Origin of the sequence: Rossellomorea aquimaris (genome assembly GCF_008180865.1) — a bacterium.
GTDB classification, from domain to species: domain Bacteria; phylum Bacillota; class Bacilli; order Bacillales; family Bacillaceae_B; genus Rossellomorea; species Rossellomorea yichunensis.
On sequence record NZ_VTEX01000003.1, the window covers coordinates 289,624 to 347,294 of the forward strand.

45 protein-coding genes, 1 tRNA gene and 1 other RNA gene (2 of these 47 only partly in view) are annotated in these 57,671 nt (G+C 41.6%); 5 read left to right on the top strand and 42 right to left on the bottom strand.

Annotation, left to right across the window (positions count from 1 at the left end; translation table 11 throughout):
• A protein-coding gene (locus FZC88_RS14120) for an aldehyde dehydrogenase family protein (RefSeq protein ID WP_148970154.1) crosses the window boundary here: on the bottom strand, positions 1-446 show its 5' end (the start). The gene continues 1,075 nt to the left of window position 1, outside the view; the window shows 446 of its 1,521 coding nt (coding positions 1-446); it begins with the start codon at positions 444-446; its stop codon lies beyond the left edge, outside the window.
• Positions 447-896: 450 nt separating this feature from the next.
• Between FZC88_RS14120 and FZC88_RS14125 the strand changes: the two genes are divergently transcribed.
• On the top strand, positions 897-1,799 hold the full coding sequence (locus FZC88_RS14125) for a LysR family transcriptional regulator (RefSeq protein ID WP_148970155.1): 903 nt from the start codon (positions 897-899) through the stop codon (positions 1,797-1,799).
• 114 nt (positions 1,800-1,913) lie between these two features.
• Here FZC88_RS14125 and FZC88_RS14130 read toward each other — a convergent pair whose 3' ends face one another.
• The 6 genes from FZC88_RS14130 to aspA all read right to left on the bottom strand — a co-directional run bounded on the left by FZC88_RS14130 (position 1,914) and on the right by aspA (position 15,660).
• Positions 1,914-2,138, bottom strand: a complete 225-nt coding sequence (locus FZC88_RS14130; protein WP_148995341.1) for a hypothetical protein — start codon at positions 2,136-2,138, stop codon at positions 1,914-1,916.
• Between the two features lie 196 nt (positions 2,139-2,334).
• Positions 2,335-6,489: a S8 family serine peptidase gene (locus FZC88_RS14135; RefSeq protein WP_187443392.1), complete on the bottom strand. Its 4,155-nt coding sequence runs from the start codon at positions 6,487-6,489 to the stop codon at positions 2,335-2,337.
• 197 nt (positions 6,490-6,686) lie between these two features.
• Positions 6,687-7,952, bottom strand: coding sequence for a helix-turn-helix domain-containing protein (locus tag FZC88_RS14140; protein ID WP_148970158.1), 1,266 nt, complete (start codon positions 7,950-7,952; stop codon positions 6,687-6,689).
• A 262-nt stretch (positions 7,953-8,214) separates the two neighbouring features.
• Positions 8,215-12,393, bottom strand: a complete 4,179-nt coding sequence (locus FZC88_RS14145) for a S8 family serine peptidase (RefSeq protein WP_148995342.1) — start codon at positions 12,391-12,393, stop codon at positions 8,215-8,217.
• Between the two features lie 341 nt (positions 12,394-12,734).
• Positions 12,735-13,994 carry a helix-turn-helix domain-containing protein gene (locus FZC88_RS14150; RefSeq protein WP_148995343.1) on the bottom strand — a complete coding sequence of 420 codons (1,260 nt, stop codon included), beginning with the start codon at positions 13,992-13,994 and terminating at the stop codon, positions 12,735-12,737.
• Between the two features lie 235 nt (positions 13,995-14,229).
• Positions 14,230-15,660 (bottom strand): aspartate ammonia-lyase, encoded by a 1,431-nt coding sequence (aspA, locus tag FZC88_RS14155; protein WP_148995344.1) that lies wholly within the window; start codon positions 15,658-15,660, stop codon positions 14,230-14,232.
• Positions 15,661-15,992: 332 nt separating this feature from the next.
• Here aspA and FZC88_RS14160 point away from each other — a divergent pair, with 332 nt between their 5' ends.
• Positions 15,993-16,415, top strand: coding sequence for a VOC family protein (locus FZC88_RS14160; protein WP_148995345.1), 423 nt, complete (start codon positions 15,993-15,995; stop codon positions 16,413-16,415).
• A gap of 66 nt (positions 16,416-16,481) precedes the next feature.
• Here the strand turns inward: FZC88_RS14160 and FZC88_RS14165 are convergent, their stop codons facing one another.
• The 6 genes from FZC88_RS14165 to qoxA all read right to left on the bottom strand — a co-directional run bounded on the left by FZC88_RS14165 (position 16,482) and on the right by qoxA (position 22,241).
• Entirely contained in the window at positions 16,482-17,456 is a 975-nt protein-coding gene (locus tag FZC88_RS14165) for an alpha/beta hydrolase (RefSeq protein WP_148995537.1), read from the bottom strand.
• Positions 17,456-18,094 carry a GNAT family N-acetyltransferase gene (locus FZC88_RS14170; protein WP_148995346.1) on the bottom strand — a complete coding sequence of 213 codons (639 nt, stop codon included), beginning with the start codon at positions 18,092-18,094 and terminating at the stop codon, positions 17,456-17,458. The genes FZC88_RS14165 and FZC88_RS14170 overlap by 1 nt, the downstream gene beginning before the upstream one ends.
• 200 nt (positions 18,095-18,294) lie before the next feature.
• Positions 18,295-18,594: a cytochrome aa3 quinol oxidase subunit IV gene (gene qoxD, locus FZC88_RS14175; RefSeq protein WP_148995347.1), complete on the bottom strand. Its 300-nt coding sequence runs from the start codon at positions 18,592-18,594 to the stop codon at positions 18,295-18,297.
• Positions 18,594-19,205 carry a cytochrome aa3 quinol oxidase subunit III gene (gene qoxC / locus FZC88_RS14180; RefSeq protein WP_148970166.1) on the bottom strand — a complete coding sequence of 204 codons (612 nt, stop codon included), beginning with the start codon at positions 19,203-19,205 and terminating at the stop codon, positions 18,594-18,596. Before qoxC ends, qoxD begins: the two co-directional genes overlap by 1 nt.
• Positions 19,206-19,207: 2 nt before the next feature.
• The gene (qoxB, locus tag FZC88_RS14185) at positions 19,208-21,172 is read right to left on the bottom strand and encodes a cytochrome aa3 quinol oxidase subunit I (RefSeq protein ID WP_148995348.1); all 1,965 of its coding nucleotides are present in this window, start codon (positions 21,170-21,172) and stop codon (positions 19,208-19,210) included.
• 16 nt (positions 21,173-21,188) lie between these two features.
• Positions 21,189-22,241: a cytochrome aa3 quinol oxidase subunit II gene (qoxA, locus tag FZC88_RS14190; RefSeq protein WP_148995349.1), complete on the bottom strand. Its 1,053-nt coding sequence runs from the start codon at positions 22,239-22,241 to the stop codon at positions 21,189-21,191.
• A 443-nt stretch (positions 22,242-22,684) separates the two neighbouring features.
• Here qoxA and FZC88_RS14195 point away from each other — a divergent pair, with 443 nt between their 5' ends.
• Entirely contained in the window at positions 22,685-23,062 is a 378-nt protein-coding gene (locus FZC88_RS14195; protein ID WP_148995350.1) for an LAGLIDADG family homing endonuclease, read from the top strand.
• A gap of 346 nt (positions 23,063-23,408) precedes the next feature.
• Here FZC88_RS14195 and ssrA read toward each other — a convergent pair.
• The 15 genes from ssrA to FZC88_RS14270 form a co-directional block, all read right to left on the bottom strand.
• Positions 23,409-23,749, bottom strand: a transfer-messenger RNA (tmRNA) gene (ssrA, locus tag FZC88_RS14200).
• 158 nt (positions 23,750-23,907) lie between these two features.
• A complete protein-coding gene (gene smpB / locus FZC88_RS14205) occupies positions 23,908-24,378 on the bottom strand; it encodes an SsrA-binding protein SmpB (protein ID WP_044338267.1) in 471 nt (156 codons plus the stop codon).
• A 120-nt stretch (positions 24,379-24,498) separates the two neighbouring features.
• Positions 24,499-26,841 carry a ribonuclease R gene (rnr, locus tag FZC88_RS14210; protein WP_148995351.1) on the bottom strand — a complete coding sequence of 781 codons (2,343 nt, stop codon included), beginning with the start codon at positions 26,839-26,841 and terminating at the stop codon, positions 24,499-24,501.
• A gap of 27 nt (positions 26,842-26,868) precedes the next feature.
• Entirely contained in the window at positions 26,869-27,615 is a 747-nt protein-coding gene (locus FZC88_RS14215; protein ID WP_148995352.1) for an alpha/beta hydrolase, read from the bottom strand.
• Positions 27,616-28,313: 698 nt separating this feature from the next.
• On the bottom strand, positions 28,314-28,541 hold the full coding sequence (secG, locus tag FZC88_RS14220) for a preprotein translocase subunit SecG (protein WP_148995353.1): 228 nt from the start codon (positions 28,539-28,541) through the stop codon (positions 28,314-28,316).
• A gap of 301 nt (positions 28,542-28,842) precedes the next feature.
• Positions 28,843-30,135, bottom strand: a complete 1,293-nt coding sequence (gene eno / locus FZC88_RS14225) for a phosphopyruvate hydratase (RefSeq protein WP_044338271.1) — start codon at positions 30,133-30,135, stop codon at positions 28,843-28,845.
• A 13-nt stretch (positions 30,136-30,148) separates the two neighbouring features.
• On the bottom strand, positions 30,149-31,684 hold the full coding sequence (gene gpmI / locus FZC88_RS14230; RefSeq protein ID WP_148995354.1) for a 2,3-bisphosphoglycerate-independent phosphoglycerate mutase: 1,536 nt from the start codon (positions 31,682-31,684) through the stop codon (positions 30,149-30,151).
• Complete coding sequence (gene tpiA, locus FZC88_RS14235) at positions 31,677-32,441, bottom strand: triose-phosphate isomerase (protein ID WP_148995355.1); 765 nt, start codon at positions 32,439-32,441, stop codon at positions 31,677-31,679. The genes gpmI and tpiA overlap by 8 nt, the downstream gene beginning before the upstream one ends.
• 59 nt (positions 32,442-32,500) lie before the next feature.
• Positions 32,501-33,685 (bottom strand): phosphoglycerate kinase, encoded by a 1,185-nt coding sequence (locus tag FZC88_RS14240; RefSeq protein WP_148995356.1) that lies wholly within the window; start codon positions 33,683-33,685, stop codon positions 32,501-32,503.
• A 182-nt stretch (positions 33,686-33,867) separates the two neighbouring features.
• Complete coding sequence (gene gap / locus FZC88_RS14245; RefSeq protein WP_044338275.1) at positions 33,868-34,875, bottom strand: type I glyceraldehyde-3-phosphate dehydrogenase; 1,008 nt, start codon at positions 34,873-34,875, stop codon at positions 33,868-33,870.
• A 55-nt stretch (positions 34,876-34,930) separates the two neighbouring features.
• Complete coding sequence (locus FZC88_RS14250) at positions 34,931-35,950, bottom strand: sugar-binding transcriptional regulator (RefSeq protein ID WP_148995357.1); 1,020 nt, start codon at positions 35,948-35,950, stop codon at positions 34,931-34,933.
• A 149-nt stretch (positions 35,951-36,099) separates the two neighbouring features.
• Entirely contained in the window at positions 36,100-36,345 is a 246-nt protein-coding gene (locus FZC88_RS14255; RefSeq protein WP_148995358.1) for a glutaredoxin family protein, read from the bottom strand.
• 80 nt (positions 36,346-36,425) lie between these two features.
• Positions 36,426-37,766 carry an RNA polymerase factor sigma-54 gene (gene rpoN, locus FZC88_RS14260; RefSeq protein ID WP_148995359.1) on the bottom strand — a complete coding sequence of 447 codons (1,341 nt, stop codon included), beginning with the start codon at positions 37,764-37,766 and terminating at the stop codon, positions 36,426-36,428.
• A 331-nt stretch (positions 37,767-38,097) separates the two neighbouring features.
• Positions 38,098-38,697: a 3'-5' exonuclease gene (locus FZC88_RS14265; protein WP_148995360.1), complete on the bottom strand. Its 600-nt coding sequence runs from the start codon at positions 38,695-38,697 to the stop codon at positions 38,098-38,100.
• A gap of 294 nt (positions 38,698-38,991) precedes the next feature.
• Positions 38,992-39,063: transfer RNA gene (locus tag FZC88_RS14270), tRNA-Arg, on the bottom strand.
• 601 nt (positions 39,064-39,664) lie between these two features.
• Between FZC88_RS14270 and clpP the strand changes: the two genes are divergently transcribed.
• Positions 39,665-40,261 carry an ATP-dependent Clp endopeptidase proteolytic subunit ClpP gene (clpP, locus tag FZC88_RS14275; RefSeq protein ID WP_113969137.1) on the top strand — a complete coding sequence of 199 codons (597 nt, stop codon included), beginning with the start codon at positions 39,665-39,667 and terminating at the stop codon, positions 40,259-40,261.
• A 151-nt stretch (positions 40,262-40,412) separates the two neighbouring features.
• Here clpP and FZC88_RS14280 read toward each other — a convergent pair whose 3' ends face one another.
• From FZC88_RS14280 to FZC88_RS14340, 13 genes are all read right to left on the bottom strand, one after another.
• Positions 40,413-43,289, bottom strand: a complete 2,877-nt coding sequence (locus FZC88_RS14280; protein ID WP_148995361.1) for an ATP-binding protein — start codon at positions 43,287-43,289, stop codon at positions 40,413-40,415.
• Entirely contained in the window at positions 43,276-43,647 is a 372-nt protein-coding gene (locus FZC88_RS14285) for a response regulator transcription factor (protein ID WP_148995362.1), read from the bottom strand. The genes FZC88_RS14280 and FZC88_RS14285 overlap by 14 nt, the downstream gene beginning before the upstream one ends.
• Positions 43,648-43,649: 2 nt before the next feature.
• Positions 43,650-46,883 (bottom strand): hypothetical protein, encoded by a 3,234-nt coding sequence (locus FZC88_RS14290; RefSeq protein ID WP_148995363.1) that lies wholly within the window; start codon positions 46,881-46,883, stop codon positions 43,650-43,652.
• Positions 46,880-48,292, bottom strand: a complete 1,413-nt coding sequence (locus FZC88_RS14295; protein WP_187443634.1) for a glycosyltransferase family 2 protein — start codon at positions 48,290-48,292, stop codon at positions 46,880-46,882. The genes FZC88_RS14290 and FZC88_RS14295 overlap by 4 nt, the downstream gene beginning before the upstream one ends.
• On the bottom strand, positions 48,289-49,332 hold the full coding sequence (locus FZC88_RS14300; RefSeq protein ID WP_148995364.1) for a HEAT repeat domain-containing protein: 1,044 nt from the start codon (positions 49,330-49,332) through the stop codon (positions 48,289-48,291). Before FZC88_RS14300 ends, FZC88_RS14295 begins: the two co-directional genes overlap by 4 nt.
• A 4-nt stretch (positions 49,333-49,336) precedes the next feature.
• On the bottom strand, positions 49,337-50,938 hold the full coding sequence (locus FZC88_RS14305) for a diguanylate cyclase (protein ID WP_148995365.1): 1,602 nt from the start codon (positions 50,936-50,938) through the stop codon (positions 49,337-49,339).
• Between the two features lie 914 nt (positions 50,939-51,852).
• Complete coding sequence (locus FZC88_RS14310) at positions 51,853-52,110, bottom strand: HPr family phosphocarrier protein (protein ID WP_148970361.1); 258 nt, start codon at positions 52,108-52,110, stop codon at positions 51,853-51,855.
• 27 nt (positions 52,111-52,137) lie between these two features.
• Positions 52,138-53,085 carry a DNA-binding protein WhiA gene (gene whiA / locus FZC88_RS14315; RefSeq protein WP_148995366.1) on the bottom strand — a complete coding sequence of 316 codons (948 nt, stop codon included), beginning with the start codon at positions 53,083-53,085 and terminating at the stop codon, positions 52,138-52,140.
• Positions 53,086-53,142: 57 nt separating this feature from the next.
• Positions 53,143-54,105, bottom strand: a complete 963-nt coding sequence (locus FZC88_RS14320) for a gluconeogenesis factor YvcK family protein (RefSeq protein WP_148995367.1) — start codon at positions 54,103-54,105, stop codon at positions 53,143-53,145.
• Positions 54,102-54,995 (bottom strand): RNase adapter RapZ, encoded by an 894-nt coding sequence (rapZ, locus tag FZC88_RS14325; RefSeq protein WP_044338286.1) that lies wholly within the window; start codon positions 54,993-54,995, stop codon positions 54,102-54,104. The genes FZC88_RS14320 and rapZ overlap by 4 nt, the downstream gene beginning before the upstream one ends.
• 49 nt (positions 54,996-55,044) lie before the next feature.
• Complete coding sequence (locus tag FZC88_RS14330; RefSeq protein ID WP_113970858.1) at positions 55,045-55,503, bottom strand: 8-oxo-dGTP diphosphatase; 459 nt, start codon at positions 55,501-55,503, stop codon at positions 55,045-55,047.
• 420 nt (positions 55,504-55,923) lie between these two features.
• Positions 55,924-56,640 carry a GDSL-type esterase/lipase family protein gene (locus FZC88_RS14335; RefSeq protein ID WP_148995368.1) on the bottom strand — a complete coding sequence of 239 codons (717 nt, stop codon included), beginning with the start codon at positions 56,638-56,640 and terminating at the stop codon, positions 55,924-55,926.
• A 132-nt stretch (positions 56,641-56,772) separates the two neighbouring features.
• A complete protein-coding gene (locus FZC88_RS14340) occupies positions 56,773-57,087 on the bottom strand; it encodes a MerR family transcriptional regulator (protein WP_148995369.1) in 315 nt (104 codons plus the stop codon).
• Between the two features lie 182 nt (positions 57,088-57,269).
• On the opposite strand from FZC88_RS14340, the gene FZC88_RS14345 reads away from it, so the two are divergent.
• Positions 57,270-57,422: a Fur-regulated basic protein FbpA gene (locus FZC88_RS14345; RefSeq protein ID WP_148995370.1), complete on the top strand. Its 153-nt coding sequence runs from the start codon at positions 57,270-57,272 to the stop codon at positions 57,420-57,422.
• 55 nt (positions 57,423-57,477) lie between these two features.
• Here FZC88_RS14345 and trxB read toward each other — a convergent pair whose 3' ends face one another.
• A protein-coding gene (trxB, locus tag FZC88_RS14350) for a thioredoxin-disulfide reductase (RefSeq protein ID WP_148995371.1) crosses the window boundary here: on the bottom strand, positions 57,478-57,671 show its final stretch. Its footprint extends 754 nt past the window's final position; only the last 194 of its 948 coding nucleotides appear in the window; the start codon falls outside the window, past its right edge; its stop codon occupies positions 57,478-57,480.

A 57,671-nucleotide genomic window follows, 5' to 3' on the forward strand; every position in this document is an offset into this window, starting at 1 on the left:
CGCCAGATCTGGTTATTACTTGGACCAGGAAATGGTACTGTAGGAAGGGATTCGACGTAGGCATACTCTACAGTGAACTTTGCTGTTTGCTGCAGGAGATCTACAATGGATAGTATGTCTAAGTTTGAGATACGTCGAACGGTAGCTCCCGAGCTGATAGATTCTAAGTAACCTAGTTCTTCAGCATGCTCAAGAATCTTATTTCCAAATTGGACAAGTACGTCTGCACGTTCCTGAGGAGACTTTTTAGACCATACTCCCGAATCAAAAGCACGCCTGGCAGATGAAACAGCCTCCTCTACATCTTCTTTCCCGGCTTTCGCTACCTTTGCCGCCACTTCACCTGTTGCAGGGTTTACCACCTCAAACGTTTCTCCGCTTTTCGCCGGTTTCCACTCTCCGTTAATATAGAGTGGGTAATCTAGGATTTGCATCGCTGCTTCCATTTAGAAACTCCTCCTTTTTCATTCCTTTATAGACCACAAAATAAAATAATGCTCTCTATCAAACTATTCAACTTCAACTCGTTCAACTCGCAGAGCCCTTCTCAAAATTTCATCTGTACAATTATTAGATTCCTTCAAAACTTGATTGTGCCTCTGGTACATTGCAAGCTTGTTCTTACGAACGGAAGCGCTTTCAATAATATCTTTAGTTTCTTATTTATCATGCTTCCGTGTTCATAGGGACTTAATGGAGACTGTGAAAATTACCATTCTCAAATTCTCTGGTTTCTCTCTCTATTTTCAACTCTATATTTATTTCCCTCCCCTACTTTTTATTTTTCAGAATATTATCAATTGCTTGAATTTAGTATATATATAATTTACACTGAAATAAATTTACTATTAATAATGAATACATTACCTACACTTCTATATTAAAAGGGGAATCCTATGCATATCGAACAACTGGAATACATAGTAAAGGTTGCGGAAACCAAATCGATTTCATTAGCTGCACAAGACCTTCATGTTTCTCAATCCGGTATCAGCCAATCCATTACGAAATTAGAAGATGAGTTGGGCGTGAAACTATTTAAACGCTACAGACGCCTTGGTGCCATTCCAACAGAGGAAGGCAAAACATTAATTAAAAAGGCATATGAGGTGTTAATAAGACTTCAAGAATTTAAGGAAGAAGCACAATCTCTTAATACGATCGTTTCCGGAGATTTAAAACTATCATCTATCCCCGGCTTTATGCTGCTACTGTTAGAACCTTTATCTGCTTTTAAAAACGCTTATCCTAATGTGAATATAGAAATCTCTGAAAAAGGCACACAGCATATTATTGAGCTTGTCGAAAAGAATCAAATAGACATTGGCCTTATCACGATATATGAAGAATTGGAAAAAAAAAGAGAAGATTTATCATTTGACGCAATACTTGAAGGACAAGTGAAAGTATATGTTGGTAGATCGTCACCTTTGGCTTCACTTAAATCAATCACTCCTGAACAATTAATGAGTCAAAATGTTATTTTATATAACGGTGATTATGTAAAAAGGTTTGCCGATCATTTAATCAGTACATTTGGACCAATGAATATTTTATTTACTTCGGATAATACAGAAGTAATAAAAAATGCGATTATTGAAGGATTCGGAATTAGCTTCGGGCCAGACTTTGCTTTAAAAAATGACCCTTTTGTTTTAAGCGGTGAAATCGTCCCTATTGAAATAAAAGGCTATGAACAAGTAACGATCTGTTTGGGATGGGTTCGTTCAGAGAATAATCATTTTTCCATAAACACGAAGAAATTTTTAGAATATTTCAAATTCCATTCCCGGATGTAAGTAGAAAAGGCGGAAGATTAGCTTAAACACTTGATAAATTAGTATTCATCTTGGATATTATGAACCAGAAGAATAATTTAATAAAAAAAAACCCTCCAAAGAGGGACGAGTATGTTAATAAAGCGGTTGGCTGTTCTGGCAAGGTGGAAATCCATTAATATCTTGAATCATATAATAATCATACTGTTTCAGGGCGAATTGTGCTTGATACAAATATTCAATAACAAGAACCTTGGACTCCGAGACACCGCACAGAACCCCTGATGTTCCCTGCCCATTTGTTAATGAAATTCCTACAGGCTGACCTGTTAAATATCTGATTTTTTGTTGCCAAGGCATTTTCATCACTCCCTTATATTAATCATATTACATTGGAAATGATTAGTGCCTGTATAGTTTATCTGTTATCTTCTTGATGAATTTGCTTGAAAGTTGTGGTAGATACCTCACATTTGATCCGTCGTCCATTTTGCCACCAAGAAGATTTTTCTCAAAAAAAAGCAACGACCAATTGGCCGTTGCTCTTGCCTTTTCCTTACTGAATATTTAATTCCTCTAACACACTTTCTAATGTATGTCCGTTATGTGTTTTCACCGGTTCGGGAGAGTTATCCATCCAAGGATTTTGAATCAAGTAATTATTGATTACAAATTGCATATCCTTTGCATCTACTACTCCATCAAAGTTGATATCTGCTTCGCGTTTGTCTGTATTCCAGTTAGATTGAATGTAAAGTGCGTCATTCACATCAATTACATTATCTTTGTTCACATCTCCCGCATGTGCAGATTGAAAATATTGAATTCTAGTAAATGGCTTGATTTCACCATCTTCTTTCAACCCGACTGTAAAGGTTCTCTTCACAGTGAAATGTCCAGGCAGATCTACTTCTAATGTGAATGGTTTATCCGTAAGCGGCAATTCAGATCTGAAAAAATATGTTATGGCACTTTCTCCAAGGTTGTTAGCATACTCTTTTCCTGTTTCATCTGTTACTTTCACCTTTGCGCCCGCCTTTACATAATCGACATTCGATAATGGCTCATCCAACTCCGGGTAAACAGGTACCCTAAATGCTTCTCCATAAACCCATGACTTCAAAACGGAATGCGTTCGTTCCACCCGATATGGAATTGAAATACCATCTACGGATTTCACCGTATCATCTGTATTAGTATACGATGTTTTGAATTGTTCTAAATTAAGAGTACCACTGCCAGTATCCTCTTTCACTTTGTATGTGACATCTACCATCGGAGTCGTTCCGTTTACTCCTGTTTGTGGGGCATCGCCAGTTAATGTCGCGGTAATGTCTGTTTTTGTCGCCGTAGCCCCATCTATTTCTACATCCGTATCCACGGTCTGAATATCCACTTTCCCATTTAATGTCTCATGTGGTTTAATGCTTACCACCTCAGCAAATGTTGACAATGGATTTATAAATGAATACTCTGCTTGCTTCATGTTTTCCATATTGTTCATCGAAAGGGTATACGTCACAGTATCACCCGCTGTTACTTTCTTTTTATCCGGAATAGCAGTTCCGTACTGAGTACCCTCTTTCACATAATATACCTGTTTAAAACTAGAGTAGTTTTGCACTGTTGCCATATTTTCTGCATACATTTTCACTGGTAGCACTGATACACCTGGGCTCAGTGTGAGCTCTGTCGAAAAGTTTCCTTCAGCATCTAATGGAACTTCAGTGGCGAATCTACCATACTGATAAACAAATTTATTATTGGCTTGAGTCACATCCATACCAGCAGCTTTCATTTCTTCCACACCTGGATCGTAAACAGAACCGGTTAATGGGACTGTTGTTTGATCCGGACTATATTCATACACACCAGAGTCCACGTTGAGGTCGAGTGTTGGCTGCGTAACGTTAAAGTAAACCGGTGTATCTGCAGTAAAGGTTTTCCCTGTATCATTTGTACCTACCATTTTGATTTTGTATAAACCTGGTTCGACTTGTGCCGTATCATACGCAACCGGGTTTTCCGGGTCTCCCGTTAACGGATAGTAAAACCCTTCGTTCATTGCACCGCCCAGGCGATATTCAATATTCTCATTTGCACCCATACCGTCAAAAGAGCCAAGGAATCCAAATTCTTCATTCGTTTTTGGATCGACAAGGAATAGATCCAGTGAACGCATATGAGATTTTAATTGGAACATAAGAGCGACTGACCATTTTATTCCATTAAAGCCATGCTCATTCGCTACCGTAAAGGCAGGCGGACTTGCCTCAATATGATCAATGCCTTCTTCCACTGTATGAATGCCAAATGGAACGCGATACATTTCATCCGGATTGTCTTTATTTGTATACACCACATAGCCTTCATAATTTCCTAGTTCGGCCGTTTTCGGAACTAACATTGTCACCGCCGTTTTCTTTTTCTTACCTGGCTTCACTTTCAATGTATCTTTTGTCTCCAGCGTGACACCGTTGGCTACCGCATCGTTGGCTACACGAGAATAATCGCCCTCAAACCTTTCCTCAAGTGTTTGGAACTCAACTTTCACATCGAAGGTTTTCGTTTCATTGCTGTTGTTGTAGAGCGCGACAGATCGGGTCTCTCTTAAATGCTTTCCATCTGGAGCATGTGCGCCAAAGCTTAGGGCACCGGTCGTATCTTTAATCGTATGGATTCCCTCATCTGCAAGAGTCTTTGCTCCTCCATCACTTGTTTCGGTCTCGTCATTTACTTGAATGTTTGTTTGTGCATGAATCGCTTTATACGGATCTACACGTCCTGCACCCACTTCGAATACGCTATATTCACCATTTAATGGAGCTGCAGTATTCATTAGCCTCGTTTTGATCTCGGCAGGTGTCATGTCAGGATCAGTTTGTTTTAAAAGAGCCGCTACACCTGCAACATTTGGCGCAGCCATGGAGGTACCGGATAAACTTTCATAGGCATATTGATAATTGCCAATTTGATCCTCTCCATGCATATAAGATGGTACTGTCGACATGACAGATACCCCCGGTGCGGTTACTTCCGGCTTAATATCATACAATACCCGGGACGGACCGCGAGAGCTGAAGTCAGCTAATACATCCCCTCCGGTCACAACTGGATCAACAAGCTCATCAAAAGAGAACGTTGCATTGCCGGAAGTCAGTGCTTGCTTCATTGCGTTTCCTTGTTCATCGCTTAAAGAGAATACAGGGATAGAGTCAAAACCTTCTCCTAAATACACATCTTGCAGCGGAATTGCGTTGTATAAAAGTAGAGCTTTCGCCCCACCTTTCTTAGCGTTATTTATCATGGCATTAAGATCCACATATCCACGTGCCGCAAGGACAACTTTACCATCAACATCTTCAGGAAAGGAACCTGTCCCGCCATCAACAATCGACAAATTCTGCCCTTTTAATTCTTCTATATTATCGTCAAACCCTCTTGCAACCATCTTTAAATCTGCTGATACATTCGTATCTGTATGAAGAGTTCCTTTAAATGTTGGAATCGTGACAGAAGTGTCATTGGCCCCTACAGTAAGCGCCAATGGAGAGGTACCAGGTGAACCAAGCGTATACATATTGTTTCCTGAGTTTCCTGCTGACACCACTGCCGTTACGCCGGCAAGCACGGCATTGTTAACGGCAATACTCGTCACATACAACGGATCGTTGTAATTCGCACCAAGAGACATGTTAAGAACATCCATACCGTCCTCCACTGCTTGGTCGATACCGGCTAATATCGCCCCGGTGCTACCAGTACCGAATGGACCTAACACACGATACGCATAAATATCAGCATCCGGTGCGACTCCGGTCACCGCTAGGTCAGACTCGTTCGCCCCCTGCCCGGCAACGATTCCAGCCACATGAGTCCCATGCTGAGTAAAATAGTCTCGAGATCCATGTGGTTTTCCTGCTTTCACCCAATCTTCATACGTCGTTTCCATCGGGTCATTATCGTTATCCACGAAATCAAATCCGCCTTTATAGGCATCTTTTAAATCAGGATGATTATAGTCGATTCCAGTATCGAGGATCCCTACCTTCACACCTTCTCCTGTGAATCCTTCGTGATGAAGCCTTTCAATACCAGGAAACGTGGTCATCCTATTCGGTTCTGTATTTTTCTCTGATTTTTCTTGTTCTGTGACAGGAGGCTCGACGTGTACTTCCAAATCACTCCAAACAGCCTTTACCTCTTTAGAATCAAGCAACTCTTTTGCCTTGTTGGCAGGAATGGTCATCGCAACACCGTTAAAGGCATTCTTATAAGACTGCTTAATTTTGAAAGATGATTTCTTTTGTTTCAACTCATTTTTGAAAATCTTTTGAAGGTCTTTTTGAAAGGTTTCATGAGCTGCATCTACTTTTTCTTTTGCTTTTGTCCTAGACAGGTTTTTCCCTTCGAGTTCCGCTTCCAGCACCGCTGTCTTTTCCGGCTTGTCTTTAAATTGAACAATAACGGAAATGGAATCATTACTCTTTTGATCTACCTCAGGAGATAACTGCAGTCCTCCTTGGTCATTCGTTTGTAATTGTTTAATCGCTTGACGCTGTTCTGGAGTCAACTTCGACAGAACTTGATCAATGCCTGAAGAGGGCTCTGCATGAACTTGGTGTGATAGTGTGGCCGGTGCTAGACTACTGCCTACAAGACCTGCACTAAGTGCCAACATTGTGACATTTTTGGTGATTCTCTTTTTCATCCGTCTTTTCCCTTCTTTCTTATCTGGTGATATATTCATACTATTTAAATTTGATAGAATTTAACTTTTGCAAAATTTCATCAAATTCAGTTTTTATTCAAGAGAGTTTCAGTTTGTTAATTTTCTTTATCATAGATCCTTAATTACCGAGATTATTAAGAAAAAATAGATTAGCTATGGTGCTGTGTATAACTGCTTCAATATATTTCTTGGTATTCATTTATACCTAACAGTTTTATATATTTGTTTCTTTGGTCATCTGACGCATGGTTCCTGTATTTCCAGTAAATGAAAAGACATTTTTTAAATCTCTCTATATTACCTATTTGATTTGCTGTATTCGCCACATTCAATAGTTCATCCAATCCTTCCGGCAATAGTAGAGTTTCACACTGGTATAGAGCATAGGCGTACCGAAAATCTAAATTCACTTTCTGCTTCAGCCACAGTTCTCCACCAAAAGACATGTCATCAATGATATGTTGATACCAATCCAAAAGCCGTTTCGCTTCCTCAATACGGTTCAATTGAACATATGCCTCGAGCACCTTTGGCAAACCAACATACGTATCCTCTCTACCTTCTAACCAAGCAAGATACTCATCTGCATACTCCAAATGTCCAAAATCTAAATAAGCAGCAAACCGGTTGCCGGCGGCTATTTCAGCAAAATATTCGTTTTCTTGAGCATATTGAGAAGTAAGAGCCAATACTTCTTCAAGTGAACCCCCCAGGCGTACCAATGCAAAACTTTTATACATTAGAGCTCTTGCATAATACTCGCCCTCCTTGATCATGTTTTCCAATCTCTCAGCGTAATACAGGACTTCTTTCCATTGCTCACGTCGATAGTAATACGCTGTAATCCATAAATACGCTTCCATTCTAACTTCTCTTGGCAAACACATCAGATGCTCTAACACATGTGTAAGTGCCATTTGTGCGTTCTCAGTCATTCTCAGAATGTAAAATCGCCTAAAATAACTGGTTGCCAGTTGTGTTGAGAAATCATTCGATTCATTTTTAATGATCAATTCGTACAGGGGTAACGCCTTCTCCTCTTTTTTCGCTTTTAATAGCTTCTCTGCGACGGAAAAAATATAGGACAAATAGTTGGTTCGGTTCGTGTCTGACGTTTCTGCTGTCATGATAAGCAACAGATCACTCTTCTGTTTTTCATAACCAAGCGTTATACACTTATACAGGAACTGAATACTTCTACGTTTGTCCAATAATTGGTTCTCGTTAAAGCATTCCTCTACATAAAACGGATAAAGAGAACCTTCCACTAACCCTAGAGCATTTGTAATGGCATCTAGATGTTTTAGTGAAAGTGGTTGCTTGTGATTGAAAGTCCGACTAATATCACTCATATGAATCCCCGAGCGTTGTGCTAAGTCTATTTTTCTCCATCCAACCTCTTTCATAGAGTGCTGAATCTTCTGAAATAAAGTTGCATTCATTTTTCTCACCTGCTATTCGCATTCTAATTCTTTCTTTCCTCTGTGGGCACTATAAGATTTCATTTCTCACTAACCAGTTAGTTTCCATTTCATTCTATAGAGATTTGAGATGATATTATTTCTGAGGAATTTCATCAAATTTATTTAGTCTTTCATTGCTGATAAATCCATCAGTCAGAGTTATCATTCGTTCTGGTGAACTTAGCATTTTCTTTATACAAGAAAAGAGGGGCCCCATAGGACACCTCTTTTTCCATTTTTGTTATTTTTCTAATTCAAGACCAATTGAGTGAAATAATTTTTCCAGAGTCACCTTGCCATGTTTTTCTTTTGGTTTTTTATTCTTTTTGGCATCTGGACCTTTTTCTAAGAAATTCTTCTCGATCAAACGCAGATCCGTTTCATCTACTTTGCCATCTTGGTTCAGGTCACCTTTATTTACTCCAACCCCTTCTTTTCCGTAAGAGAAGACTGTGACGATGGCATCATTAATATCAATCATATGATCTCCATCGACATCACCCGCCAGATTCATCTTGGATCCTGTTGAAACGAACCTTCCATACTCTTCACCTTTCAATTCAAAACCAGGTATGAATGGCGTGTAGGTCTTTAAATGTCCTGGGACTTCCACTACGACATTGTATGTCTCACGTGAAGCAGGAACACCTTCGATTGTGTATTTCCCTCTTGAGTCGATGCTGCCTTCATATTTTTTACCAGCCGGTGATAAGGCGTATACCTTCGATCCGATATTTTGAGCAACACCAGTGGGTAAAGTAAGATTGCCACTACCACTTTTCTTCATAAATGCTTCTGGTTTAATATACCCTTCGATCCTTGTATGTTTGGACACGAAATCAAATGATGAAGTGCTGTAATAAGGAAGAGATACCGCCTCATCTTCACCGACCTTTGTGTAACTTGACTGTGTTACATCAAGTTTGTCATATCCATAAAACCAGTCATCTTTATTGACCTTGAACGTAACATCTACCATAGGCATATCACCATCCAAACCTGAGTACCCTTCTCCGTTCAATGAAGCTCCTACTTTGACGGTCTGGTAATATCCTGGACTGCCTTCAACAGGGTCTTGAAGTGATGCTTGAAGTCCGTTTTCTTCTGCATAGGCTTTAAATTCATCATTCAGCTTTGCCGATTCGAATGAGTACATTTCTCCTTTATATTGAATCGTGTACTCTCCGGAAATAAGGTCTTTTACGTTATTCAAGCTCAGAGTCATGGTCACTGTATCGTCTATCCCGACTTCTTTCTTGTTGTAGTCAGACGTTACATACTCAGTGCCCTCTTGTAAGAAGATATATCTTTGGTAATTTACATTCATTGCCATATCAGCACCAGCTAAACTTAATCTTAATGGTCCATCTGCAATATCAGAAGGTTCGATTCCAAACTGAGTATCCCCTTCTGAATCCGCTGAAGGGAAACAACAATTATAATACTCACGGGATCCCGTTGCTATCAAAAATTTGTTCGATGATTGATCATAATCCATACCTTTTAATTGTAAAACACCTACTGTTGAGTCCTGCACATTTCCATGAATCCAGAATGCATTCTTCCCAAACTCTTCTGTGTACATATCTTCACTGATTTCATACACATCAGGAGCTTTATCAAATGTCACTTGGGGTTTTGTATTGTCAACGATGACAGGAGTATCGATTGTATACGTTTTTCCTTCTTCATCATACCCTATGAACTCTAATTCATAGTCCCCTTCAGGCAAATCAACGGATTGTTCTGATATCGGATTTTGTTCGTCATTTGTAAATGGATAAACGACTCCAGCAAAAACAGAAGGAATGTAGTATCGGTAGTCAGGCTTTACATTCGCTTGTTGAAGGGAAGCAATGAATCCAATAGCTTCACCTGATTGTCCATCTTTCACCACAATGTCTATCCTCGTCAGCGGGTTTTTCATTTGAAATGCTGCTGTGATGAACGGGTTGTAGTACTGCCACTTTGGTGTATTATTTGCTAGTGTTGGCCGGTCTGTTTCAAGATAGTCGAACCCTTTTCCCGTGACTCGAATAGCAAACGGAACCTGGTACGTTTCACTCGCGTCATTTGCATTCGTCAAATGAATATACCCTTCATAACGGCCTTCTTCTGCATCTTCTGGAACTGTGATCGTTGGTGAAATCTCTTTCGAATCGCTTGCAGCAACCGATACACTCGTCGGAAAGTCTAAATGAATACCGTTTTCGGCAGAATCCTTGATGCCTGTACGTTCACCATGGTATTCGACTTCTACCTTGAATGACTTTTCTTCTCCACCATCGTTCTCGATGATCATGTTTCTGTCTGCTTTAATTCCATTGTCATCTTTGTAGTGACTTCCGAAAGAGATGGATGCCGTCTCTTCATCAATCTCTACCTCTTTGCCATTTTCATTTAGACTTTTTGTTGTATCCATCACTTTGATGGATACATCGGCATGTACCGCCTCATAGGCATCGACTCGTCCCGCTCCTTGTTCGAAAACGGATACGTCACCATTCAAGTCTTCTGCCGTGTTCATCAGGGCAGCTTTTACATCAAACGGTGTCAGTTCTGAATTTTCTTCAAGCAAGAGGGCAGCCACTCCTGCAACGTGAGGAGCTGCCATCGAAGTTCCCTGTAGACGGGCATAGGCTGAAGAGTAATCTACTCCTTCTTCTGGACTGTTGATATATTCAGGAATAGTTGAGAAGATCGCTACCCCAGGTGCCACAACATCCGGTTTTATATCATAGCTGCCACCCACAGGACCTCTTGAACTGAAGGCAGCCAAGTTGTCCCCTTCAGTTTGAACGCTTGCTAAATCCCCAAACGTGAGGGATACGTTATCTCCCAACCCTTTCAAATGCTCTCCATCAGCTTTTGTCATACGAAAGGTCGGAACGAGTTCTGAACCTTCCCCTAAATAAGAAGGAATATTTCCGTCAGCATTATTGTAGATAATAACAGCTTCTGCCCCTGCTTCTTTCGCATGTTTCACTTTATCTACAAAGGTAATTTCCCCTCGTTGAATCAGAGCGATTTTTCCTTTTAACTCTTTCCCTTCGAAATCAGCTTCATAACCAAGTCCAGCGAAAACCACTTGTTTGGACTGATTTTCTAGAGTGGTTAAATCATCGGAAAAATTCTTCCCCATTAATAAGACGTTTTCAAATGTTTCACCATTAACACTCATGAATCTGAAGGTAGGAATATCCATGGCAAAATCACTTGCCCCAACCGTAATTCCGAGCGCCGCCGCACCAGGAGCTCCAAGGGTTCCTTCATTCGGGCCACTGTTCCCGGCCGCCACAACTGTCACCACTCCCGATAGCATTGCATTGTTAACTGCTACAGAGGTTGGATATAATGGATCGTTAGTAGACGCTCCTAATGAAAGATTGATGACATCCATTCCATCAGCTATGGCTTTGTCAATTCCTGCAAGGATCCCTGCTGTCGCTCCCGATCCATATGGTCCAAGAACACGATAGCCATAAAGGTCTACGTTCGGTGCTACCCCTTTTACGGCATAATCAACCGAATTTTGTTGGTCCCCCGCGATGGTCCCTGACACATGTGTTCCATGTTCGGTATAATAAGCAGATCCCGAATTTGGATTGATTTCAGGTAGACCGGAGTTTTTCCAATCTTCATAGGTTGCTTCCATTGGATCGTTATCGTTATCAACGAAATCATATCCACCTTTATATACATCCTTTAAATCAGGGTGGTTATAATCAATTCCTGTGTCCAGTACCCCAACCTTGATGCCTTCACCTGTCACGTTTTCAGCATGAAGCTTGTCCACATTGATTTGAGGGATACTATCCATCATTTTCGATTCGGAAGCTTCCCCTTCCATATCCGGAAGATCAAGCTGAACCTCTTCATCTTTCCATACCCGTTTCACTACCCCGGAATCCAGTAAACTCTCAATCTCATTTCCCGGGATGGACATCGCTACACCATTAATGGCAGAACGATATTCTTTCTTGATTTTCGCCTCTTGTAATCCAGGGCTTGCACTCTTTTTATTTTTCATAGAATGGAAGTTTTGTTTAAATTCACTGTGAGATTTCTCTACCTTTTCAGCCGCTGCTTTAGTAGTCGTACCGGCTACCTTAGCCGCCTGCTTCATCACTTCAACTTTGGCAGGTGCCTGTTTAAATTCAACGATTACATCAACAAGCCCTTCACTTTCCGTATTGATATTCGGAGCGATTTCAAAATCCGGTTTTGCTTCAATCTGTTTCAGAGCCATTCTTTGCTCATCCGATAGACTCATCAACGTCTCTTCTACATCTTTTATCTGTGTGAACTTAGACGTACCAGGCGCATTTTCTGCCCTAACGTTAAATGGAATTCCTGATGTACCTAATAGACTTGCAGCCAGTGCAACCGTCAAGATTTTAGCTGAACGCTTCTTATTCATACTCTTCCCCCTCTGATATTCATCCGTGACGCAAATTTGTTTACAACCTAAATAGTAATCTTTTTTGATAAGTCTGTTAATTGGGAAAATTCTTTACGCATCCCGAAACTTCTCTCAAGTTCCTGTTCATTTCATGGAGTCATTAGCGTAACTTAAGAGGTCAGGGTAGGGTGAAAGTTGGGAAAGTTTCTAATGAAGAAGTAATTATACCTATATAGTTATATTCCTATCTCACAAAACAGGTATATCCTACTATTCGAGAAGGGTGTTTAACACCTATTAAATTTCATAAAAAATCAAAAACAAGCAACCATTAACAGTTGCTTGCTTAAACGTTTCATTTATATTGGTTCATTATGGTTAAAGATCAATTTTTTTAATAGTTCATTGGATAAATGAAGATATTGATTGGAAGAAATCAGGTCTCCCTTTTCTTTAAAATATACCGCTAATCGCTCCGAAAATGTTGCGGCCTTATAGAGATCATATTGTTTCATCATAGGCAGACCACGATCGATTAAAAAATCGCTAAGCCGTTTGTCATCCTTTATCGCATCTAAATACAACACCATCAATTCTACATACTTACTGGACTGCTGATCTTTAATATCTCTTAGATGTTCCTGTAATAGATTAATCGCCCGTTCATTCTCTTTCAACTCCATCAATACTTGTACCAATTCCACCAATGTGCCATAATAACTGATTGTTTGCTTCTTTTTCAATGTGAGCGACTTGGAGAAATACTCTAACGACTCTTGAAGCCTTCCTTTTTTCTTATTTAATAAACCGAAATTATGAAGAGCTGTAATCTTCGTTTCGTCATCTTTTAACATCTCTGCATCGTTTAAGGCCGTATGCAGCAGGACTTCTGCGCGTTCAAGATCGTTAATATAAATTAAATTAGCTGAAAGTCCTATTTTCACATGAAGGATCCGTAAGATATTCCCTGTGTTCTGAAAGATTCGCAAAGCCTTGTGGGAATAGTGAAGAGACAACGTAAAATGCTTCAATAGCCCATGATTGGCCGCTTTATAATAATAATAATCTGTCACTTTTTCACTATACAGATCGGCTTTACCCTCTATTTTATCAAAGATGATAATCGCCTTGGAATATTGCTGTTTCTGTCCATAATAGATCCCCTGAAAGAACTCCCAGAGATATTTTTCAAACGAAGAAAACTTGCTCATATTCTTTTTTAATCCTAGAGAAGCCTGTTCATATTCGGTCGGGTTATTTGTGAATAATAGATATCGAAGCATGTAAAGTTCATATAAGTAAACCATTTCCGTACATTGAATATAGTCTCTATGCTTTTCCAACTCATGATATAGTCTTTCGGCATGATCTCGATGAAGTCTTTCGATCGCTTCATAGAATTGCGCCAACTGCTTTTTTAAATACAGCGTTTTTGCCGTTTCCTCTTCGATCGATACACCGAGTCGTTTACAAAGTAATTCTAATGTTTCCAGGTTCCCCTCTTTAGAACTATTCTCAATCTTACTTAGGTGAGTCGTTGAACATATCCCTTTGCAAAGTTGCTCTTGTGTTTTATTTTGTTTTTTTCGATGATAGTAGATAATTCTGCCGATAGACATCGTGTCACTTCCCCCTTGTATATATCTATCATTATACAGGGGAAATAGATATCATATAAGCTATTATAGTTAAGTATCTATCCTTATAGATGTGGATTAACTATATAATTTTTATAATTATATATTTTTACCTTTTAATGTAATATGGTATATCCCAAGTAAGATTCATAAATAGAAAAAGAGAAACTCCTCTTTTAACAAAGAAGGTTTCTCTATATTTCATCGCTTATGCATATCAATGACGATCAAATAACACACGACCCGCAATCCCAGGATTCGTCATTTCATAAGGATTCAGGATCAAATCAAGCTCTTCCTCAGTCAAAACATCATATTCCAGGCAAAGTTCCCTTACAGACTTCCCTTTTAGAATAGCTTCCCTCGCAATACGTGATACAACTTCATATCCTAAGTGAGGATTGACCGCAGTAATGATTCCCACACTATTTTCCACATACTCTTTCATACGTGTCTCATTCGCTTCAATTCCCACAAGACAATTGTCCGTAAAGCTTCTGAACGCATTGTTCATGATACTGATGGATTGAAGGAGGTTGAATACGAGTACAGGCTCCATCACATTCAATTCAAGCTGGCCTGCTTCTGATGCCAAGGAGATGGTCTGATCATTTCCCATGACCTGAAAGGCTACTTGATTGATCAGTTCCGGCATGACCGGATTCACTTTACCAGGCATAATGGAAGAACCAGGCTGTCTGGATGGCAATGAAATTTCACCAAGTCCGGCGCGTGGGCCTGAAGCCATCATGCGCAGGTCATTGGCGATCTTGGACATATTGACCATACATACCTTCAATGCAGCCGAAACTTCCGTGTATGCGTCGGTATTTTGCGTAGCATCGACAAGGTGCTCAGCCCCGGTAAGTGGCAAACCACTGATATCAGCCAGATGCTTCACGACACTCTTGATATAAACAGGATCCGCGTTTAATCCAGTTCCTACTGCAGTCGCCCCCATATTTACTTCATAGAGGTGATCCCGAGTTCGTCCGATCCGTTTAATATCACGCTCCACCACCCTGCTATACGCTTCAAATTCCTGGCCAAGACGAATCGGAACAGCATCCTGCAGGTGGGTACGTCCCATTTTAATAACGTGATCAAACTCCTGAGCTTTCTTTTTAAAGGCGTTCAGCATATGTTCCATCGTGACAAGAAGCTTCTCTAATAATTTCAGCGTGGAAATATGAATCACCGTCGGGAATACGTCATTGGTTGACTGTGACATATTCACATGACTGTTCGGACTTACCTTTCCATATTCCCCTTTACGGTGGGACATGAGCTCCAGGGCACGATTGGCGATGACTTCATTAGCGTTCATGTTGATGGAAGTCCCTGCCCCTCTCTGTATGGGATCGACGATGAAGAATTCATGGAGCTTCCCTTCCAATATTTCATCAGAAGCTTGCACGATGGCTTGACCGATCCCGTCATAAAGACGTGTGGTTTCCATGTTTGCCAGTGCTGCCGCTTTCTTCACGACTGCTAAGGCATCGATCATCTCTTTATGGATTTTGTACCCCGTAACCGGAAAGTTTTCCACTGCCCGTAAGGTTTGAATTCCATAGTACACATCTTCAGGAACTTCTTTTTCTCCAAGAAAATCTTTTTCTATTCTAAATCCACTAGTGACATTTATCATTTTTTTCTCCTCATTTTCGAATTACAGTTACTCTAATTGATGATTTTATCAATTCCTGACACAGTAGGCAACGATTAATGCCAAAACCCCAATAATTTCATTACTCTCCATAAAAAAAACGCATTTCTTAAGAAATACGCTTGAATGAAAGATATTGTGGTTTAACAATATTTTATGACACCCTTTTTATCCACGAAGTGTCTCAGGATCTGAAGCAAAATCTCGCTTCCTCTTTGTAAATTTTTTTGATTATTCATTTTTTTATAACTAGTATTGATAGGATGATGATACAATTAAAAATGTAGTCATTATAATCAATAGGAGTGATAGACATGTCAGTCAATGTTTACCTGAATTTTAATGGGAATTGTCGAGAAGCTGTTGAGTATTATGCAGAGGTATTCGGTACCGAGCCACCACAGATCATGACGTTTGCAGAGGCACCTCCCCACCCTGATTATCCCCTTCCTGAAGAAGCTAAGAACCTGGTATTACATACAAGACTGACAATCGATGGCAGCAACGTCATGTTTTCAGATGTGTTTCCTGATATGCCTTTTGTAGAAGGAAACAATATCACCCTTGCTCTGGTAAGCAAAGATACTGAAGAGTTGACGACCCGCTTCCACAAATTGAAAGAAGGCGGTAAGGTGGATATGGAGCTTCAGGAAACGTTCTGGAGTAAGTTGTATGGTCAGGTTACCGATAAATTTGGCATTCAGTGGCAGTTTAACTATGAGAGTGAAGACTTGTAAATAGTTTAATAAACAAATGATTAAGGTTCCATTACCTTTAGTTAAATAAAGGTAATGGAACCTTTTTTATGCGTTCTCTTCAACAGTGTACAGCATACATTTAAGCTTTAAAGTCATTTCATCCAGGGCACGTTTGGCTTCATCCACCGTTCCTATCATATTAATGAAACTATGGACCATATCTTCATAATGCAGCAGTTCGACGTTAATCCCTGCCTTCTCCATACGGTCCCCGAAAGCTAACCCTTCCTCCCTCAGAGGATCGAATTCAGCTGTAACAAGCAGGGTTTCTGGCAAACCCTCCATTGAGTGTACTCTTAGAGGTGAAACATATACATCCGAACCTTCAGAAGGATCATTCAAATAATGTTGCCAAAACCATTTCATTTTTTCATTTGTCAGATTGTATGTATGATTTTCTCTGTAGGAAAGTGTGTCAAGGTTATAGTCCATAACCGGGGTGATGAGAACTTGAAGGGACAACTTGTATACTTCAGAACCCCTGAAGTATATGGCAGCAGCGGCCGCCAAATTGCCTCCCGAGCTTTCACCACCAACGGCGATTTTAGTTATGTCCCCTTTTAATTTTTCCCCATTCCTAAATGTCCATTTAATGGATTCAATTACATCCTGAAACGCTGAAGGATATTTATGTTCAGGGGCGAGTCGATAACCGACAGAAACGACGACGATGCCGGCATGCTTAGAAAAATACCTGCATAGGTTATCTGCGCTATCCAAATCTCCAAATACCCAGCCTCCCCCATGAGAGTAAATGAGGACAGGGTAAGGACCCTCTCCACTTGGTGTATAGATTCGAACCGGAATGTCATGGCCCTCTGATGAAGGAATGAAGGTATCTTCAACCACTAAACCATCGATGGAAATTGTCGTGAAAAATTCTCTGGCACTTTTATAGTATTCTCTGGATTGCTCTGGAGTCAGAATATCCAATGGGGGATGATTAAGTTCTTTCATTTTCTCACTAATAGTATGTAATAGTTCGCTTACTTGAGGATTAAGAGGTGCCTTCACTTTCATCAAACTAATTCATTCCTTTGCGAATTCATAGATGTCAGCCACTCTACCTGAATATTCTCATCCTTCATTTTCTCAATTACCGAATCTCTCTCTCCCACAATCAACGAAGCTTTTTTATTCTGTAGATCAATTTTGCTTATTACTTCCCCTCCCAATTTTTTTAATATCGGAATCACAATCCGATTGCGAATGTCAGGTTCTCCGATAATTCTTCTTGCTTCCTTATAGTGATCAAATAAAAAAATGATCATGGATCTAATCATTGAAAGTCCGTCTTCTCTATTTAAATATTCCCTGGGACCAATCAATAAGTGCATTCCTAAATCTCCATTCCGATACTCATAGAAATCCTTGATTGGATCTTTTTCAATGGAGTATGCAATCAGATAGCATACTGGTTTGCCGTTAAATGTTCCTAAGTAAATATCTTTATGATCTGCTTCGATAGACTGCTTTAACCATTGTTTAAACTCTGACATCGGCAAGTTCAACTTCCAAAATGGGGCAATGTGAGGTTGATGCATCCATTCATGGAGAGTGGACAAATCCCGTTCAAAATCCACCGGACGGAACAAAAAATTGTCTGCCTTGTCTCCTTTTATAATGAAGAATTCTGATTCATTAACTGTTTTAATCATGGTCAATCCCCCTGTTCATTCAACTATAGTGATAATGATTATCATTATCACGCACATTGATATTATATGAATATGAGATTACACTTGTCAACCAACCTTTTGACCTATGTATACTCTCTGACCAGACCAGACTTTGCGAAAAAAGCCAATAAAAAAAGAGGCTGCTGAAATAAAATTCAACAACCTCTTTCTATCAATCTTTAATGCATATTGCTCAATACCCAGATTGATCCAAGTACGATTACAAGGGCGATAAATGCAGCTGACATCATTTTTCCTACCTGCCATCTGCCTTCTCCTTCTGTTACGTGCATGAACATAAACAGTTGGATTGCCGCCTGGATAAAAGCAAGAACAAATACAAGAGCAACCATCACATTGTATGCCAGTCCTGCGTATAGTCCGAACCAAACGGCTAAGAATGTCAATGCAATCGATAAGACAAAACCAATGATCTGTGTCCAAGGAATACGACTATGATTCGCTGTATTGTGATCCATTATCCCACCATCCCTAGTAAGTACACGCTTGTAAACACGAAGATCCATACAAAGTCCAAGAAGTGCCAATACAAGCTGGATACAAATAGTTTTTTAGCGGTATCTGGATTTAACCCTTGTCTTTTCACCTGGAACATCACAAGTATTATCCATAGGATACCTAATGATACGTGTAGACCATGCGTACCGGTCAATAGATAGAAAGAAGACCAGTATGCATTGGTTCCCATGGCGGCTCCCTCATGGATCAGGTGAAGGAATTCCGTTATTTCCATGTAAAGGAACCCTGCGCCAAAGAGCAATGTGATGATCAGCCAGACCATCATCCCTTTGACATTTCTTCTTCTTAATTCATTTATTGATAACCCTGACGTGAAACTACTGATTAATAATAGTAACGTCATGATGATTGTATTCTTCAGATCAAACACTTCAGATGGAAGCGGACCTCCAACCGTGCCGCTTTCAAGGGCAAAGAATGTCGCGAAAATAGTGGCAAATAGAGCTACTTCCGCACCCAGGAAAACCCAGAATCCAAAAATATTCAGTTTGCCGATCTCCGATTGATATTCAAGTGGCGTATTTGGATCTACATTCGTACTATGTGCCATATTCACGCCTCCCTCTTATACGGATTTTCAGTTTTTTCTATTTCTTCCACACTTACATAATAACCAGCATCCTGTTTGTGCGAAAATAGTGAACGGTATGCCATGCAACCGAAGATACCGATAAGGGCCAGTATCGCCATCCACCACAGTTCAAACACCAAGCCAAATCCACCAACGAAGAATAACCCGGACATGATGAATGGTGTTCCTGCATTGCTAGGCATATGGATTGGTTTATACTCAACCTTTTCCGGCTTACCGGATTCTTTTCTTTCTTGCTTCATATAGTAGAATGCATCCGCACTCTTCACTTCAGGAACATGTGCGAAGTTATAATGAGGTGGAATCGCCGAACTAGTCGCCCATTCAAGCGTACGTCCATCCCAAGCATCCCCTGATAGTTCCCGTTTTGCAAAACGGTAGCTGTAGTAAACGTTATAGACGATGATCATGAACCCTACTCCCATTCCGAAAGCCCCGACAGAAGAGATGACGTTCAATGCCATCCAGCCATCTTCTGGCCCGTATGTGTACACACGTCTTGGCATACCGGAAAATCCTAATACGAATTGAGGTAAGAAACATACATTGAAACCGATAGAGAAGAACCAGAAAGCCCATTTCCCTATGCGTTCATTCATCTTATGTCCAAACATTTTTGGATACCAGTACACGAGTCCTGCGAAGCAGGCAAATACCACACCGGCAATCAGCGTGTAGTGGAAATGAGCAACCAGGAAGTAGTTGTTGTGATATTGGAAGTCAGCTGCAGCCATACCGAGCATGACCCCTGTCACTCCACCGATCAGGAAGGTCGGAATGAACGCAACCGACCACATCATGGCGACGGTAAATTCAATCCGTCCTTTATAAAGGGTACCCAACCAGTTAAATATCTTGATCCCGGTCGGTATGGCAATCGCCATCGTCGAAATCGAGAATACACTGTTAACCGCAGCGCTTCCGCCCATCGTGAAGAAATGGTGAACCCACACAACGAAGCTTAACCCTGAGATTGCAACAAGTGATATAATCATCGATTTATAACCAAACAATGTTTTTCTTGCAAATGTTGCAATGATTTCTGAGAAAATACCGAAAGCAGGCAAAATAACGATATATACTTCCGGGTGACCCCATAACCAGAATAAATTCGACCAGAGCATCGGATTCCCGCCTGCTGTCAGCGTGAAGAAATGGGTACCGAATAATCGGTCAAACGTCATCAACGCTAATGTCACCGTTAAGATCGGGAAAGCAAATACAATGATGAATGCTGTGATCAATGTCGTCCACGTGAACATCGGCATACGAAGAAGCGTCATGCCTGGTGCACGCATTTTGATGATCGTAACAACAAAGTTGATCCCCGTTAATAACGTACCAATTCCGGAAATCTGCAAGCCAAGGAGGTAATAATTAATTCCCGGTCCGGGACTCCCTTCAATCGCCAATGGTGCGTAGTTCGTCCATCCGGCATCCGGTGATCCACCGAATACGAATGACATGTTGAAAAGGATCGCCCCAAACATGAATGACCAGAAACTTAAGTTATTCAGGAATGGAAAGGCGACGTCTCTTGCCCCGATTTGCAGGGGAACGACGACGTTCATTAATCCCAATAGAAATGGCATCGCCATGAATAGAATCATGATTGTACCATGAGTCGTAAAGATTTCATTGTAGTGCTGTGATGATAAAAATTCATTGTTAGGCACCGTTAATTGCGCCCTCATTAAAAGGGCATCTACTCCTCCGCGGAAGAGCATGATCAATGCAGCAATGATATACATGATCCCGATTTTTTTATGATCAACACTCGTGATCCAGTCATTCCAAAGCCATTTCCATTTTTTAAAGTACGTAAGGGTCGCAACGATCCCAATTACGGTGAAAACGATGGAAATGTTGGCTCCAAGAATCAACGGATCATTGAGGATTAAATTATCTTTAATAAAATCAAACATCTAGAGTCCTCCTTTCTTAGTGCTCATGTCCTTCGTTATTTTGATGATCTTTATGCTCTTCTTCGTCATGGTCTTCATGATCTTTCATTCCATCATGGTCTTCATGGTTATCATGATCTTCCATGTCTCCGTGATCGCCATGATTTCCGTGACTTGATTCAGCATCTTTATCCGCACCGTGTGAAGATGCCTCCACACCGTATTTCTCACGGATCGCCATGGCATATTCAGAGTTCTTCCCATGGTCAACAAAGGCTAAATGAGTGGATGAAAAGGTCATTTTATCAACCGTGTCAGGCAGCATGAGTTTTTCATATGTTTCTTCGGTTAATTTCGGCTCATTTTCCTGAGAATCTTTAACCCACTCTCTATACTTCTCTTCTTCTAACGCAACAAAATCAAACTTTTGGTGTGTCATTCCTTCACCAGTGAAGTTTGAGTTTCTTCCATCATAAGTACCCGGCTCATCGGCCTGTAAGTATAAATCATTCACCATTCCCGGCATCCCATAAATCTGCCCGCCAAGTTGCGGCACCCAGAAAGAAGCCATGGAATCGGCAGCCGTCACTTTGAATAAAATCGGATGATCCTCGGGAACGTTGATATAATTAACGGTCTCAATCCCTTCCTCCGGATAACTGAAGATCCACTTCCAGTCAGCAGCAGTGGCATGGATCACAATCGGATCTTTATGAGCCGTTGCTTTTGGGGCTTCCCTTAATTCATATAATGCCTTTGTATTTGGGATAGACAAGGCAATTACAATCAATACTGGAATAAGCGTCCATATAATTTCTAATTTCGTACTCCCGTGCATTTCGGGCTTGTAATCACTATCCTTTTTACTGCTACGATATTTTAGGAGAATAACAGTAAAGAAGGAAAGAACGACAACCATAATGCCAAGCATGTAGTAGATTGACAGCATGATCAGATCTTTCTGCAGGGCCCCAACAGGTCCTTTAGGATCGAGAATGATCATTTCACTTCCCGAACTGAATATAATGATGAAAAATAATGAAACCAGACTGATCAACACAATCAAGTATGGCTTGAATTTATTAAACATAGGGAATTCACCTTCCTTTATGTCGGATTTATCACTGTAGACCTATACTATCAAATTCTATTAAAAGGTACCCTTGTTTCACTGCACTTTAAACAGATTTTCGAAATTTCGTCGAAGTTTATTCACAGAACGGTAACAATGTTGGAAAGAAATGCTCACAACTCAAAAAAATAACTCTCAAAATTATTTGAGAATAATTTTGAGAGCGGTTTATAGGTTGATTATTGTGAAAATTAAAAGGATGTTTATTCTAAATACTTTAGGTATATTTTGTAGATATCCCTAGAATCACTTTTGAAAAACTCGTTTCAATTCGTTAAAACTTATTATTATATAAATTCTATATTATGTATTTAATTCAACCACTGTATGGGTAATCATTAATTAAGATGGAAATGAGCAATTAAGAAAAGAGTAAGGTTAAATGATAGGAGTTGAAAGGATTGAAAGATTGGGAAGCAGCTTATCTTGCTGGGATTATCGACGGGGAAGGTTCAATTACATTAACACGTATGCATGATAAAGAACATAGGAGACCTTGTATTACTATCGCCTCGACAGACCTAGAACTTTTAGAATACCTCAAAAGTCTAACAAACGGACACATTACTAAAAAGAAAAACTACCGTCCCGCTCGTCATCAGAATTCCTTTACATTAACCATTAAGACTAAAAATCAAGTTCTAGACATATTGAAATTCGTTCTGCCTTTTCTTAAAGTAGAAAAAAAGAGAAAACGTGCGGACTGGATCATTAAACATTATGATAGAGTAACAACTAGAAATGGGAAATACACTCCAGAATGTCTTAAGCAAAATTAATATTTGAAGATGAGTTTTTCAAATTATAAAAAATAAAAAACCACCAAATATGTATTTGGTGGAGACGGTGGGACGTGCACTTCCATGCTTTCGACATGGCACTGACTATATCTTGAACCTGTAGTAGAGGTCCTTTGGCGTATTATGCGAAATATAGATTTACCTGTTGAGAGATATAAATTCCGCATCCTAGTACTACCGAACTTCGGCAGCCTATAAGTCGATACACGGCTGTTGGATTGCTCCACATACCGCTCGGCATTGCCTTATCACACTGTGTGTGACTTAGGTTTCACCGATAAAGCCAAATTTTCACTTATGTGTTGCCACATAAGGCGACTATAACTAATCGAACCCACGTCCAGAAACATCGCCACTTAAGCGTCTACGAGCGTAGTCGATATATTCGCAAGTTCACTGCAGCTTCTGCCTATCGACGGGCGTCCGTGCAGCTAGTCTGATTGGTCTCTTCCTTTGTCCTCAGACGGTGGACTCCGGCGTAGCCTACTAAGAGTGAGTCCCTTACCCTACCACATAGGCGATGGAGGGAGGAACAGCTAAAGCGCTATTACGCAGCTAAAGCTAAGTTATTGTTAGTTTTGCCAGTTATTATTGGCTTTGACGTTTTATCGTGGACGATCCCCACGGCTCGCAACCTAAGCTCGAACTATCCCTGTCGAATCCGTAACGTCCCCATGATAGAAAGGGAAGAACGGGAAAGAATAAGTTCAGCGTGTAAGTCACTTATTCAATTGTTCTTACAGCCGCTTGATTACCTCGCGACATCTACTAGTATAACAAATCCTGAGATAATTGCAAATGTCAGATTCCGGAAATCTGTACAATTACATCCCTTTTTGACGCTGAGCCAGTTCTCTCTGAATAGAGCGGTTCGCTTCTTTTCGTTTCAGATCTTCACGTTTGTCATACTTCTTCTTACCACGGGCGAGACCGATCAGAAGCTTTGCTACACCATTTTTGATGTATAGCTTCAAAGGAACGATTGAGTACCCTGCTTCTTTGGAATCACCGATCAGTTTATTGATTTGCTTTTTATGAAGCAGGAGTTTACGTGTTCGGAGAGGTTCGTGATTGAATCGATTTCCTTGTTCATATGGACTGATGTGCATATTATGAACGAAAATTTCTCCATTTTGGACACGGGCAAAAGAATCCTTCAAGTTTACACGGCCACCACGGATCGCTTTGATTTCTGTTCCTTGCAGCACAAGACCCGCCTCATATGTTTCTTCTACGGCATAGTCATGACGCGCTTTTTTGTTTTGGGCAATAAGCTTGCCTTCTCCCTTTGGCATTGGAATCCCCCTAGTCATTTCCGTTGGTTTACTCATTATTATCTCATATTCTCGAGAAAAATTGTATTGTTACACTTCGAAAAGAAAAGGAGCAAAGGTTATCCCATTGCCCCTGAACCTTTATTTCTTCTTTTTGCGTTTGCTTCGAGGTGCATTTTCAAAGTGTTTCTTATTCGTCTTTTTCTTCTTGTTGTTTTTCGGTGGACGCGTTGACCATTCCCCGTCCTTTTTTTGGTCTGAAGATCGATTCGATTTCCCACGGTCCGATTTTCCTTTATCAGAGCGGATCGAGCGGACACGGTCTTCACGTTCCTTGCGATTATTCTTCATTCCTACGATTTCAAAGTCGATGGCTCGCTCATCTTTATTGACGCTCACGACACGAACTGTGATCTCGTCTCCGATCCGGAATACGTTTGCCGTTCTTTCACCGATCATGGCAAGATGACGCTCATCAAACCGGTAGTAGTCGTCCGTCATATAACTCACATGGACAAGACCTTCGATTGTGTTAGGGAGTTCGACAAACATTCCGAAGTTCGTAACGGAACTGATGATACCGTCGTACTCTTCTCCCACTTTGTCTTCCATATATTCTGCTTTTTTCAGCTCATCTGTCTCACGTTCTGCATCTACCGCTCGTCGCTCGCGGCTTGACGTGTGCTCAGCGATATGACCCATTTGCGCGCCCCATTTTTCCCTTGTTGACTGATCAATCTTGCCTTCAATCAGGTAAGTCCTGATTAAGCGATGAACAATCAAGTCAGGGTAACGACGGATCGGTGATGTGAAATGAGTATAGAACTCTGTCGCCAGTCCAAAGTGGCCTAAGCTTTCAGGATCGTATTTCGCTTGCTGCATGGACCGCAGCATCATTGTCGATACAACCATTTCTTCCGGCTGCCCTTGTACGTCCTCTACAATCTCCTGGAGAGCCCGTGGATGGATCGAATTGGCTGTACCTTTTACAATCAAGCCGAAATTTGTAATAAATTCGAAAAAGCGCTGCAGCTTATCTTCTTTCGGATCTTCATGGATACGATAGATGAACGGTACTTCCATCCAGTGGAAATGCTCAGCAACCGTCTCATTTGCCACTAACATGAACTCCTCGATCAGCTTTTCGGCTACCGAACGTTCACGCAGGACCACATCCGTCGGTTCTCCTTCTTCATCGACAAGCACTTTCGCTTCTTTGAAATCAAAGTCGATGGCTCCACGTTTCATGCGTTTCGTACGGAGAACCTGTGCCAAGTCTTCCATTTCCTCGAACATCGTTACCAAAGGCTCGTATTTTTTACGAAGTTCTTCATCTTTATCCACAAGAATCTTATTCACATCTGAATATGTCATTCGTTCGGTTGTTTTAATGACGCTTTGGAAGATTTCGTGTTTCACGACATCCCCGTCAGGTGAAATCTCCATATCACATGATAGAGTCAAACGGTCCACCTTGGGATTAAGAGAACAAATACCGTTTGATAATCGGTGCGGAATCATTGGGATGACCCGGTCGACCAAGTATACGGATGTACCTCTATCAAAAGCCTCCTGGTCAATCGGAGAGCTTTCTTTTACATAATACGTTACGTCAGCAATATGTACCCCAAGCTTATAGTTTCCATTGGCAAGCTTCGTTACAGTCACAGCATCATCCAAGTCCTTGGCGTCAGCACCATCAATCGTCACGATCGTCTGGTCACGCAGATCTTTTCGATTCGGGATTTCTGATTCATCGATTTCACTTGGCACATTATTCGCCTGATCCATGACTACTTCAGGGAATTCGATGTCAATCCCGTGTTTGTGGATGATAGAGAGGATATCGACTCCGGGATCATTTTTATGACCAAGGATTTCAATGACCTCACCCTCTGCACTCTTGCGCCCTTCAGGATAGGAAGTTAATTTCACGACGACCTTATGTCCTTCCGTTGCACCCATTTGAGCAGACTTTGGGATAAAGATATCACTCGCAAACTTCTTATCATCCGGAATGACGAATCCAAAATGTTTACTTTCCGTGAACGTCCCAACCATTTGGTCGACACCGCGCTCTACGATTCTTACAACGGTTCCTTCTCTTCTGGAACCTGAAGAAGAAGTAGACACTCTTACTAATACTATATCGCCGTGCATGGCGTTATTCGTTTCATTAGGAGGGATGAAGATATCGTCCATTCCTGATTCTTCCGGTATCACAAACGCAAATCCTTTTGCATGAGCGGATACTTTCCCTCTTACCAGATTCATTTTTTCAGGTAAGCCGTAGCGATTACTTCTTGTGCGTACGACCAGCCCTTTCTCTTCCATTACGACAAGAGCCTTTACGAATTCCTTGAAGTTCGTGGACCCTTCAATTCCGAATGCTTCTTCAAGCTCCTGTACCGTCAATGGCTTGTATGCTTCTTCCTTCATGTAGGAAAGGAGCCTATCCACATGCTCTTTAATATTTTCGTCCATGACAATCCCTCCTGATCATCGAATTCATCAAACCGTCCAGTCCAATTTCTCTAAGAAACCGTAGACGTCTTCATGAAGCTGTTCTTTTTCTTTATCTAATGTAATCACATGACCGGACTCTTCGTACCACTTAATGTCTTTGTCATCGGATTCAACGTTATCATAGATGATATTCGCAGAATCCGTATTGATCATATGGTCATGCCTTGCCTGTACCACAAACGTCGGTGAATAGATCATATCCACATTTTCACGCACGTCTGCAATCAATTCCTGCAGGGCCTTCAATGTATTCATCGGCGTTTTCTTAAACTCTTCTATTTCTTTTTCAATTTGTTCTTCAGGTTTTCCTTCAAATTTCTTAAATTCACGGGCGTAATCCACGACCCCTTTATACATGACTTCTTCACTTTTTATATACATCGGCGCACACATAGGGACAATACCCTTTACAGGTACAGTGTAACCTAATTTAAGAGAAAATACCCCTCCAAGTGAAAGGCCGGCAACCGCAATCTCTTCATACCCCTTACTCTTTAAAAGCTCATATCCGTCCATGACATCCTGCCACCAATCTTCAGGTCCTGTATGAACCAATTCTTCTGGTGGTACACCATGTCCCTTATAGTGAGGGGCATGGGATGAATAGCCTTTCTTTTCTAAGTAACGGCCCAGCATCCGGACGTCAGCGGAATTCCCAGTGAATCCGTGAAGTAATAAAACGGCACGGGGACCTGCTTCAAAGGTGAATGGTTTTGGTAATACGGTTTTCATAGCTAGTGACTCCTTTTATCTGATTTTAAACAAACGTTTGATTAGTTGATTGGAACCTTGAGTTGTAGGGCCTCAACCTGTTAAACGTTTGTTTAAATGATTTCTTTATGTAATGGGATTTTCAATTGATTTTTGTTAAACAAACGTTTGATTAGTTGTGAGAAAGCTTGATATCACAAGCTTATTTCTCTTAAACGATCGTTTAGCTCACTCTTCTTCTCTATTTTTAGCAAACATTGGTCAGACAATCCAATATTTCGCTTAAAAAAACAGTTTAGTTTTTGTTTCAAAGCTCTTTTGTAAGATTCCCGTCGAAAGAGTGAGTACTGGTTGATTTCCGCTCCAATCAATTTTCTAAGCATGAAATTATAAACTAATAAATATGTCATCATTTTTCAAAAAAAGCTTTTTTCCATCGTATGTATAAGTACATTTCAAATTATAGTAGATACACTAATTCTTTCGAGTGTTTGTTGTCTCTTCTTTGCTAAAATTGCCTTGTGTAATATGAAGTATATTTCTAATTGGATTGTTTTTCGACACTTTTAGCTCTGTCACGCACACCCCACACCAACAAGCAAGCCCTTATTGACAGAGCCTAAGCAGATCATAAGTTCATAAATTAAAAAATAATCTTTAAGAATTAATCATGTTTAAATAAAAAAACCTGACCTTAATGATCAGGTTTTTTGTACGTATTAGATAGCTACGATGGCAATGGTTAGTACGAAGAATAGTACCGATAATACGATTGTAATTCTGTGAAGTACTAAGTCAATACCACGAGCTTTTTGTTTTCCGAAAAGTTGTTCTGCACCACCAGAGATGGCCCCTGAAAGTCCAGCACTTTTACCTGACTGTAGTAATACAATGGCGATAAGTGCGATTGATACAATAATAAGTAAAGTGACTAATAAAGTGTGCATGAGTCCCACCTCCTGATACGAACATAACATTACTACTAGTTTACCATAGGGATTATGCAGTGGACAAGGTAATATTGTTTGAATTGTGGAAAGAGTTGGTTATGGGAATTAGAGTGTGCATCGGTGTGGATTGAGATTCGATGTGCGTTTCGTTTTTGGGATTATATGTTAATCGGCCGGATTTTCAAAAAAACAGCTCTATTTTCATCAGACCCCTCCTTCAACCTGAGATCATCATACGAATTCATGTCAAAAAAAGCAGCCCCATCCAAAGACGGGACTGCTTTTCAAATTGCTTGTATTAGCGATTTACGTTATAGAATGTTTTCGCTCCAAGATATTGAGCTGTGTGAGCTAATTGATCTTCGATGCGAAGAAGTTGGTTGTATTTCGCTACGCGGTCTGTACGTGATGGAGCACCTGTTTTGATTTGACCAGCGTTTGTTGCTACTGCGATGTCAGCGATTGTGCTGTCTTCTGTTTCACCAGAACGGTGAGAGATGACTGCTGTGTAACCAGCGCGCTTCGCCATTTCGATTGCGTCGAATGTTTCAGTCAGTGTACCAATTTGGTTCACTTTGATCAGGATCGAGTTACCGATACCCTGCTCGATACCTTGAGAAAGCTTAGTTGTGTTTGTAACGAATAAGTCATCCCCAACTAGCTGAACTTTCTTACCGATACGCTCAGTTAGAAGTTTGAATCCATCCCAGTCGTTTTCGTCAAGACCGTCTTCGATTGAAACGATTGGATACTTGTTACACATTTCTTCATACCAATCAACCATTTCTGCAGATGAACGAACAACCCCTTCACCTGAAAGATGGTATTTACCGTCTTCTTTGTTGTAGATTTCAGAAGCTGCAACGTCCATAGCAAGAAGAACTTCTTCCCCTGGCTTGTAACCAGCTTTTTCGATTGCTTCGATAATTGTAGAAAGTGCTTCTTCGTTTGACTTAAGGTTTGGAGCGAATCCACCTTCGTCACCTACTGCAGTATTGTAGCCTTTTCCTTTAAGGACTGATTTCAGGCTGTGGAAGATCTCTGTACCCATGCGCAGACCTTCTTTAAATGTAGAAGCTCCTACAGGCATGATCATGAATTCCTGGATGTCTACGTTATTGTCAGCGTGCTCTCCACCGTTAACGATGTTCATCATTGGTACTGGAAGCTGCTTCGCGTTGAATCCACCAAGGTATTGGTATAATTCCACTCCGAAGAAGTCAGCAGCTGCACGAGCTACAGCCATAGATACACCTAGGATTGCATTCGCACCTAGTTTGCCTTTGTTTTCTGTACCGTCAAGAGCGATCATCGCCTGGTCGATTGCTACTTGCTCAGTGATGTCATAACCGATCAGTTCTTCAGCGATTTCGTTGTTTACGTTATCAACTGCTTTTTGTACCCCTTTACCAAGGTAGCGGCCTTTTTCACCGTCACGAAGTTCAACTGCTTCGTATTCACCTGTTGAAGCTCCAGATGGAACTAGCGCGCGTCCGAAAGCACCTGATTGTGTGTAAACTTCTACTTCGATTGTTGGGTTACCGCGTGAATCCAATACTTCACGAGCATATACGTCTGTAATAAATGGCATTTAGAATCTCTCCTTATTTTTTAATTAATGATTTCCCAGTCATTTCAGCTGGTTGATTGACATTTAATAAATCTAGCATAGTTGGAGCAAGGTCTCCTAACTTTCCACCTTCACGAAGCTCGATTCCTTCTTTCGTTACGATGACAGGGACCGGGTTCGTAGTGTGTGCCGTCATAGGCCTGCCTTCTTCAGTCAGAACTTCATCTGCATTCCCGTGGTCTGCTGTGATGATGGCTGTTCCACCTTTTTCAGTGATGAGGTCAATGATTTTCCCTAGACACTCATCCACTGTTTCCACGGCTTTGATCGTCGGCTCAAGCATCCCTGAGTGTCCGACCATATCCGGGTTTGCGAAGTTCAGGATAATTGCATCCTGACGGTCTTCACGAATTTCTTCAAGTAAGGCGTCCGTCACTTCATACGCGCTCATTTCAGGCTTCAGGTCATACGTTGCCACTTTAGGGGAGTCGATTAATATTCGTTTTTCCCCCGGGAATTCATCTTCACGACCACCGCTCATAAAGAACGTGACATGAGGATACTTTTCCGTCTCGGCGATACGTAATTGCTTCAGTCCGTTTTGTGAAAGGACTTCACCAAGTGTATTATCAAGATTTGTCGGTTTGAATGCAACAAATCCATCAACTGTTTCACTGAATCGTGTTAAGCAGACAAAGTGAAGGTTCTTCGGATGCTTCTCTCCGCGCTCAAATGAGCGGAAGTCTGCATTCGCAAATGTATTCGAAATCTGGATCGCTCGGTCAGGACGGAAGTTGTAAAAGATTACAGCATCATCGTCTTTAATCGTTGCAACGGGCTCTCCGTTTTCTTTCGTCATCACAGATGGAATGACGAATTCATCGTAGATTCCATTTTCGTATGAATCGTTCACAAGTTCCATCGGATCATGATAGCTTGGGCCTTCACCGTAAACCATGGCACGGTAGGATTTCTCCACACGTTCCCAGCGCTTGTCACGGTCCATGGAATAGTAACGACCAGAAATCGTCGCAAATTGGCCAACGCCGATTTCTTTCATTTTCGCTTCTGCATCTTCAATATACTTCTTCGCCGTTTGAGGGCCGACGTCTCGGCCGTCAAGGAAGGCATGGACATAGACATCTTTCATTCCTTCTTTAGCCGCTAAACCAAGAAGGGCATAAAGATGCTCGATATGGCTGTGCACACCACCATCCGAAAGTAGTCCAAAGATATGAAGATTCGTTCCTTTTGCTTTCGCGTGATTGATCGCATCCAGGAAAGTGGCATTCGTTTCGAATTCACCTTCACGAATCGCTAAATTCACACGTGTTAAGCTTTGGTACACGATACGTCCGGCACCAATATTTAAGTGACCCACTTCGGAGTTCCCCATTTGTCCTTCAGGAAGTCCTACCGCTTCGCCACTTGCAGTTAGTTGATTATGAGGGTACTGATTCCACAAACGATCAAAGTTCGGCTTGTTCGCTTGTGCTACAGCGTTTCCTTCTTTTGTGTTACGGCAAGCAAAACCATCTAAGATGATTAACGCTACTGGTGACTTACTCATGTGTACTTGCCCCTTCTAAAAGCTGCAAGAAGCTTTGTGGTTCAAGGCTTGCTCCACCGACAAGGGCACCATCGATATCCGATTGGGCCATGTATTCTTTAATGTTGTTAGGTTTCACACTACCACCGTATTGAATTCTCACTGCGTCTGCTGCTTCTTGAGAAAATTCTCCTGCAACCACTTGACGGATATGAGCACATACTTCGTTCGCATCTTCAGCTGTAGAAGATTTACCTGTTCCGATTGCCCAGATAGGTTCATAAGCAATGACGGTATGTTTCACTTGATCTGCTGATAGGCCGGCAAGTGCTTTTTTCACTTGGTTACCAACAAGTTCTTTTGTTTCATTGTTTTCGCGTTGCTCAAGCGTCTCCCCTACACAAACGATTGGAGTTAAGCCGTGTTTGAAAGCAGCAAGAGTCTTTTTGTTCACTGACTCGTCTGTTTCATTGAACATTTCACGACGCTCTGAGTGTCCAAGGATGACATACTTTACGCCTAAATCAGAAAGCGCTACAGGACTGACTTCTCCTGTGAATGCTCCGCTTTCTTCAAAGTGCATATTTTGAGCACCAATTTCCACCTTGTATTCTTTTGAAATGTTCACTAAGCTTTCTAAAAATAGAGCTGGAGAACAAATGACAGAATCGACAACCTCTTGATCAGGAACTAATCCTTGTACTTCTTCAGTAAAAGATTTTGCTTCCGATAACGTTTTGTTCATCTTCCAGTTACCTGCAATGATCGGTTTACGCATTGTACTCATCCTTTCTGTTTTATAATCGGTTCCAAAAATTGTTGGTCTTTGAAAAGCGATTATTTATCGTTAAGAGCCACTACTCCAGGAAGTTCTTTTCCTTCCATGAACTCTAGTGAAGCTCCACCACCTGTAGAAATATGACTCATCTTATCAGCATAGCCGAATTTCTCAACGGCTGCTGCAGAGTCACCGCCACCGATAACAGAATATGTATCTGTTGCATCGGCTAACGCCTCCGCTACGGCTTTCGTTCCATTTGCAAATGTTTCTAATTCGAATACACCCATCGGTCCGTTCCAGATTACAAGCTTAGAGCTTTTGATCGTATCCTGGAATAATGCTCTAGTCTTAGGCCCGATATCAAGTGCTTCCCAATCAGAAGGAATCGAATCGATATCCACTTCCTTCGTATTTGCATCATTTGAGAAGTCATCAGCAACGACTACATCAACAGGCATAAGGAATTTGACGCCTTTTTCTTCTGCTTTTTTCATGAATTGCTTCGCTAAATCAATCTTGTCTTCTTCAAGAAGGGATTTCCCTACCTCATGGCCTTGGGCTTTCACAAATGTGTAAGCAAGTCCACCGCCGATGATCAGGTTGTCCACTTTATCTAATAGGTTGTCAATGACACCGATTTTATCTTTAACTTTTGCTCCACCAACGATCGCTGTAAATGGGCGTTCAGGGTTAGATAGAGCTTTTCCTAATACGTCCAGCTCTTTCTCCATTAGAATGCCTGCCACAGCTGGAAGGTGCTTGGCAATTCCTTCTGTAGAAGCATGAGCACGGTGAGCAGCACCAAATGCATCGTTTACATAAAGATCAGCAAGAGCTGCAAATTCTTTTGCAAGTTCAGGATCATTCTTTGTTTCTCCCGGGTAGAAGCGGACGTTTTCCAGTACAAGAACGTCGCCTTCAGCCATGTCGCTGATCTTGGATTGAACAGCTTCACCATAAGCTTCATCGGCTTTTGCTACATTTTTCCCAAGAAGTTCGGAAAGTCTTTCAGCAACCGGCGTTAAGCGCAGTTCTTCCACTGCTTCACCTTTAGGACGACCTAAGTGACTAGCCAGAATGACTTTCGCCCCGCCATCCACTAAGTACTTAATGGTAGGAAGAGCAGCTTGAATACGAGTTTCATCTGTAATCTTGCCTTCAGACATCGGTACGTTGAAGTCTACACGGCAAAATACGCGTTTTCCTCTTACATCGACATCTTTAATCGACTTTTTGTTCATCGTAAAAGGCCTCCTTTAGTTTTCAATTTCTACATCTTTTTCAAAAAAATAGAAATAGCAATAAGAAAAGGGAGAGGGGAATCTTCCCCGCTCCCCTTCATCACATCTTCATTATAGATGGTGGGACAAAATTTATCCATCAATCACCATGCTAATGATGTCAATTTACAAAACTTTATCGATTAAAGTCCTTTTGAAGCGATATAACCTGCAAGGTCAACTACACGGTTAGAGTATCCGCTCTCGTTGTCATACCAAGAGATAACTTTTACCATGTTGTCTTCCAGAACCATTGTAGATAGTGCGTCGATTGTAGAAGACGCCGGGCTGCCGTTGTAATCAGTTGATACTAAAGGCTCTTCACTGTACGCAAGGATTCCTTTAAGATCGCCTTCAGCCGCTTCTTTAAGTGCAGCATTCACATCTTCAGCTGTTACGTTTTTATCAAGTTCAGCAACTAAGTCTACTAGAGAAACATTTGGAGTCGGAACACGAACCGCTCCACCATTCAGTTTCCCTTTAAGCTCAGGAAGAACAAGAGATACAGCTTTCGCAGCACCTGTAGTTGTTGGAATCATGTTCTCAGCAGCTGCACGTGCACGACGGTAATCTTTATGTGGTAAGTCTAAGATTTGTTGGTCGTTTGTGTAAGAGTGGATAGTTGTCATCATTCCACGCTTGATTCCGAATTTATCGTTAAGAACTTTAGCGAATGGCGCTAAGCAGTTTGTTGTACAAGATGCGTTAGAGATAACATCATGGCTAGCCGCGTCATACTTGTCTTCGTTAACACCCATAACCACTGTGATATCTTCATCAGATGCAGGAGCAGAGATGATAACTTTCTTCGCACCAGCTTCGATGTGTTTCGCAGCGTCAGCACGCTTTGTGAAACGTCCAGTAGATTCAACAACGATATCTACACCAAGATCTCCCCAACCAAGTTGAGCAGGATCGCGCTCAGCGAGTACCTTTACTTTTTTACCGCCGACTACAAGGTAGTCACCGTCAACAGTTACTTTCTCTTGAAGAGTTCCGTGAACTGTATCATATTGTAAAAGGTGAGCAAGCATGTTTGCATCAGTTAAGTCATTAACCGCTACTACCTCTACGTCGTTATTTTTAAGTGCTGCACGGAATACATTACGTCCGATACGTCCAAATCCGTTAATACCAATTTTTGTTGCCATGAATAATTTCCTCCTTTAGATAGTTAAGGATGATTTTTTTATATTTCAAAAGGGCTTACCCTTTTAAAAGCTCTCTTGCGGCTCCCTCATCCGTGATGAGCACGGTTTTCGGTGGAGCACTCTTCATATACGCCCGAATCGCTTTCGCTTTCGAGTTGCCGCCTGCGACGGCGATGACGCTTTCGATGTGACTTAAATCTTCTAATTGCAGGCCGATCGTTGGCACCTTATGTACCACTTCACCCGCTTCGTTAAAATAATACCCAAATGCCTCCCCGACAGCATGACCATCTGTGATCTTCTCAAAGTCTTCATCAGTGGTCTTTCGTCTTTCAGCCATTGTGATAGCATCTCCAATCCCATGGAGAACCATGTTAGCCGATTTGATCAAATTCAAAACTTCTTTGATCATCGGTTCTTTCAAGAAGGACTTGTATACTTCTTTACTAACCTGATCCGGCACATATAAAACTCGATGTCGCGTTCTCGTATGCTCAGCCATCTTGGCACATATGGTGTTAGCCTGGTTTTTAACGTCTTCTCCAATTCCACCCCGAGCAGGAACAAACAAGGTAGAGTCAGAGAAATCCGGTGTAAGCACCTCTGCTACAGCGGCCATCGTCGAGCCTCCAGTCACAGCGATGATAGTATTTCCTTTCAGGCGATGTTTCATACTAGAAGCTGATGCACGCCCTAATTCTTCTTTTACCCAAGGAGACTCATCACTATTCCCAGGAACGATTACAATTTCATGAAGATTAAGTAAAGATTTTAATTCCTGCTCCATTACGTTGATTCCTGAAACTTCTCTCATCATACTTTCAAGGCTTTCCAAAAGCTGAATGCCATCCTCCGTCATGATCATTCCAGAGGTTTTGATATCAATGAGATCTTGGTTATTCAGGAACTCCACTTCGCTTCTCAGTACACGTTCGGTCAGGCCCATGTTCTGAGCAAGACTTCTGCGTCCGACAGGCTGCATGAACCGGATGGAACGAAGAATTTGATGCCTTTTTTGCATAACTTCAAGCAGGTCAGGTAATAATCGCTTTTGTATGTCAATTAAAGATTCCATAGATAAAAGCTCCTTCAAATGAAGTGCGTGGATGTGATGGACTATAAAAGTCCCACCTAGACATATTATGTCCCACTACCTCCAAAAAAAATTCATCCCTGCTTTCAAAATTCATTTTATCAGGGTATGAATCGTAATTCAACTAGAAACTATCGGGTTTTTTCATGTAAACGCTTGCTTAGCGTAAAATAATCAATTTGCCCATATTGAAGGATTTCACCTTCCATCTCCACGACTGGAATCATCAAACCGAAACGTTCTGTCAAATCGTCACTTTCATCAATGTCGATTTCTTTTATTTCGAATCCAAGTTCATCCTCAAGTAACTTTAATGTAATTTTTGCGTCTTGGCATAGTCCGCATTGGTTTCGTGTATAGAATAGGACTTGTTTCATGTTGGAGCCTCGCTTTTTTAATGGTTAAGAATTGGGTTTGTACCAGGTACAAGATGGTTGGAATGTACCTGGTACACCCTCTATTCATACCTCTTCCTCATCGTGGAAGAAGCAATCCCTAATTGATCGCGGTATTTCGCTATCGTTCTTCTAGAGACATCATACCCTTTATCCAATAATAGGTTCACTATTTTCTGATCAGATAGAGGCTTTTTCTTGTCTTCCTCATCAATAAGCCTTTGTAACTCATTTTTTACCGATGTGGCTGAAGCTGCTTCTGAATCATCGAGCTTGACCGATTTGATCGCCGAGGTAAAAAAGTACTTCAATTCAAAAATCCCATATGGCGTTTGCATATACTTACCCTTCACAGCACGGCTGATGGTCGATTCATGAACATCGATTTCTTCTGCCACCTGTCTCAAGGTCAATGGCTGGATTGCTGATGGTCCTTTTAAGAAGAATGCTTTCTGCTTTTCTGCAAGCATCTTACCCACTTTCAGGATGGTTTGTTTTCGCTGGCGTAAGCTTTGCAGTAGCCAGTGGAAATCCTGCTCCTTTTCCTGAAGATAGGACTGGACTTCCTTATCCGGGTGATGCTTTAGAAAATCAGTGTACTCTTCATTATATGTGACGTTTATAGTCGTACCGTCATACAACGATACGGCCACGGTATGACCATCGATCACCTTCACGACAAGCTCTGGAATAATGTATTCAGCGATATGCTGAGAATACTTTGATCCGGGTCTCGGATTGCACTGCTGGATGAAATCCGCTGCCAGCTGGATGTCTTTTAGCTCTACCTCAAGATCCTTGGCGATCGCCTTCCACTTCTTTTCTGCAAAAGCTTGAAAATGGTTATCTACAATCATCGTAACCAGTGGGGGAACATTGGCTTTTCGCTGCAGCTGAAGGACTATGCACTCCTTCAGGGATCTGGCTCCTATTCCAGCCGGTTCTAATTCCTGAAGCCTACTAATATAGTTTTCCAGTTGAGACATTTCCAGACCATGTTTTTGAACGAAGGATTCGTCGTCTATTCTCAAATAACCGTTATCATCCAAGCTAAATATTAATTCATCCAGTATCTTTCTCCCTGAAGAAGTAAGCGATTTCAAATTTAATTGAACAGATAATGCATCCGCAAGGGATCTCTTTGGCACGGATACATATTCATACCAATCCACCGCGTTTTCGTGATTGCCGGCATTTCTTGTAAATGTATGAGGTTCTCGTTGATGAAGGGGGTCTTGCTTAGGCGGTTCTAATTGTATAAGGGGATTCTCTAATTGCTTAGCTTCTAGATAAGCATTCAGTTCCATCGTAGAATATTGGAGGATGGTGATGGCTTGAGAAAGCTGCTGCGTCATTTGAAGTTTTAATTGTTGATTTTGAAAAAGTCCTGCTTTCAAATTCATGATTCTTAACCTCCCATTTATCTATTCTACAATAAAATTGGTGGTTCGTTAATGGGAATTCGTTGGTAGTATTATGTATATGATATTTTTCAATAAATTCCACATAGCGTGTGGTGGATGATTTCCGCTGCAGGTGCTCGCTTTCCGCGGGGCGTGGGTTGAGCCTCCTCGGGCTAAAGCCCTGCGGGGTCTCAACTTCCACGCGTTTCCCGCAGGAGTCGAGCACCTTCCGCTACAATCAACTGGCAGGGTGTGGGTATTCTCCACCCATCTCAACATTATACTTTTAATATATTCGGTAGAAGCTATAAAAAATGCGCCCCAAGTTGTGTTATTTAGCAGATTTACTTACTAATGAAGAGCGATAGATGCCTTCGGATATTTCTCCCGGTTTAATTCGAGTCTTATTGTAGAGAGAATCAAAGTCCGTAATCTTGTACTCTTCTGCTAGCTTTAGCATTAATTGAGCGCATGCTTTAGCATCATCTGCAGCATGATGGTGATTATCTAATTCGATTCCAAAATAAGTACATATAGATGATAGCTGATAGGCAGGAAGACCTTTCACCATTTTTCTGGACATTTGATATGTGCAGAGAAATTGGTTGTATACGGGCTCCATTTCATAACGAGCTAAATTATCCCTCAAAGCGTATCCATCGAAGGAAAGATTATGAGCAATCATCAACTTATTCTCTATTTTTCCCTTGATAGAATGATAGAAAGCATCGAACGTCATCGCACCTTTAACATCTTGAGGTTTAATTCCATGTATTCTAATATTAAAATGATCAAATTTCTCTTCTGGATCGATTAATTGATAAATTGAATCAACAATTTCTCCATTTTCTACAAATACCATTCCGACTGAGCATATACTGTGTCTTGCACGATTAGCCGTTTCAAAATCAAAAGCTACAAAATCTTTCATTCCAAGCCACCATCCCGGTTTTAGATTATTCTTCTTTTCTATACTCTAACTATTCTGGTGCAGGGCGAAACACCTTCTTGCAAAACCAATAAATCTCAACACATAAATCTTTTTTACCTTTTTGTAATTTTCCTATGTATAAAACACAAAACTGATCCGGCACTTCCTCAAAATAGATATATTATATAATTATACAATATATAGAATTAAAACACCCTTAATCTCAGAAACGAAAAAAGATGCCTCCACAAATTAAAAACTTGTAGAAACACCTTCATATCAGTATTACTGGTACGCCCTCGGAGGGAATCGAACCCCCATCTCAAGAACCGGAATCTTACGTGCTATCCGTTGCACCACGAGGGCATGAAATGAATAACCGTCACGAATATATATTATAAGCTAGAAAATACTTGTTTGCAATATTTTTATTCTTTAAGCCCTAACCTCATAAATGGTTGTTTCTTAAAGATGTGAAAGTTGATTGGAGTTCCTTTGTAAATAGTTTGATTTGCATTAGAATCTGTTTTTCTGTTTGTCTACCCTTATAATTAGTCATTCATAAAATAGAATCACAGAGTGGATTGAAGCGGAAGGCAATTGACTCCTGCGGGTAATAGAGGAAAAGTCGAGACCCCACAGGGCAGCGCCCGAGGGGGCTCGACTTCCTCCCCGCGGAAAGCAATTGCCTGCAGCGGAAAGGAACGGTCTTTGTTTTCACGCCGTAACTTATCAAAAGGTGGCTCCACTTATTTTTAAAGGAAATAAACTTCTACTGCAACCATAAACTTTACAAACACTCTCCCGTTTAAAAAAGGAATGAATGGGTATCATGTAGAAAGGATTTATATACAGGGGAATAAAGGAAGCGTTTAGTTTGACCTTTATTGACCATGGGTGTATGATTACAGTACAAAGTGAATAAGTAATTCAGAAAAATAAAAAGGATTTCTAAGGAGGAACGAGGATGAATTTAATTCCTACAGTAATTGAACAAACAAACCGCGGTGAACGTGCGTATGACATTTATTCACGTTTATTGAAAGACCGTGTAATCATGCTTGGAAGCGGCATTGATGACAATGTGGCAAACTCCATTGTAGCACAACTTCTTTTCCTTGAATCTGAAAACCCGGAGAAGGATATTTCGATCTACATAAACTCTCCTGGCGGAAGTATCACGGCGGGTATGGCAATCTACGATACGATCCAATACATCAAGCCTGATGTACAAACAATTTGTATCGGTATGGCTGCTTCAATGGGTGCGTTCCTTCTTGCAGCAGGTGCAAAAGGCAAGCGTTTGGCCCTTCCGAACGCTGAAGTGATGATTCACCAACCACTTGGTGGAGCTCAAGGTCAAGCTACAGAAATTGAAATCGCAGCGAAGCGTATTTTATTCCTTCGTGAAAAACTGAATCAGATCCTGGCTGATCGTACTGGTCAACCACTTGATGTGATTTCAAAAGATACAGATCGTGATAACTTCATGACAGCTGAAAGAGCGCTTGAATATGGATTGATCGATCGCATCATCACTCGTAACGATATGAATAATAAGTAAACTGACTGAAAGCCCCTCCCGGAATTCCGGGAGGGGCTTTTTATTATTCAATTGGGAATAGAATAATACTCTTGCCACCTGCGAACCTACACCTTATATCTTTATAACTCCTCAAAAAAAAGAGACTTCCGTCAACGAAAGCCTCTCTCCTTTATTCTTTTTCAGCTTTTTTCTCACAAACCGGAATCAGGATCTCACCGTTCATCCCTTTTTTCAATAAGAGATGCAGGATTGTTTTGGATAGCCTGCTGGGATGATACGGTTTCACCAAATAATCATTGGCTCCAAGTGTGAGTCCTTTTTCTTTCTCATCTAACGCGGAGGATACGATGATCGGGACTTGGGAAAGCTCTTCATCCGCTTTCATCTTTTCTAATACATCCCACCCGGACATGCTTCCTTCAAGCATAATATCAAGGACGATGGCATCTGGTTTCTCCTCCTGCATTTTTGTTAGGGCTTCAGCTCCTGACGGCGTGTGCTGCACCTTGAAACCACTGTCGGACAACTCAGCTTTCAAGAGGGATGCCAGATTGATATCGTCTTCAATGACGATGATATTCATTCCATCACCGCAATTCTCATCCTCTTTGAAGATTTCAATGGTCACGATTGGGAGACGTATGGTGAACACGCTCCCTCTCCCTTCTTCTGATGAAACAGTGATGTCCCCATCATGGGTTTCGATGATCTCCTTCACGATGGTCAAGCCCAAGCCGGTACCTCCAATTCTTCTTTGGTCAGAATTATCGACCCGATAGAATTTAGTGAAGAGGTTTGGAATGGCATCCTGAGGTATGCCGAGCCCTTCATCCCGGATATCGATGAGAAAGCATTCCTCTCCTTCACGGAAATGGATGGTGATGGTACCTCCTTCCGGGGAATACTTGATGGCATTGCTGATCAGATTAGTGAATGCCTGAGATAATTTGTCTTTATCGCCAAGAACGATCGTACAGTCTGTGTCCCTAGCGATATTAAAGGAATGGTGAGGTGCGTTTACCTTCTGGGTATCAATCACATGTTGCATGACGGGAACAACATCTTCATATTTCTTCTCAAAGGTTTGACGTCCGGACTCCATTCGCTGGACGTCCAGGAAATCATTGATGAGAGACGTCAATCGCTTTGCTTCTTGATAGATCGTCGTTAAATATTTCTTCGTTCTTTCCGGTTTCAGTTCTTTTGTCAGCATCAGTTCCGTAAAACCAAGCACACTTGAAAGAGGGGTGCGAAGCTCATGGCTGACCGTGCTCACAAACTCTGATTTCATTTGATCGACTTCGAATTCTTTCGTGATATTCCTGTGTACAAAGATTGTCCCTATCTGTTCGTCTCCACGATAGAGTGTTTCAGAATAAACCTGGAAAACTTCTTTACTATCCACCAGGTGATAGGTAAGGAGATGCTTACCTGTCTTCCCCTCCGTCACAATCGTTTCATAGTACTCATCCAGTTTCTCTTTATCTTCGACCCGATCAACCAATGCTTGCTTCCAGGTTTGATAGTTTGCTTGTTGAAGTTCGTCAATCTTCCCTTGAATTAATGCCGATAATTTCGTATTCATTAATAAGTTGTTGCCATCCCTATCAATGAGCTGTATCCCCTCCTGTATATTGTTGAGGATATCCTGTGTTAGTTGACGATTCGTTTCGGATTCTTCGAAAAGGTATATCTTTTGCAAAGAGATGGAGATTTGCTTCCCTAAGCTCGAATATTCCTCTAATTCCTGCTTATTAAAATCATCTCCAAATCTACTGAATACCATGATAGCTTCCACCTGTTGGTCCACAGAAAGGATAGGTAAGAATAAATCATACGAATAAAGAGTTTCTTCATGATATCCTTTTTCCAATGGACTCATCTCCCGTTTGAGTGAGAAGGGCTCTCTGGAATCAAACAATCTTTGATGAATTCCATTGTCGATATACATCAAGAACTGACTCGCACCACTTTCGGATATACCAAACGTCGCATTGGACTTCTGATCATCCATCAGAACGATCATACCCCGGGAAGCCCCCATCACATGACTCATGCTTTTGACAATGCTCTCTAAAACCTCTTGTTTATTCAGGGAACTTGATATCCCATGAATGAATTCATTTCTGCGCTCCAGCTGAGACTCACGGCTTTTCGTCATATTAAGCAAATGTTCAAGTTCTGATTGCTGGGATTCCAACTCATCCTGCTGAGCGATCAACTCTTCATTTTGGGAAAGGAGATGCTCTTCCTTTTCCTGAATTTTGTAAATCATCTTTTCGAATGCCCTGGACATCTTACCGATTTCATCTTTACGTTTGTTTTCAAAAGACCATTGCTGATAGACTTCATTTTCAGCAATTTGTTCAGCGGCTGAAGCCACCTGGTTCAGAGGCTGACCGATTTGTTTTGCAATCATTCTCATCATTCTCATAAGAACAAGGAGCATGAGAAAAATAAAGATCACAAAGGCTGTTTGACTTAAGGACTCTTTACGTTTCAATTCGTCATAGGCATTCCGCTTACTTTGTTCAATGGAGTCAGCATACCTATTGAGCTGTGTTTGAAAGGTTTCAATTGTAGCTGTTGCACCATCAGCCGATGCATCTTTCACAGCCTCGCTATTCCCCTTTTCGAAATCGCTAATGACACTGGGCACCATTTCCTTAAAATACAGAGTAGAGAATTCCTCAACATCTATAAGGAAGCGTTGATCTTCAGGTTCTGTTTCTAATCCTTTTAACTTTTTCAACGTGTCATCCACTTTTTTACCTTGATCAAAGATACTTTCTTTAAACTCTTGTCTTCCAAATGCGAGGTATCCCCTCGCATCAAAGAAAGCCTTTTGAAAGTCTCTATCCAATTGTTCAGCCACGTCTTCTTTTTTATTTAACTGATCCCTCTGAACTTGGTACCCAGTTGTTATGGATTGATCATATAGGAACAAACAGGCCGCCCCAATGAAAAAGATGATGATAAAGCCGCTCATCAATCCAATGAATTGATTACGTAAGCTCGTTTGAAATAATTCTTTAATTCTCTTCATTCAATATTCCCTCAATCCGCTGAACCAGTTCGAGTGGACTGTACGGCTTTGCAATGAAGTAATCTGCTCCTGACTTCAATACAAGATCCTTATCTGATTGCTGACTCTTAGCCGACACCATCATGATTTTCACATCACTCTTTTCAGGTATATTTCTTACTTTCCCGATTACTTCCAGTCCTGTGAAAAGAGGCATCATGTAGTCGAGAAGAATGAGGTCGTAGTCATTCTCCATGATTTGATTAATGGCTACTTGACCATCGGCGGCTTCATGCAACTCATGGCCTTCATCTTCCAGTGTATCCACCATCAACATCCGAAGCACTTCTTCATCTTCAGCAATTAATATTCTCGCCATTTTTATTCTCCTTCTTTTTCAAAAGCTTCTTTCATTTCATAGTAGGACTGTTTCAACCGTTCATGTGAGGAGGGTTGATCCCAAGGGTTCCAGGAGTAAGGATAAAATTGCTTGGAATCGATCATCCCGTCTTTCGTTTGCTTCGGAAAGGAGAAGATTTTTTCTCCATCCTTTTCATATAACCCGATATGAATGGATTCTATGGTCGTTGTACTATCCAATCCTTCATCCGACCAAATGTCTCCCATCGCTTCTTTAAGGCTGGGATCCTTCATGTTTAACAGCTGCCATGGTATTCGGATTTCGTAGCGGTTACCCGATGAGTTGACACTGATATCGGTTAACGAGTTATATTCCGGGTCACCGGGATTGGATGTTCCGATCTGAAGGGTTCCTGTTTCATAGGATTGGAAAGGGATGTTTTTCCCTTGGACGTCCAACGATTTGTTCAATGTCAATCGAATCGGATGATAGAAACCATTGTTTTTCTGCTTCGCATAAGCTTCCTCATCAATCATATTAAGATCATGACCGTAGTGATAGTTGAATGTATCATAATAGCTGTCAACCCACAGGCGGGCTTCCTTCTTACCTTGAATCTGAAGGACAAAGTCAACACCTGATGTGGTGACACCGCTTTCCTCCAAGATAGTCGATTGCCCCTGCCCCTTGATTGTATCGAATAGAAGATAGGTTTCTTTATCCTCGGAAATGATATCGGAATCAACCCGAACATATACATAACGCTCGTCGCTTGTTACATACATGCTGTGCCCATCCTTGTCAAAAGCAGGCTCTATCCTGTTAAAGGTCCAATCATCAGGTCTCCCGTCCACGTGAATCATCGAGGTCTTGTCAATCCCGGGATCAAAGCTCAGCATTCCGAACTGCTGCTCATTGGTTTGGGCATTCTGCCAGAAAGGTCGTCTGTCAGGATTGTCATAGTCCATCGTATTCCAAGTCCGTTTGAACCACTCATCCTGCCATGCGAACACCATTCCACCTGCCATTTTCTCTTCTACGATATCCTCGAATAACTGGCGGTCGATATCACCCTGTTCTTTCTCTGAATGATGGCCCTGGTCCATCCCATAGACGTTCCGGTGAGTGAGTCCGCGGGATCCCGGTACACCGAATTCTGCTACTACTAACGGCATGGAGTGGGCTTTCTTCATATCATTCAAGTAGCCGGCATAGTTGTTCTTTTGCCCGCGATGATCGATATAATTGATATACTTGGGTTCATAATTTAAGAAATCCGGATAGTAAGGATATATGTGATAGGAAGCGAACAGGCCGGTGTGTAATCGACCGGTTCCTTTCATGACGTTCGGATTCACGGAAACCATATCTTCTTTCTCTAAGGGTTCGCTTGGATGATCCAACAAATCGGTAGTGACCCAATTGGTAAAGCTTACGGGCCTTTGCCATTGATACGTATCGGTTTCATAAGCGATTCCTTCATTCATTCTTGCTGTCAGCCATATTTCAAAAGGCTGGGCACCTTCTGTTTCAATGAATTCTCCCTCGAAGTCCTGGAGACCTTTATGTTTTTCATTTGTAGCTGACACAACTTCCGGGTCCCACTCCACTCCGAATATCCACCCAAGGACGTATGGAGATATATCGTATGTGTAAGAACCGGAAGCATGTCCTTTCCGCTCTGGAATCTCTGCGTTTCCATGAACAAGATCGATGGTTTTCTTGATTTCTTCCGAAAATTCAACGGTGTTTTCCTTTGCGAAAGCATCCTCTGACTTCAGGAAGATTTCTTCATTTACCCATACTCCATGAAATAAGTACAGTGGTTTTTCCGCCATTTGATTGTACTCATAAAAGGCTTCATAAAAGGCAGGCGGATGAATGGTGTAAATCCGGAGCGAGTTGGCATTCATGGCGCCGATCTGTTTGAACCATCTCAAGTATTCCTCTTTCGAAATCGCTGTTTCGCCCGGGAATGAACCAGGCTTTGCGATTCCCATATTGACCCCCTTGAGGAGGAGGTCTTCCCATTTTCCATCCTGATTGACTTGAATGTAGTCGGATCCAACTTTTCCTGCAAGCTTCAGACCATTTTCCGAGGTGACAGGAATGGTTTCGGGCACATTATTGTCCTTCCTATTTTGAATTCTCTCAAGAATCTCCTTCATCATCAGACTGTATGCCTTCCAGTAAAATTGAGACATGTTATCCGGACTGGATGATTCCGTCCATTTTCTCCATGTTGAAAATCCGACGGTTTGATAGAGATTGGGCACATCAGCCTGATCCGCATAATCCCCACTGAAATAGTAGGTGTCGTATTGCCGGTTCTCACCATGAATGACGGCAGGGAACGTTACGGGAAGATTCAATGCTTTAAGGATGTCTTCCCCGCTTTTGGATAAAGACAATGTGTAGTTCGCCATCACCTCATCAGGATCGATCGCTTCTACGATGTCAAACCAGTACGAATATGGGACATTGATTTCTTCCCCAATGAAGTCTTCACCTCGTTCGGTCGTTGAAAAGACCACACCTTTTTTCCTGATGTCTTCCTTATCTAAAATGACCAGTTGATCATTTTCGTCCACGAGCACGTATCCCGGACCTGTGATATGATACGACTCATCATATTGATTTTCATAATTGTCCCGGACCCATTGGGGTACTTCACTATTTTCCAACTCGGAAAAATATCTTCCGATCCAGCCCGACCACTCCAGGTTGAACAGGGAATAGAATTTCTTCCTCGTTTCTTCAGTGGTAGGCTGTGCCATGGAATTGAACTCGGCAATCAACGTTTTCCCGTCGTTCATCGCCATGTCTTTTAATGCGTCCATATCATTGTCGGTCAAGCCTCCATATAGCTTTGAGGAGCGCTGCCCCGATACATTCTTATGATGGAATTCCTCTTCATACACTCCATACGTGTCTGCTATGTAAACTGCATCGTATTTTTCATAGGAGGAGGGTATATTTTTAATGTCATAGGTTTGATTGTCTTTCGGTACGAATCCAATATAGTCCTTTTGAAGATCATACGAATTCCCGTCTGACTGAACATATTTCTGTTGATTCAAAAGCCACATTAGCCCTTTATGTTCCCGGTAAGTAGTATCGGGTACCGTTTTATCGATGATGAGCAAATCCAGGTTCTGCTCTTTCTTTATTTGCCATAGCCAAAAAGGAGCAGAAACAATGAGGACAATGCTAATGATGAACAAGAGAAACGAATAGGATTTCAGCTTCGTCATTTTGACACTCCTTTTCTGGCCATTTCTCCCCAGCCCCTTTTTTTGCGGATCACGTCGAGAATTCCTTCACAACGCCATAAAACGGTTAACGGTCGGTACCATAATGTCTCGGTTAACGAATAGGCGAAAAGCCTCCCGATGTCGGATGCTTTCGGATACTTTCTGACGGACCATTCTTCCAAGAGTACGGCTGCCATGGAGAGGATCGATCCATACAGGATAGAGAGGAAGAATAATAGAATGGCAAATTCCAGATAAACCCCGCCAAGAAATAGGGATAGAATCATAATCACATACCCCATCAATTCTACAACCGGGCCAAAAAATTCTATGATCAAAAAATATGGCATGGAAACCATCCCGATCGAACCGTACTTGGGGTTGAATAGAAGGCGCCGATGAATCCAAAGGCTTTCAAACAATCCTCGATGCCACCTGCTTCGTTGACGGCGTAAGTATTTCAGAGATTCCGGTGCTTCCGTCCAGCTAACAGGATCAGGTACATACACGATTCTTTTATCTGCTTTCTGTTCCTTCACATACCGGTGGAGCCTGACGACGAGTTCCATATCTTCCCCTACTGTGTGGGAGTACCCTCCCGCGTCCACGACCCAGCGTTTCGAGAACACCCCGAAAGCACCTGATACGATCAGAAGAAGGTTGTGCCGGCTTAAGCCGATTCTTCCCATAAGAAATGCCCTTAAGTACTCTATTACCTGCATGACCACAAGAGGCGACCTGGACAGACCAACCTTCACAATTTCCCCGCTTTCTATTTCGCATCCGTTGGCGATTCGGATACTTCCCCCGGATGCAATGACCTCACCGTCGGACTCGACGATCGGTTTCATCACTTTCAGGAAGGCCGTCCGCTCCAGAACCGAGTCTCCATCTATTGAACAGAAATAAGGATAATTTGATACATTGATTCCGGCATTCAAAGCATCCGCCTTGCCCCCGTTTTCCTTATCGATCACCAATAGATTCTTGTACAGTCTGGATTGGTAAACACCCTTAACCGGCTGTGTATCCAGCTGCTCCCGAATCACCCATTTGATCTTCACCAATTGAAAGGACTCCACGAGTTTTCCCATGGAATCATCCGTTGAACCATCGTTTATGATAATGATTTCGTATTCAGGGTATTCAATACTGAGCAATGACCTCACTGTGGCCATAATGCCGACTGATTCATTGTAAGCAGGGACCAGTATGGAAACCGGCTTCGTTTGATGGAGGTGTAAGAGCTCTTCGTACGGCTCCCAATCATCCAGTCCATAGGTTTTCCTTAATTGAAAAAGGGAAATTACGAGGAGAATCGTATAAAAAGAGATGACAAGAATCATATAAATTAGAACAAACCATCCAACAGACATCAGGATACTTCCCCACTCTGCTGTTACACTCATGAAACCCTCCCCCTTTCCAACCACTGTTCTGCCATATCCCTGGCATATTCATCTTCTGCATGAACAGCTATTTCCCTTAACACACCTTCTCCGTTTTCCAGACGCAAAAGTGATTGAGCCGCTTGAGAACGAACGTAAAAGGACGGGTCACTCATAAGCTCCGTTAAGTAAGGAGTCAATTGCTTCGAACGGATGTACTCACACGCCTTAATGGCCATCAGCCGCTCCTGCCATGAATCTGCACGCAGGTGAACTGATAGTCTCTCAACATCAAGATAAAACTCCATGCCTACCACTGCCTTCAAAGCGCGGACCTTTAGTTCTGTGGAGCCGTCTTCCAATAGTCTTTGAAGGAAAGGTACGTGCTCCATTCTGTTCCTTGCCCCGATCGAATCGATAAGGGCAAACCTCATCACCTCAGGAAGTTCTTCAAAAACATGAACCAATGGCCCGAACTGCTCTTTCCTTAACGTGTGAAGCAAAAGACTGTATTCAAACTCCGTCAGTTCATGCTTCGGTTCTATTAATCTTGAAACCAGATTTTCCTCCTCAAACAGCGCAGCTATCTTCAAAAGTTGGATTTCTTCTGCCTTGCTTACATTTTTTGAAGCGTGAAGCTCCGTCAACGGTTCTTTCATACTCTTCATCTTAAAATCCTGTATCCAATAGAGGGCATTCATCCTGATACTCCATCTGCTGTGTCTAAGCTGAGAAAGGATAAACGTTTGAAAGCGTTCTTCTGCAAACCCTTGTAATCGTTCTTGAATGTCATCAGAGGCAAACATTTTTGAAAAGCCGGCCAGCAATTCCACTAATGCCCTGATCTTCAAGGGGGAACGATCATTCAAACATTCACTCTTGACACCTTCATGTAGAAATTGGAAGAGGGCTAGCTGATATTCTTCTTTATACTGCTCAATATGCGCCCGATTCTTATTGTCTATTATCTTCTTTATCAACAAGTACAGGCACACCCCTGTTAACACCACCAGCAAACCGACTAACACAACAAAAAAATAAAAAAGCTCTTGCGAGAACACTGATCTACCTCATCCTTTTCAGCATTTGTCCTAAACGTGCCTCAAGTTCGAGTAGTTTAAAAGGTTTCGTCATATAATCATCCGCACCAAGCTGGAGTGATCTCGAGATGTCCCTTTCACTCTTCCTTGAAGTAAGCATCAACACTTTGTAACGATCTGAATCACTCATCTTACGGAGCTGCTCCAGTACTTCCAGGCCATCCATCTTCGGCATAACCCCGTCCAAAATCACAAGACAAGGATCTTCCCTATGCCAGTCCGACCCTATAAACGCCGCTCCATCTTTAAATGTCTGGATATCGTACTGAATATGCTGTTCAGAAGGCAACTTCGATACAATATCCTTCATCACTGTCCGTATGATGGGATCATCATCTACAATGGCGATTTTAATACGTTTATGAGGAGTATGTTCACTTGCTTTACTGTCCATTTTCACAAGGTTCCTGCCACTGCTTTTCGCTTCATAAAGTGCATTGTCTGCAAGCTTCAGCCACGTATCAAACGGTTTCATCGGATCTGAAATTTCTGCCACCCCCGCGGAAAATGTGCAGGAGAAGGACGGATCCATCCCAAACACATACTCGCTGAACCCTTCACGTATTTCATCTACAAACGAGCAGGCTTCTTTTAGGGATGTATTAGGGAATAGAATGACAAATTCTTCACCTCCAAAGCGAAAAACGATGTCCTGAATTCTGGTTTTGAACTTTAATTGTGAAGCAAACTCCTTCAGCACCACATCCCCTACAAGATGTCCGTACCGGTCATTCACACCTTTAAAATGATCAATATCGAGAACGGCCACACAATATGAATCACCAGTACGAGACCAGTCACTCTGAACCTGGGCATACGCCTGACTCAAATATTTGCGATTATAAACAAGCGTCAATTCATCGATCAACACGAGCTCTTCCATCTGCTTCTTTCGCTCCATCTGTCTTTCCACACGCACAATAAACTCATCCAGATCGAAAGGCTTAGGGATGAAATCATCTGCTCCCATCTGATAGCACTTCATTCGGACTTCCTTGCTGTCGTCCACGCTCACCATGACCGTTGGAATAAACTGCTGCTTTAACTTCTTCTTGAAAAAATCCAGCACCTCAAATCCATTTGTCCCGTTCATATAGATATCGATAATGGCACAGTCCGGCCTTACATCGTAATAAGACATGATTGCCTTTTCCGGGTTGGCAATCGGAACCACATACCATCCGACTTTCTCCAGCTCTTCTTTCATATACATGAGGAAGGATGTATCATCATCGATTATAAGTACGACAGGCTCTTCCCCTGTTCGACTTTGTTTGCCGGGGAATACCTCAACGGATTCCTCCTCATAGTGATAACAGAATTGGATAATGTCGAAGAGCTCTTCCTTCACTTCTGCAATCGTCCACGACCGCTCTTCTTTTTCTTTGTACTGATCCATCAATTCCCGGGCACATTCCCCCATTTTATGTAATCCAAGAATCGAGGCAGAGCCCGCCATGGAATGGATGAACCGGTAAACTTCTTCATATGGGATGGCTTCTGCTGCCTCCCATTCTTCTATTTTTTTTCGAATATTATTAAAGAAATGCTTTGTGTATTTTTCCATTCGGCATCGTCTTCCTTTATCGTAAACTTCTATAATTAATAAGGGTCTATTTGCAAAAAATATTGTTTTGTAACATAAGATCAGCTAGGAGCACTGTCAACAAGCGTGTGCTTGATGGTGAGGGGAACTGCTCCGCTTTCCGCGGACGTTCGGCCGAGCCTCCTCAGCTTCGCTTCCGGGGTCTCGGCACGACCGTACTTCCGCAGGAGTCTACGCAGTTCCCCTCACCATCAATAAGAAAATTTGTGTTAGATGATCCACCGATCTATGAGTTAATATTAAATTTTCTTTTACTCCTTTGTGGATTGTCTATTTTGGAAATAAATGCACAACCTATTTACGATAGGAGTATTTTTTCGTTTTTGTATCCATACTTATAGCAGTCAGAATGTAATAGCACAGAGTGGATTGTAGCGGAAGGCACTTGACTCCTGCGGGAGATAGAGGAAAAGTCGAGACCCCACAGACGGAACGTCGAGGAGGCTCGACTTCCTCCCCGCGGAAAGCAAGTGCCTGGAGCGGAAAGGAACGGCCCACGTTTTCACACTACTACTTATCTAAAAAAGAAATTCACTTTTGGCAATTTTATACAAAACTAAAATATTTACACGAAATGAGCTTTTAATATAAAATAATTTGATGTAGTGAATTTATTCCAAACTCATTTTATTATACTCCCGCATTCTCTGGTTTAATAGGTGGGGATTGGAAATATTATATGTCTTTTTTGCTATTTCTTTTTACAGTATCCTGAAAAGAACAATGTAACAAAAAAGCGGGCAGACATCCATCCTCAATGTGAAATATATGGAAAAGAGTTCTAAAGGAGTAGTTGATCCTTCCTCGGAAAAAAGAACAAAAAAAGCTGATGACCACTCCCCGGTCATCAGCTTTTCAAAGGTATGAAGTTGATCTTATGCTTCTTTTTGGACGAATCCTTCGAGGGCAACGAGTGCTTCTTCTTCGTCGCTTCCGTCCGCTACCAACGTAATGGAAGTACCCGTGGAAATAGCTAAACTCATTAAGCCCATGATGCTTTTCGCATTTACCTTCTTCCCATCCTTTTCCAAGAAGATTTCAGATGAGAAGCGGTTCGCCTCCTGTACGAATAATGCAGCCGGTCGTGCTTGAAGACCTGTCTTCAATTTCACTTCTACTTGTTTTTCCACCATAATCATATCTCTCCCCTTTTTCCTTATTTAGGTTTGAATCTTTTCTCCCGCTCTGAGTTTCTCAGCAAGCTGGTCAATTTTACGTAAGCGGTGATTAATCCCTGATTTACTGATGGTGCCGCCTGACACCATTTCCCCTAGTTCTTTCAACGTGACATCTTGATAATTCACCCGTAATTCTGCTATCTCCCTTAGTTTATCGGGTAATATCTGTAAGCCTACATGTCTTTCAATAAACTTAATGTTTTCGACTTGTCTTAAAGCCGCACCGATGGTTTTATTCAGGTTAGCCGTCTCACAGTTCACAAGGCGGTTAACGGAATTTCTCATATCCCTGACAATCCGTACATCCTCAAATCGCAGCAGGGCATTGTGAGCACCGATGATATTCAGGAACTCCGTGATTTTCTCTGCTTCCTTCAAATACGTAATGAAACCTTTTTTTCGTTCAAGGGTTTTACTATTCAACCCGAAGGAATTCATCAGCTCGGACAACGCATCGTTGTGTTCAGAATAAAGAGAAAAGATTTCTAAATGATACGATGAGGTTTCCGGGTTGTTAACCGACCCGCCTGCAAGGAACGCTCCCCTCAAATATGAACGTCTGCAGCATTTCTTTTTGATCAAGTCTTCCGATATATTATGGATAAAGGTGAAATTTTCACCCAGGATTTTCAGTTCCTCAAGAATCTTCTTTGTATCTTCTTTGATTCGTACAATGTAGACATTGTTTTTCTTCAGCCGCATCTTTTTTCGAACCAGAAGCTCTACCGGGGTGTCGTACCCTTTTTTGATCAATGTATAGATTCTTCTGGCAATGGCGGCGTTTTCGGTTTGAATATTGACGACGAGCATTTGATTTGAGAATGACAACGAACCATTCATTCGAATCAATGCGGATAATTCTGCATTTGCGCAGCAATCTTTCACTTCAATATTGGTCAGTTCTTTTTTTGTTTCGGACGCAAACGACATCCCCATCACCTCCTAGCAAACGCTTGCACAACCTTATACAAAAGAAATTTTTGTAGTTTAGCTGGTTGATTTTTTAAGATAAGAATATATGATATCAGCGACCTTCTCCGTGTTATGACGAACAAGATGGTTGTCATAGGAGAGAATCTCTTCTGCAATCACTTCTAAGCCCATGGATTTCAATTTATCTACATCAAAGTGGACGGGACTCGCTTGTTCTTCATTATATCGGGCCTGCACCTCATCGGGTACCTGCTTTTTGTTGACCAGGATATAATCAATACTTGGCGTTTCCAAGTGATCGTATAATGCCTTAACATGGTCACTTGCTGAATAATCCAATGTTTCCCCTGCCTGGGTCATGATGTTGCAAATATACATTTTCTTCGCTTTCGCCCTGCATACTGCATCGCCAATACCCGGAACAAGAAGATTCGGTAAAATACTAGTATATAGGCTTCCCGGACCCATCACAATTAAGTCGGCTTCCTTTATGGCCCGCAAGGTTTCACCAAGCGGCTTGATGCTATCCGGCTTTAAGAAGACCCTTTTGATCTTCTTCCCGGCTTTCGGAATGGTCGATTCTCCCGTCACAATCGTTCCATCCTCCATCTCCGCCTTTAAGATGACGCTTTGATTTGCTGAAGGCAGCACCTTCCCCTTCACGTTCAATACCCTGCTCATTTCCTGAATCGCATGGACAAAATCACCTGTAATGGAAGCAAGGGCTGCAATGATCAAGTTTCCTAACGCATGACCGGAAAGTTCATTCGTTGTTTCAAATCGATGCTGAAACATTTGTTCCACCAGTGGCTCCACTTCTGAAAGAGCAGCCAGGACATTCCGTATATCTCCCGGGGGAGGAATATCCAGGCTGTCACGTAAACGACCGGAACTGCCACCATCATCAGCGACAGTGACAATGGCCGATATATCAATAGGGTGCCGTTTCAAACCCCGAAGAAGGACAGGTAATCCCGTGCCTCCTCCGATCACGACGACCTTGGGTGTATGTGTCATGTTGTTAGACCCTTTCTCTTCTGAATATCCCGATGAGAAATTTTCGTTTGATAGTCTTTTTCAAAATGATGGCCCAGATACTCTGCCAACGCAACCGATCGATGCTGCCCCCCAGTGCATCCTATCGCTACCACAAGCTGGCTCTTTCCCTCCCGCTTGTATTGAGGAAGCATGAACGACAATAAATCGGTTACTTTCTCGATGAATTTATTCGTTTCATTCCATTTCAATACGTAGGTGGACACTTCTTCATCCAATCCCGTTTTTGGTCTCATATGATCGATATAGTGAGGATTTGGAAGAAAGCGTACATCAAACACCAAATCAGCATCGATCGGGATACCATGCTTGAAACCGAAAGACACGACATTCACCGTGAAAATCGTCTTCTTGTTCACCGAGAATTCCGTTAGAATCTTTTCCCGAAGCTCTCTTGGTTTCATGGTTGAAGTTGTATATATTAACTGCGCACGTCCTTTTAGTTCTTCAAGGAGCTCTCTCTCCTGACGAATCCCTTCAAGAGGCAGACCTGAAGGAGCGAGCGGATGAGAACGGCGCGTTTCCTTGTATCGTCTGACAAGTGAGGAATCATCTGCATCAAGATATAAAACCTGCGGTGTCACCCAGGAGGTTTCCGCTAATTCATCCAATGCTTTAAATAGATGATCAAAGAATTCCCTTCCCCTAAGGTCCATCACAAGGGCGACCTTATTCATTTTATTACCGGACTCTTTCATCAGTTCCAAAAACTTTGGCAGAAGAGTCGGCGGCAGGTTGTCCACACAGAAGAATCCCAAATCCTCGAAGCTCTGAATGGCAACCGTCTTACCGGCTCCGGACATCCCTGTTATGATTACTAATTGAACATCGTTTGTAGAACCTGTACTCATACTCTTCCCCCGCTTTTATTCGTAATGTTGTATATGAAAAGTTTGTTGATCAACTTGGATCTAATCGATAAGACAATAACTTGAAATCAGGAGTATAGGTAAACGTTCCATAAATCGTATTCTTTCCGTGCAAGAGGTAGTCCAGAATATGATAATCTCCTTCAGCCATCGGAAGGTCCTTAATATCCTCGATCGGATGCCATTTAATCTTACCTTCTTCCGATTCCTGAAGGTTGACCCCATCAGCTTCGGTTGCAAAGAAAGAAAACATCATCCACTCCGATTTAATCTGATCGCCTTCTTTAATAATGAACGTAAAGACACCTTTTAAATCGGGATTCTTTAAATAGATGCCCGTTTCCTCACGATACTCACGAATGACAGCGTCCCGGATTGATTCGCCGGACTCCATTTTCCCACCTGGAGCGACCCACCAATTCCTTCTTGGCTTTTGGAGAAGGAGCACCTTGTCTCCATCCAGATATAAACAATTTGTGACACGTTGCACTGCCTTCACCTCGATCTTGATGATTAGGGAGCCAATGAATACATTAGTCCCACTTTCAGTCATTCTCATTCCTTATATTATACTATGATTGAAGACAAGCTACAATGTCTTGGCTTGTTGTTTGAAGGTTGTCGATTGAAATCGAAAGATATTGGGACATGTTTCTACAAGAAGAGGATAGGTACAGATATATGTGCGGCACTATAACAGGAAAAAAAGAAAAAAAAATAGACACAGGCGAGTCCTGTGTCGTCTACGGGATTTATTACTTAAAAGGGGGTCAATTTCTTATTATTTATATTACCCGAAAATTGTTTCACTAGTGTTACAACAGATTTAAAACGGTATTACGGAATTGTTAAAGTATCACGACGGATTTGCAAAACTTCACAGATTCTGTTGAACATTGTCATTTCAGTGTTAAAATTCATAGTTTTTCATGATTTGGTCTGCAAGTAATTCGTATCCTTTACCATTTGGATGAAGAGAATCATGGAAATAGTTTTCCTTGGACTTCCCTTTAAACAACGGATTGGTTGAAACGTACTTTACGTTCTTGTGTTTTTCGGCTTCTTTCATCATGGATTCATTCCAATCGTCCACGTATGCCTCAATTTTATCACTATCTTTATCTGGATAAGGATTGTACAAACCTAACACGATGATGTCGGCTTCTTTATTGGCGGTTCCAACGATGTTTAAGATTTTATCCAAGTGGTCGAGATAATCCTTTTTGGCATCAACAATCTCATCATGATGAAGAGGAAATAAATCTCCCCCATTGTTTTTAATCAAATCATTGGTCCCGATGTTTATAATAAACACATCTGCTTCACTTAAATCTTCTGCTACCTCTGGTTTCACAATCTGTCCCAAGAGTTGATCAGATTGCTGTCCCGGTACTCCGAGGTTTTGAAAGCTATATGATTTCTTTGTATGCTCTTTATTTACTTTCTCTTCTAAACGACCGATATAACCCGCTTCTTTTTTATCACCATATCCATAGGTGAGGGAATCTCCCAATGCGATCACCCGTTTCTTAGATGATGACTTGGTCTCATCAGCAAAAAAACTAAAATACACGATGGGGATAAGGGCAAACAGTGCTATTAAAGAAACGATTTTCCATATTTTCATTCATGATCCGACCTTCCGAAATAAACTAGGATGACTTTCATAATGTTGGTTATTCCCTTTTTAGAGGGTTGTAATCCTGTTTATTTTTGGAAGTTATGAATCAATCGAATCGGTTTAAGAGGTCCGTCCCCCTTACTTCTTCTGAACCCCGAACCGCGCATTGAGCTGACCTCTTATCATTTTCTGCTTCGCTTCTTTTCTCTCTTTTCTGGATAGTTCATGTTTGATTTCTTTCGTGGTGACCCCTTCTTCTCGCTGGTCGGCGATGTCCATTAAGCGTTCCACGTCGGAAAAGGAGTATTTGCGATATCCCCGATTGGAACGCTGTGGAAAGATCAGATTCTTCTCTTCGTAATAGCGGATCTTTCTCTCGGTTAATCCGGTCAATTCACTGACGACACCAATTGATATCACTTTTTTATCCTTATAGGAAGGTTCATTATCCACGTTCTCCTCATCCTCCTAAGCAGGGAATATATTGATTATACATGTCCCTCTAACGGATTTGGACTAATATGTTAGAAAACCTGACAAAGAATTCTAAATTGGTAGAAAACTTAACAAACTAGAAGATTTATATTCAAAATCCCCCTACACTATGGATAACAATCCAAAAGGAGTGAACCCGGATGCCATTTTTACGTGAAGCCGTTGAAAAGCAGAGGCAGCAGTTTATTCGTCGGTTAGTAGAAGCTGGTGTTTACAAGCCATGTGATGAGGGGTTGAAGAAGCTGACGCTGTCGGAGTTGGTGTATGTGTTTAATAAGCATAAGAAAAGTTGAATTCATCAAAAAAAAGCCTTACGAAGGAAATCTCCTTTCGTAAGGCTTTCTTACATTAACCGTTTTTGACCTTCTCTTTCAGCTCTTCAATATAATGCTGAGCCGTTTGAGCGGCGATACTGCCGTCACCTGTTGCTGTAACGATTTGGCGAAGTTGTTTTTCGCGGACATCACCGGCAGCAAAGATTCCTGGAACCTTTGTTTCCATTTGTTCGTTAGTTTCAATATAGCCTTCAGAGTTGATGATTC

Bases quoted from the DNA above. Each gene is read 5' to 3' on its own strand.
- FZC88_RS14255 (WP_148995358.1), bottom strand. From the start codon at position 36,345: ATGAAACAAGTCCTATTCTATACACGAAACCAATGCGGACTATGCCAA.
- FZC88_RS14285 (WP_148995362.1), bottom strand. From the start codon at position 43,647: ATGGCGAGAATATTAATTGCTGAAGATGAAGAAGTGCTTCGGATGTTG.
- rpoN (WP_148995359.1), bottom strand. From the start codon at position 37,766: ATGAATTTGAAAGCAGGACTTTTTCAAAATCAACAATTAAAACTTCAA.
- FZC88_RS14280 (WP_148995361.1), bottom strand. From the start codon at position 43,289: ATGAAGAGAATTAAAGAATTATTTCAAACGAGCTTACGTAATCAATTC.
- FZC88_RS14335 (WP_148995368.1), bottom strand. From the start codon at position 56,640: ATGAAAATATGGAAAATCGTTTCTTTAATAGCACTGTTTGCCCTTATC.
- FZC88_RS14310 (WP_148970361.1), bottom strand. From the start codon at position 52,110: ATGGTGGAAAAACAAGTAGAAGTGAAATTGAAGACAGGTCTTCAAGCA.
- FZC88_RS14130 (WP_148995341.1), bottom strand. From the start codon at position 2,138: ATGCCTTGGCAACAAAAAATCAGATATTTAACAGGTCAGCCTGTAGGA.
- qoxC (WP_148970166.1), bottom strand. From the start codon at position 19,205: ATGGCACATAGTACGAATGTAGATCCAAATACGCCACTTGAATATCAA.
- FZC88_RS14345 (WP_148995370.1), top strand. From the start codon at position 57,270: ATGCCATTTTTACGTGAAGCCGTTGAAAAGCAGAGGCAGCAGTTTATT.
- FZC88_RS14320 (WP_148995367.1), bottom strand. From the start codon at position 54,105: ATGACACATACACCCAAGGTCGTCGTGATCGGAGGAGGCACGGGATTA.
- tpiA (WP_148995355.1), bottom strand. From the start codon at position 32,441: ATGCGTAAACCGATCATTGCAGGTAACTGGAAGATGAACAAAACGTTA.
- gap (WP_044338275.1), bottom strand. From the start codon at position 34,875: ATGGCAACAAAAATTGGTATTAACGGATTTGGACGTATCGGACGTAAT.
- FZC88_RS14135 (WP_187443392.1), bottom strand. From the start codon at position 6,489: ATGAAAAAGAGAATCACCAAAAATGTCACAATGTTGGCACTTAGTGCA.
- qoxD (WP_148995347.1), bottom strand. From the start codon at position 18,594: ATGGATCACAATACAGCGAATCATAGTCGTATTCCTTGGACACAGATC.
- rnr (WP_148995351.1), bottom strand. From the start codon at position 26,841: ATGGACGAAAATATTAAAGAGCATGTGGATAGGCTCCTTTCCTACATG.
- aspA (WP_148995344.1), bottom strand. From the start codon at position 15,660: ATGATAAATGTCACTAGTGGATTTAGAATAGAAAAAGATTTTCTTGGA.
- FZC88_RS14295 (WP_187443634.1), bottom strand. From the start codon at position 48,292: ATGAGTGTAACAGCAGAGTGGGGAAGTATCCTGATGTCTGTTGGATGG.
- gpmI (WP_148995354.1), bottom strand. From the start codon at position 31,684: ATGAGTAAGTCACCAGTAGCGTTAATCATCTTAGATGGTTTTGCTTGC.
- FZC88_RS14290 (WP_148995363.1), bottom strand. From the start codon at position 46,883: ATGACGAAGCTGAAATCCTATTCGTTTCTCTTGTTCATCATTAGCATT.
- clpP (WP_113969137.1), top strand. From the start codon at position 39,665: ATGAATTTAATTCCTACAGTAATTGAACAAACAAACCGCGGTGAACGT.
- FZC88_RS14265 (WP_148995360.1), bottom strand. From the start codon at position 38,697: ATGAAAGATTTTGTAGCTTTTGATTTTGAAACGGCTAATCGTGCAAGA.
- eno (WP_044338271.1), bottom strand. From the start codon at position 30,135: ATGCCATTTATTACAGACGTATATGCTCGTGAAGTATTGGATTCACGC.
- FZC88_RS14305 (WP_148995365.1), bottom strand. From the start codon at position 50,938: ATGGAAAAATACACAAAGCATTTCTTTAATAATATTCGAAAAAAAATA.
- FZC88_RS14140 (WP_148970158.1), bottom strand. From the start codon at position 7,952: ATGAATGCAACTTTATTTCAGAAGATTCAGCACTCTATGAAAGAGGTT.
- FZC88_RS14145 (WP_148995342.1), bottom strand. From the start codon at position 12,393: ATGAATAAGAAGCGTTCAGCTAAAATCTTGACGGTTGCACTGGCTGCA.
- FZC88_RS14125 (WP_148970155.1), top strand. From the start codon at position 897: ATGCATATCGAACAACTGGAATACATAGTAAAGGTTGCGGAAACCAAA.
- qoxA (WP_148995349.1), bottom strand. From the start codon at position 22,241: ATGTTTAATAAATTCAAGCCATACTTGATTGTGTTGATCAGTCTGGTT.
- FZC88_RS14170 (WP_148995346.1), bottom strand. From the start codon at position 18,094: ATGATTAAAACAGTTAATGAATCAGAATTCTTCATTATAAAAGGAGAC.
- rapZ (WP_044338286.1), bottom strand. From the start codon at position 54,995: ATGAGTACAGGTTCTACAAACGATGTTCAATTAGTAATCATAACAGGG.
- secG (WP_148995353.1), bottom strand. From the start codon at position 28,541: ATGCACACTTTATTAGTCACTTTACTTATTATTGTATCAATCGCACTT.
- FZC88_RS14165 (WP_148995537.1), bottom strand. From the start codon at position 17,456: ATGAAAGTGAAGGCACCTCTTAATCCTCAAGTAAGCGAACTATTACAT.
- smpB (WP_044338267.1), bottom strand. From the start codon at position 24,378: ATGCCAAAGGGAGAAGGCAAGCTTATTGCCCAAAACAAAAAAGCGCGT.
- FZC88_RS14240 (WP_148995356.1), bottom strand. From the start codon at position 33,685: ATGAACAAAAAGTCGATTAAAGATGTCGATGTAAGAGGAAAACGCGTA.
- FZC88_RS14150 (WP_148995343.1), bottom strand. From the start codon at position 13,994: ATGTCTATCGGCAGAATTATCTACTATCATCGAAAAAAACAAAATAAA.
- qoxB (WP_148995348.1), bottom strand. From the start codon at position 21,172: ATGTTTGATTTTATTAAAGATAATTTAATCCTCAATGATCCGTTGATT.
- FZC88_RS14215 (WP_148995352.1), bottom strand. From the start codon at position 27,615: ATGAAAACCGTATTACCAAAACCATTCACCTTTGAAGCAGGTCCCCGT.
- FZC88_RS14250 (WP_148995357.1), bottom strand. From the start codon at position 35,950: ATGGAATCTTTAATTGACATACAAAAGCGATTATTACCTGACCTGCTT.
- FZC88_RS14160 (WP_148995345.1), top strand. From the start codon at position 15,993: ATGTCAGTCAATGTTTACCTGAATTTTAATGGGAATTGTCGAGAAGCT.
- whiA (WP_148995366.1), bottom strand. From the start codon at position 53,085: ATGTCGTTTGCGTCCGAAACAAAAAAAGAACTGACCAATATTGAAGTG.